The sequence below is a fragment of the Streptomyces sp. NPDC096132 genome (genome assembly GCF_044763345.1).
In the GTDB taxonomy this organism is placed as follows: domain Bacteria; phylum Actinomycetota; class Actinomycetes; order Streptomycetales; family Streptomycetaceae; genus Streptomyces.
In genome coordinates, this window is the sequence record NZ_JBIWGA010000006.1 from 1 (window position 1) to 55,080 (window position 55,080).

General features: G+C 71.0%; 51 protein-coding genes and 1 pseudogene (1 of these 52 only partly in view). 27 read left to right on the forward strand and 25 right to left on the reverse strand.

All coding sequences use genetic code 11. The features are described 5' to 3' along the window. Positions 1–458 precede the first annotated feature (458 nt). Positions 459–1,151, reverse strand: a complete 693-nt coding sequence (locus ACIRF9_RS15645; RefSeq protein WP_403821264.1) for a TetR/AcrR family transcriptional regulator — start codon at positions 1,149–1,151, stop codon at positions 459–461. A 111-nt stretch (positions 1,152–1,262) separates the two neighbouring features. On the opposite strand from ACIRF9_RS15645, the gene ACIRF9_RS15650 reads away from it, so the two are divergent. The 4 genes from ACIRF9_RS15650 to ACIRF9_RS15665 all read left to right on the forward strand — a co-directional run bounded on the left by ACIRF9_RS15650 (position 1,263) and on the right by ACIRF9_RS15665 (position 5,659). Continuing rightward, a complete protein-coding gene (locus ACIRF9_RS15650; RefSeq protein ID WP_403821267.1) occupies positions 1,263–2,465 on the forward strand; it encodes an FAD-dependent oxidoreductase in 1,203 nt (400 codons plus the stop codon). A gap of 585 nt (positions 2,466–3,050) precedes the next feature. After that, complete coding sequence (locus tag ACIRF9_RS15655) at positions 3,051–3,377, forward strand: hypothetical protein (protein ID WP_403821269.1); 327 nt, start codon at positions 3,051–3,053, stop codon at positions 3,375–3,377. A 217-nt stretch (positions 3,378–3,594) separates the two neighbouring features. Next, entirely contained in the window at positions 3,595–4,356 is a 762-nt protein-coding gene (locus ACIRF9_RS15660) for a hypothetical protein (RefSeq protein ID WP_403821272.1), read from the forward strand. Between the two features lie 1,018 nt (positions 4,357–5,374). Beyond that, a complete protein-coding gene (locus ACIRF9_RS15665) occupies positions 5,375–5,659 on the forward strand; it encodes a hypothetical protein (RefSeq protein ID WP_403821274.1) in 285 nt (94 codons plus the stop codon). A 109-nt stretch (positions 5,660–5,768) separates the two neighbouring features. Here ACIRF9_RS15665 and ACIRF9_RS15670 read toward each other — a convergent pair whose 3' ends face one another. The 4 genes from ACIRF9_RS15670 to ACIRF9_RS15685 form a co-directional block, all read right to left on the reverse strand. Further along, positions 5,769–6,119 carry an amphi-Trp domain-containing protein gene (locus ACIRF9_RS15670; protein WP_403821277.1) on the reverse strand — a complete coding sequence of 117 codons (351 nt, stop codon included), beginning with the start codon at positions 6,117–6,119 and terminating at the stop codon, positions 5,769–5,771. An 89-nt stretch (positions 6,120–6,208) separates the two neighbouring features. Next, positions 6,209–8,083: a glycoside hydrolase family 15 protein gene (locus tag ACIRF9_RS15675; protein ID WP_403821280.1), complete on the reverse strand. Its 1,875-nt coding sequence runs from the start codon at positions 8,081–8,083 to the stop codon at positions 6,209–6,211. A gap of 32 nt (positions 8,084–8,115) precedes the next feature. Beyond that, entirely contained in the window at positions 8,116–9,192 is a 1,077-nt protein-coding gene (locus ACIRF9_RS15680) for a medium chain dehydrogenase/reductase family protein (RefSeq protein WP_403821283.1), read from the reverse strand. A 77-nt stretch (positions 9,193–9,269) separates the two neighbouring features. Continuing rightward, positions 9,270–10,613, reverse strand: coding sequence for a ferric reductase-like transmembrane domain-containing protein (locus ACIRF9_RS15685; protein ID WP_403821286.1), 1,344 nt, complete (start codon positions 10,611–10,613; stop codon positions 9,270–9,272). Positions 10,614–10,879: 266 nt separating this feature from the next. Here ACIRF9_RS15685 and ACIRF9_RS15690 point away from each other — a divergent pair, with 266 nt between their 5' ends. From ACIRF9_RS15690 to ACIRF9_RS15715, 6 genes are all read left to right on the forward strand, one after another. Next, positions 10,880–11,323: a GntR family transcriptional regulator gene (locus tag ACIRF9_RS15690; RefSeq protein ID WP_403821289.1), complete on the forward strand. Its 444-nt coding sequence runs from the start codon at positions 10,880–10,882 to the stop codon at positions 11,321–11,323. Beyond that, the gene (locus ACIRF9_RS15695) at positions 11,320–12,243 is read left to right on the forward strand and encodes an ABC transporter ATP-binding protein (protein ID WP_403821292.1); all 924 of its coding nucleotides are present in this window, start codon (positions 11,320–11,322) and stop codon (positions 12,241–12,243) included. The genes ACIRF9_RS15690 and ACIRF9_RS15695 overlap by 4 nt, the downstream gene beginning before the upstream one ends. Then, complete coding sequence (locus tag ACIRF9_RS15700) at positions 12,240–13,244, forward strand: transporter (protein ID WP_403821295.1); 1,005 nt, start codon at positions 12,240–12,242, stop codon at positions 13,242–13,244. The genes ACIRF9_RS15695 and ACIRF9_RS15700 overlap by 4 nt, the downstream gene beginning before the upstream one ends. A 132-nt stretch (positions 13,245–13,376) precedes the next feature. Beyond that, on the forward strand, positions 13,377–14,180 hold the full coding sequence (locus tag ACIRF9_RS15705) for a class I SAM-dependent methyltransferase (RefSeq protein WP_403821297.1): 804 nt from the start codon (positions 13,377–13,379) through the stop codon (positions 14,178–14,180). A 60-nt stretch (positions 14,181–14,240) separates the two neighbouring features. Next, entirely contained in the window at positions 14,241–15,374 is a 1,134-nt protein-coding gene (locus tag ACIRF9_RS15710) for an acyltransferase family protein (RefSeq protein WP_403821299.1), read from the forward strand. After that, positions 15,338–16,117, forward strand: coding sequence for a polysaccharide deacetylase family protein (locus tag ACIRF9_RS15715; RefSeq protein ID WP_403821302.1), 780 nt, complete (start codon positions 15,338–15,340; stop codon positions 16,115–16,117). Before ACIRF9_RS15710 ends, ACIRF9_RS15715 begins: the two co-directional genes overlap by 37 nt. Here the strand turns inward: ACIRF9_RS15715 and ACIRF9_RS15720 are convergent. Together ACIRF9_RS15720 and ACIRF9_RS15725 are read right to left on the reverse strand one after the other, a co-directional pair. Continuing rightward, positions 16,105–16,539, reverse strand: a complete 435-nt coding sequence (locus tag ACIRF9_RS15720; protein ID WP_403821304.1) for a roadblock/LC7 domain-containing protein — start codon at positions 16,537–16,539, stop codon at positions 16,105–16,107. The two genes, ACIRF9_RS15715 and ACIRF9_RS15720, sit on opposite strands and share 13 nt — an antisense overlap. After that, complete coding sequence (locus ACIRF9_RS15725) at positions 16,536–18,518, reverse strand: nitrate- and nitrite sensing domain-containing protein (RefSeq protein WP_403821307.1); 1,983 nt, start codon at positions 18,516–18,518, stop codon at positions 16,536–16,538. The genes ACIRF9_RS15720 and ACIRF9_RS15725 overlap by 4 nt, the downstream gene beginning before the upstream one ends. Before the next feature lie 377 nt (positions 18,519–18,895). On the opposite strand from ACIRF9_RS15725, the gene ACIRF9_RS15730 reads away from it, so the two are divergent. After that, positions 18,896–20,731 carry an endo alpha-1,4 polygalactosaminidase gene (locus tag ACIRF9_RS15730; protein ID WP_403821310.1) on the forward strand — a complete coding sequence of 612 codons (1,836 nt, stop codon included), beginning with the start codon at positions 18,896–18,898 and terminating at the stop codon, positions 20,729–20,731. A gap of 155 nt (positions 20,732–20,886) precedes the next feature. On the opposite strand, the gene ACIRF9_RS15735 is transcribed toward ACIRF9_RS15730, so the two are convergent. Next, on the reverse strand, positions 20,887–21,681 hold the full coding sequence (locus ACIRF9_RS15735; RefSeq protein WP_403821313.1) for a DUF4232 domain-containing protein: 795 nt from the start codon (positions 21,679–21,681) through the stop codon (positions 20,887–20,889). 213 nt (positions 21,682–21,894) lie between these two features. Here ACIRF9_RS15735 and ACIRF9_RS15740 point away from each other — a divergent pair, with 213 nt between their 5' ends. Then, positions 21,895–23,178, forward strand: a complete 1,284-nt coding sequence (locus ACIRF9_RS15740) for a helix-turn-helix domain-containing protein (protein WP_403821316.1) — start codon at positions 21,895–21,897, stop codon at positions 23,176–23,178. Here the strand turns inward: ACIRF9_RS15740 and ACIRF9_RS15745 are convergent. Continuing rightward, positions 23,118–23,891: a ferritin-like domain-containing protein gene (locus ACIRF9_RS15745; RefSeq protein ID WP_403821319.1), complete on the reverse strand. Its 774-nt coding sequence runs from the start codon at positions 23,889–23,891 to the stop codon at positions 23,118–23,120. The genes ACIRF9_RS15740 and ACIRF9_RS15745 overlap by 61 nt on opposite strands. 276 nt (positions 23,892–24,167) lie before the next feature. Between ACIRF9_RS15745 and ACIRF9_RS15750 the strand changes: the two genes are divergently transcribed. Next, positions 24,168–24,491, forward strand: a complete 324-nt coding sequence (locus ACIRF9_RS15750; RefSeq protein ID WP_403821321.1) for a GYD domain-containing protein — start codon at positions 24,168–24,170, stop codon at positions 24,489–24,491. A 39-nt stretch (positions 24,492–24,530) separates the two neighbouring features. On the opposite strand, the gene ACIRF9_RS15755 is transcribed toward ACIRF9_RS15750, so the two are convergent. Further along, positions 24,531–25,283 carry a helix-turn-helix domain-containing protein gene (locus ACIRF9_RS15755; protein WP_403821324.1) on the reverse strand — a complete coding sequence of 251 codons (753 nt, stop codon included), beginning with the start codon at positions 25,281–25,283 and terminating at the stop codon, positions 24,531–24,533. Positions 25,284–25,507: 224 nt separating this feature from the next. Here ACIRF9_RS15755 and ACIRF9_RS15760 point away from each other — a divergent pair, with 224 nt between their 5' ends. Genes ACIRF9_RS15760 through ACIRF9_RS15770 form a run of 3 tightly spaced genes read left to right on the forward strand, consistent with a single transcriptional unit; the run spans position 25,508 to position 27,989 of the window. Next, positions 25,508–26,179, forward strand: a complete 672-nt coding sequence (locus ACIRF9_RS15760) for a DUF4097 family beta strand repeat-containing protein (RefSeq protein ID WP_403821326.1) — start codon at positions 25,508–25,510, stop codon at positions 26,177–26,179. A gap of 29 nt (positions 26,180–26,208) precedes the next feature. Beyond that, on the forward strand, positions 26,209–27,207 hold the full coding sequence (locus ACIRF9_RS15765) for an ATP-binding cassette domain-containing protein (protein WP_403821329.1): 999 nt from the start codon (positions 26,209–26,211) through the stop codon (positions 27,205–27,207). Continuing rightward, positions 27,204–27,989: an ABC transporter permease gene (locus tag ACIRF9_RS15770; protein ID WP_403821332.1), complete on the forward strand. Its 786-nt coding sequence runs from the start codon at positions 27,204–27,206 to the stop codon at positions 27,987–27,989. The genes ACIRF9_RS15765 and ACIRF9_RS15770 overlap by 4 nt, the downstream gene beginning before the upstream one ends. Positions 27,990–28,100: 111 nt before the next feature. Here ACIRF9_RS15770 and sigJ read toward each other — a convergent pair. Further along, a pseudogene (sigJ, locus tag ACIRF9_RS15775) lies at positions 28,101–29,044 on the reverse strand (RNA polymerase sigma factor SigJ). Positions 29,045–29,196: 152 nt separating this feature from the next. Between sigJ and ACIRF9_RS15780 the strand changes: the two are divergent. After that, positions 29,197–29,769 (forward strand): YceI family protein, encoded by a 573-nt coding sequence (locus ACIRF9_RS15780; protein ID WP_403821334.1) that lies wholly within the window; start codon positions 29,197–29,199, stop codon positions 29,767–29,769. On the opposite strand, the gene ACIRF9_RS15785 is transcribed toward ACIRF9_RS15780, so the two are convergent. Further along, positions 29,745–30,164, reverse strand: a complete 420-nt coding sequence (locus tag ACIRF9_RS15785) for a VOC family protein (protein ID WP_403821336.1) — start codon at positions 30,162–30,164, stop codon at positions 29,745–29,747. The two genes, ACIRF9_RS15780 and ACIRF9_RS15785, sit on opposite strands and share 25 nt — an antisense overlap. A 98-nt stretch (positions 30,165–30,262) precedes the next feature. On the opposite strand from ACIRF9_RS15785, the gene ACIRF9_RS15790 reads away from it, so the two are divergent. From ACIRF9_RS15790 to ACIRF9_RS15810, 5 genes are all read left to right on the forward strand, one after another. Then, entirely contained in the window at positions 30,263–31,447 is a 1,185-nt protein-coding gene (locus tag ACIRF9_RS15790; RefSeq protein ID WP_403821338.1) for a sensor histidine kinase, read from the forward strand. A gap of 64 nt (positions 31,448–31,511) precedes the next feature. Further along, on the forward strand, positions 31,512–32,186 hold the full coding sequence (locus ACIRF9_RS15795) for a response regulator (protein WP_403821341.1): 675 nt from the start codon (positions 31,512–31,514) through the stop codon (positions 32,184–32,186). Between the two features lie 216 nt (positions 32,187–32,402). Further along, positions 32,403–32,828: a hypothetical protein gene (locus ACIRF9_RS15800; RefSeq protein WP_403821343.1), complete on the forward strand. Its 426-nt coding sequence runs from the start codon at positions 32,403–32,405 to the stop codon at positions 32,826–32,828. Positions 32,829–32,871: 43 nt separating this feature from the next. Next, positions 32,872–33,633, forward strand: a complete 762-nt coding sequence (locus ACIRF9_RS15805) for an ABC transporter ATP-binding protein (RefSeq protein ID WP_403821346.1) — start codon at positions 32,872–32,874, stop codon at positions 33,631–33,633. Further along, positions 33,630–36,254 (forward strand): FtsX-like permease family protein, encoded by a 2,625-nt coding sequence (locus ACIRF9_RS15810; protein ID WP_403821348.1) that lies wholly within the window; start codon positions 33,630–33,632, stop codon positions 36,252–36,254. The genes ACIRF9_RS15805 and ACIRF9_RS15810 overlap by 4 nt, the downstream gene beginning before the upstream one ends. A 261-nt stretch (positions 36,255–36,515) precedes the next feature. On the opposite strand, the gene ACIRF9_RS15815 is transcribed toward ACIRF9_RS15810, so the two are convergent. Together ACIRF9_RS15815 and ACIRF9_RS15820 are read right to left on the reverse strand one after the other, a co-directional pair. Next, a complete protein-coding gene (locus tag ACIRF9_RS15815) occupies positions 36,516–38,882 on the reverse strand; it encodes an ATP-binding cassette domain-containing protein (protein ID WP_403821351.1) in 2,367 nt (788 codons plus the stop codon). Between the two features lie 5 nt (positions 38,883–38,887). Beyond that, positions 38,888–39,313, reverse strand: a complete 426-nt coding sequence (locus tag ACIRF9_RS15820; protein WP_403821354.1) for a helix-turn-helix domain-containing protein — start codon at positions 39,311–39,313, stop codon at positions 38,888–38,890. Positions 39,314–39,480: 167 nt separating this feature from the next. On the opposite strand from ACIRF9_RS15820, the gene ACIRF9_RS15825 reads away from it, so the two are divergent. Beyond that, a complete protein-coding gene (locus ACIRF9_RS15825; protein ID WP_403822409.1) occupies positions 39,481–40,788 on the forward strand; it encodes a chloride channel protein in 1,308 nt (435 codons plus the stop codon). On the opposite strand, the gene ACIRF9_RS15830 is transcribed toward ACIRF9_RS15825, so the two are convergent. The 4 genes from ACIRF9_RS15830 to ACIRF9_RS15845 form a co-directional block, all read right to left on the reverse strand. Then, positions 40,736–42,559 carry a glycoside hydrolase family 15 protein gene (locus ACIRF9_RS15830; protein WP_403821357.1) on the reverse strand — a complete coding sequence of 608 codons (1,824 nt, stop codon included), beginning with the start codon at positions 42,557–42,559 and terminating at the stop codon, positions 40,736–40,738. The genes ACIRF9_RS15825 and ACIRF9_RS15830 overlap by 53 nt on opposite strands. Positions 42,560–42,572: 13 nt before the next feature. Further along, positions 42,573–43,991, reverse strand: coding sequence for a DUF2252 domain-containing protein (locus tag ACIRF9_RS15835; protein ID WP_403821359.1), 1,419 nt, complete (start codon positions 43,989–43,991; stop codon positions 42,573–42,575). Then, positions 43,988–45,568 (reverse strand): GMC oxidoreductase, encoded by a 1,581-nt coding sequence (locus ACIRF9_RS15840; protein ID WP_403821362.1) that lies wholly within the window; start codon positions 45,566–45,568, stop codon positions 43,988–43,990. Before ACIRF9_RS15840 ends, ACIRF9_RS15835 begins: the two co-directional genes overlap by 4 nt. 115 nt (positions 45,569–45,683) lie before the next feature. Beyond that, entirely contained in the window at positions 45,684–46,592 is a 909-nt protein-coding gene (locus ACIRF9_RS15845) for a YhjD/YihY/BrkB family envelope integrity protein (protein ID WP_403821365.1), read from the reverse strand. Between the two features lie 225 nt (positions 46,593–46,817). Here ACIRF9_RS15845 and ACIRF9_RS15850 point away from each other — a divergent pair, with 225 nt between their 5' ends. Then, positions 46,818–47,507 (forward strand): GAP family protein, encoded by a 690-nt coding sequence (locus ACIRF9_RS15850; protein ID WP_403821368.1) that lies wholly within the window; start codon positions 46,818–46,820, stop codon positions 47,505–47,507. A 30-nt stretch (positions 47,508–47,537) separates the two neighbouring features. Here ACIRF9_RS15850 and ACIRF9_RS15855 read toward each other — a convergent pair whose 3' ends face one another. Both ACIRF9_RS15855 and ACIRF9_RS15860 read right to left on the reverse strand, forming a co-directional pair. After that, on the reverse strand, positions 47,538–48,473 hold the full coding sequence (locus ACIRF9_RS15855; protein WP_403821371.1) for a cyclase family protein: 936 nt from the start codon (positions 48,471–48,473) through the stop codon (positions 47,538–47,540). A gap of 148 nt (positions 48,474–48,621) precedes the next feature. Next, positions 48,622–49,932 carry a hypothetical protein gene (locus ACIRF9_RS15860; protein ID WP_403821373.1) on the reverse strand — a complete coding sequence of 437 codons (1,311 nt, stop codon included), beginning with the start codon at positions 49,930–49,932 and terminating at the stop codon, positions 48,622–48,624. A gap of 160 nt (positions 49,933–50,092) precedes the next feature. Here ACIRF9_RS15860 and ACIRF9_RS15865 point away from each other — a divergent pair, with 160 nt between their 5' ends. Beyond that, positions 50,093–50,515: a DUF6325 family protein gene (locus tag ACIRF9_RS15865; RefSeq protein WP_403822412.1), complete on the forward strand. Its 423-nt coding sequence runs from the start codon at positions 50,093–50,095 to the stop codon at positions 50,513–50,515. Positions 50,516–50,556: 41 nt separating this feature from the next. On the opposite strand, the gene ACIRF9_RS15870 is transcribed toward ACIRF9_RS15865, so the two are convergent. Further along, positions 50,557–50,928: a hypothetical protein gene (locus tag ACIRF9_RS15870; protein ID WP_403821375.1), complete on the reverse strand. Its 372-nt coding sequence runs from the start codon at positions 50,926–50,928 to the stop codon at positions 50,557–50,559. 248 nt (positions 50,929–51,176) lie between these two features. Here ACIRF9_RS15870 and ACIRF9_RS15875 point away from each other — a divergent pair, with 248 nt between their 5' ends. Continuing rightward, entirely contained in the window at positions 51,177–51,443 is a 267-nt protein-coding gene (locus ACIRF9_RS15875) for a hypothetical protein (protein WP_403821378.1), read from the forward strand. Positions 51,444–51,568: 125 nt separating this feature from the next. Next, entirely contained in the window at positions 51,569–51,775 is a 207-nt protein-coding gene (locus ACIRF9_RS15880; RefSeq protein WP_403821381.1) for a hypothetical protein, read from the forward strand. Between the two features lie 28 nt (positions 51,776–51,803). On the opposite strand, the gene ACIRF9_RS15885 is transcribed toward ACIRF9_RS15880, so the two are convergent. From ACIRF9_RS15885 to ACIRF9_RS15900, 4 genes are all read right to left on the reverse strand, one after another. Next, complete coding sequence (locus ACIRF9_RS15885; RefSeq protein WP_403821384.1) at positions 51,804–52,319, reverse strand: gluconokinase; 516 nt, start codon at positions 52,317–52,319, stop codon at positions 51,804–51,806. Next, positions 52,316–53,371 carry a cytochrome d ubiquinol oxidase subunit II gene (locus tag ACIRF9_RS15890; protein ID WP_403821387.1) on the reverse strand — a complete coding sequence of 352 codons (1,056 nt, stop codon included), beginning with the start codon at positions 53,369–53,371 and terminating at the stop codon, positions 52,316–52,318. The genes ACIRF9_RS15885 and ACIRF9_RS15890 overlap by 4 nt, the downstream gene beginning before the upstream one ends. Then, positions 53,368–54,744 carry a cytochrome ubiquinol oxidase subunit I gene (locus ACIRF9_RS15895; protein WP_403821390.1) on the reverse strand — a complete coding sequence of 459 codons (1,377 nt, stop codon included), beginning with the start codon at positions 54,742–54,744 and terminating at the stop codon, positions 53,368–53,370. Before ACIRF9_RS15895 ends, ACIRF9_RS15890 begins: the two co-directional genes overlap by 4 nt. A 70-nt stretch (positions 54,745–54,814) precedes the next feature. Next, positions 54,815–55,080, reverse strand: the 3' end of a protein-coding gene (locus ACIRF9_RS15900) for an SDR family oxidoreductase (protein WP_403821393.1). The gene runs 556 nt beyond the window's last position; the window shows 266 of its 822 coding nt (coding positions 557–822); the start codon falls outside the window, past its right edge — the gene reads right to left on this strand; its stop codon occupies positions 54,815–54,817.

Here is a 55,080-nt window from a genome sequence, read left to right on the forward strand (position 1 = left end):
GGCCCTTCTTCCATGCATCCGCATCGGCCGACTCACCCGAACCAGGCCCCTGTTCGAACCCCACCGACCACCCGAGCGGATAGAGAACAGCCAGTTACGGAGCCACTTTGGCGCGAGTCTCGAAGATCATGGCCCCAACCTCGTGCTTTACCGGGCAGGTCCACAGACCCGCCCGACGCGCGGGAAGCTTACGGGGCCGTGATCACTCGCGCCAATGCGGCGCCACCCCAAAGCCGCTCCGCCGGCCTCGAACCCTGTTCGGCCGCCTTCAGCACCACGAAAGCCAGCGACTGGCACCCTCCGTGCCCGATCCTGCGGGGAGCCACGGTGCCGAGTGGGCAGCGCGCAGCACGACGGCCCCCTGACCGACTTGCCTGGTCAGGGGGCCGTTCACCTACGCGGTGGGTGTGGAATTTGAACCCACGGTGGCTTGTCCCGTAGCGGAGAGGTGGGGAGTGCTAACCACGGGATGCCGGCAACGAGGTACCGGCGCCGGCGCATTCGCCACCCAGCAGGTAACGCACTGCCGTTTCCCCCATGTCGACGACGAACCGATGGTCGTCGACCGGAACAGGTGTGGCGAATCCGGGGCCGTATGCGACCCGGATCATCGAGGCAGCAAAGAGGGTTTCGAAGCTGGACCAGATGGCGGCCTCCGGGTCGGCGTGCGTGATCATGCTCGCCAGGGGGCGCAGGACCGTCGCGAACCTCTCACCGAGCTCTCGGCTGTGACGGGAGCCGCGCCGCTGGACCTCTGGGTGTGCGGCCGAGGTGAGGACGATGGCCCGGAGGAACCGTGTGTGGCGGAGTGAGATGCCGATCATCTCCGCTACCGCTGAGCGTACGAGCGTGTCCGGCTCCAGTCCGGCCCAGTGGTTTCCGTCGGTGAAGACCTCCTGCTCGGCGCGCAGGCGCGCCATGCCGTGCTCATAGACGGCCAGGAAGAGGGCGTCCTTCGTGCTCGTACGGGCGTAGATGGCGGGAGGGGCGACCCCCGCGCGATCGCACACGGCCGCAATGGTGAACGCCTCGTAGCCGCCGTCCTCCAGGAGCTCCACCCCGGTGTCGAGTACCCGGTTCCACGCCTCGCGGCTGCGGCGCTGTTTCGGCGGCCGGATCTCAAAGTCATCGGCGGCAGCGGTCTCTGCCACGACCCCGTCCTCCCGGGTTGACTGCCTGAAGTCTTGACAAAACTGTAGCGCCCGCTACGGTCCCTGGCTAACAGTAGTGGCCGCTATTGTTTATTCCTCGGAAGGTGTCGCATGTCCTCCACCTCAATCCGTCCCGGTCGGGTAGCCGTTCTCGGCGCCGGTCCCGCCGGCATGGCCGCCGCGCTCGGCATCGCGCAGGCCGGCCACGATGTCGTCGTCTACGAGCGCTACCGGGAGGCCCGGCCGGCCGGCAACATCCTCAATCTTTGGCCCCCGCCACTGAAGGCGCTGCGCTCGCTGGGGGTGGACACCGACGACCTCGGCGCCCCCACTGACACCGAGTTCCGCAATCTCCACGGCAAGGTCCGCGTCCATGTCAAGCTCGACGCGGAGGTCAAGCGGGATTACGGCGGCGGCTTCATCGGCCTGCTGCGACCGGAGCTGTACGAGCGGATGCTCGCCGCCATCCCCCAGGACATGCTGCGGTTCAACCAGCGCGTCGACGGCATTCAGCAGGACGACCGAGCGGTGACCCTGCACTTCGCCGACGGCCACACCGCCGAACACGATCTGCTCGTGGGCGCCGACGGCATCGACTCGCTGGTCCGCCGCACGCTGTGGGGCGACGCCCCCAAGCGGGAACACCGCCTGCACGTCTTCGGCGGCTTCACACTGACCGACGTCCCCGGCACCCAGCCGAATATGTCGGTCCTCACCCACAGCGCGACGGTCCAGGGCAGTTGGACTTCGATCAGGCACAAGGGTCGCGACGGCCACCAGTGGTGGATGCTCGCCGCCACCGACCCGGACGCCCCCGCGCCGGCCGACCTCAGAGCCGCCGCCGCAATGCTCGCCACCGAATTCCCCACCCCGCTTCCCGGGCTGATCGAGGCGACCGACCCCGCGAATGTGCAGCGCTGGGTGCTGCGCGACCGCCCCCGGCTGAAGCAGTGGAGCAAGGGGCGGGCCACCCTGGTCGGAGATGCCGCCCACCCGACCTCGCCCTACGCCGCCTATGGTGCAGGCATGTCGATCGAGGACGGCTACTTCCTCGGCAAGGTACTGCGCGGAGTCGACCTCACCGACCTGACCGCCGTCCGCGCCGCACTGCAGGCGTACGAGAACCCTCGCAAGCTGCACACCGCCCGCCAAGTCCAGCAAGCCTGGATGCTCGGCAAGATCTTCCACCACACCCCGGCCCTGCTACGGCCACTTCGCGACCTCGTGTTCGACCACACCCCCTTCCTGCAGATGGTCGCAGGCGACACCAACCCGAAGGAGATCAACAAGCAACTGGCCCTGATCGAGGACTGACCGAGCATTTGGTCCGGTGATTTGCGTTTGGTCACCGGTCACGTTCAGTGCCAGTTCAGGATGGCTTCGCCGGTCCCGACTCCACGGCGACATCTCCGACTTGCCCCTCTGTAGCGGGTCATGCCCTCCCAGGTGGGAGCGGTCCGCCCGACGAAGCCGCGGGGTAGTGACGTCGACGTGAGCGATGACCATGAGGCAAAGCTACGCAGCCGCGAACGTCGGCTCCGGCATCTTCGACACAATCCCGACAGACCTCCACGACGTCGTACACGAGGCGGTCATGGCCGGCTGAGAGACCTGGAGGCCGGCAAGCCAGACGACCAGGTTCGAAAGCGGTCCGAGACCATCGAGTGAGAATGCGCGCAGCGGGCCGTCTCAGTTTCCGTCTCATTCAGCCCGTTCACGAGCGTTCAGACCAGACCCCAAACCGTCCCCGACTCGGCGGCCAACCGGCCATGAACGCAGGTGAACGCCCCTGCACACGACCCACCACCCCGGCAACACAGTTGGAAAACGTGTTGGTAGGGCGGATCCGGGGCGGACACTGCGGTGCGGGTGTCAGACCCCGATGACAGTGTGTCCGGCATGCAGACATTCATTGCCTCTGGCAGCGGGGATGAGGAGCACGCAGTCATTGCACACTTCCGGCTCGCCAGCGACGGCTTCGGCGACGTCGACCAGCGCAAGCGGATCTACGAAGCTGAGCAGGTGATGGAAGCAGCGACCGAGAAGGCCGGCGTCGGAGAGGTCGACGGGAACGAGTTCGGAGGAGGAGAAGCCGTCGTGTACGCCTACGGCCCCGATGCCGATGCTCTGTTCAAGGTCCTGGAGCCGACTCTACGCAGTCTGCCGTTCCGACCAGCGCACGTCCTTCTCAGGCGGGGCGACAACGAAACCCGCGTGGATCTGTAGGCCTGCCGAGCCACGCGAGGCGTCGACGAGCGCACCACAACCGCACCAGATCGAGCGGGGAACAGCGGTCTCTCGGCCGGTGGCTCCGGGCGGGCATGCAAACCCGAACAGGCTGCTGCGGGGTCAACTGCCGCGGTGTCGTATCCTCACGCCACCTGCCACGCCGGTGACCTGGGGGGATCCATGGTTGCCAGCCGGCCCGACCATGTGGGGATTCATGCGTTCAGCTTCCATAAGCGGCGTTCTCACCGGTGCCCTCGCCCTGTGCGGCACCGTGCTCGCCGTTCCGTCCGCCCACGCGGCGGAGACCGACGTAGTGATCAAAAAGGTGTCCGTGAATGGCGGCAAGTCCATTGTCTTCGGCACGTCCCGGACCGAGTCGTTCACCATCTCGGTGACCGCCTCCGACGACTCGGGGATCAAGAACGACGGGTTCCTGCAGATCGAGCGGGACAAGGACGGCGAATACTGGTCCTACCACGGCGTTCCCCAGTGCACCGCCAGTAGCGCCACGACGTCCACCTGCAAGCTCACCGTCAAGCTCGAGCGTGACATCGACCTCCCCCGCAACACGCTCGCGGGTCCCTGGGACGTCTACGTCGAGCTCTACTCCAAGGACGGTGACCACTACGGCGATGTCTACGGAACCCATCCCGTGAAGCGGCGCTCCACGCTCAGCGTCGACGCGGCACCCGAGCCGGTCGCCAAGGGCAAAACGATCACCGTCACGGGCAAGCTGGCACGCGCCAACTGGGACAAGTACACGTACGCGGGTTACACGGCGCAGCCCGTCCGGCTTCAGTTCCGCCCCAAGGGGAGCAGCACCTACACCACGGTCAAGACCGTGACGAGCGACCCGACGGGCAAGCTGAAGGCGAGCGTCAAGGCCGCCTCCGACGGCTACTGGCGCTGGAGCTTCGCCGGCACCAGCACGACCGCGGCGCTGAAATCGGCGGGGGACTTCGTCGACGTGCGCTGACGCAAGCACGCGCCCCCAGCCTGTGGGGGCGCCATGTCATCATCGGGCGATGCTGACTGAGGAGGATGCGCGCCGACTGGTGCTTGCCGAGATCGACGGCATACGGGGCCGCGTCGGGTACGCCCTTCAGATCTTGCGCGTAGAGGCCTTGCCGTTCGGGTGGATCTTCTACTGGGGAGCGGCCCGTGAGGGACACAGCGGACGGCGCCCGCGGTTGGGAGGCAACAGTCCCTTCTTGGTGGATCGTGAGAACGAGCGGTTGATCCGAACTTCTCCCAGCGTCCCCGTGGCCCGTCAGATCGCCGACTACGAACGCCGGCTACGACGCGAAGCCCACGCCCGGAACGCGGCAGCGCCGCACCGCAACCCCAGCGGCTGCCCCTGTCTGCTGCCGCCCTCCGAAGCCCCGAAGCGGCCAGAATGACCGTCGCTGACCGAACGAGCTGGAGCCACGGATCAGGTGCTCCTCTGCTATAGGCGCCAGCGGGACGCAGCCACTTAGGCGCGCGAGATCGCCCTCCGTATTAGGGGCTGTCGAGCGGCTACGCCAAGCGCGCGATGCCGGGGCAGCGTCTGCCGGGGAGCGGGCTGCGAGGTGGTGACGGAGCTCTGGGGGCGGAGTGCAGCCGGGCGGTGGCCTGGGCGTTGGTCTCAGCCCGAGGGAGGCAGCCGCCCTCCTGTGGGACAGGATTCGTCAGGGCAACAGCTACGCCCGCGGCAAGAAAAAGCGCTGGGAGCCGTCGAACCGTTCTTTGAACCGCTCCGGGTCTGATGGAGGAAGCGCAGTACCGGTTCCAGCGGCTTGCCGATGACCTTGAATACTCAGGCGATCTGGGACGACCTGAGCCGCACCTGGCTGGAGCGTCGTCGGGAACCCGCGCCGTCGACCAATGCCTAGAAGCACGCGCATCTACAGGCTGCGGCCCGGTCATCCTGGCGAGGGGCTCCCGATCCCGTACGGCCGACTTGAGCCGTTGGTCGGGATGCGAGGCGATTCCCCCCGGTGGATGGTGGACTCATGAACCAGCACCACAAGCAGTCCCAGCGGACGATCGAGATCGATACCCGGCTCGTCAAGACCGGTGCCGTGCTCACCGCGGCCGGTGCCATGGTGGCATCCGTCGGCATGGCCATCGGTGCCTTCGCTGTGTTCACGGCAGGTCGGCGCATGATCCGTGACATGGACGTGCCCCCGGCCCAACAGGCCGCAGCGAAGTGGCAGCAGGCCAAGGAGGCTTCCCGAGCGGGTATGAGGGCGTGGCAGTCCGCGTCCGACGCCCAGAACAGGTCGCTCGCCCGCTAGTGCCGGCTCGGTCTGCCATCGCCGCTCAGCCGGTGATGCAGCCACAGCGCGGCTTGCGCTGTGGCTGAGAGGCCGTCGGTCTTCCGGACGTCGTCGCGCGCGGCACGGCTCAGGGCGTTTTCGTGGCGGACTGCTTCGCGCCTTTCCTCCTGTTGGTGCCCGCGCCGCTCCGACCAGGCCGCTCCGTGACCTTCTCTGTGGCTGCGACTGTCCGTGAGGGAGCTGTCCGGGTCGGTGCGGTCGGCCACTTGAACTCGATCTCCAGCTCGATCTCCCCATTGCCGATCTCGACCTCCATCTCGCTGCGAAGGTCGTCGGGGATCCGCAGGCTGAGCGTTCCCGGGCTGAGTTCCAGTTCGGCATCCCCGCCTTCCCTCAGCGCGGCCGCGAGTGCCATGAGCTGGTCAGCCGCCTCAAGACGTGACAGCGAGCGCTTCTGCTCAAACTTGAGATCCTTCACGAGCGCCTCCAATCGACACAAGAGACTGGATAACGACCATTCTGCTGCTGTGTGCGCAATGGGACATCCTGAGGACACCAGTGCCGCGCTCACCCCAGCCGGCGGTCCAGGTTGTAGGCGGCGCTGATCAGCGCCAGGTGCGTGAAGGCTTGGGGGAAGTTGCCGAGTTGTTCGCCCGTCGGGCCGATCTCCTCCGAGTACAGCCCGACGTGGTTGGCGTAGGTGAGCATCTTCTCGAAGGCCAGCCGCGCCTCGTCGAGCCGGCCGGCCCGGGCGAGCGCCTCCACCCACCAGAAGGAGCACATCGAGAAGGTCGCTTCCTTGCCGCCGAGCCCGTCCGGCGACGCTTCCGCGTTGTAGCGGTAGACGAGGCTGTCGGAGACCAGCTCCGCGGTGATCGCGTCGAGCGTGGAGATCCAGCGCGGGTCGGTGGGCGCGACGAACTTGCACAGGGGCATGAGCAACAGGGAGGCGTCGAGCACGTCGGTGTCGTAGTGCTGGACGAACGCCCGGCGGGCGGGGTTCCAGCCGCGCTCCATGATCTGGTTGTAGATGGTGTCCCGGACGGCCGTCCAGTGAGGCAGGTCGGCGGGCAGGCCGCGCTGGTGGGCGATCCGGACCGCGCGCTCGACCGCGACCCAGCTCATCAGCCGGGAGTACGTGAAGTCGCGGCGTCCGCCACGTGTCTCCCAGATCCCCTCGTCGGGCTGGTCCCAGTGGTCCATCAGCCACTCGAGGTTGCGGGTGAGCTCCATCCAGCCGTCGTGGTAGAGGGGCCGCCCGTACTTGTTGCAGAGGTAGACGGAGTCGATCAGCTCGCCGTAGATGTCGAGCTGGAGCTGGGTCGCCGCCTGGTTGCCGATCCGCACCGGTGCCGAGCCCCTGTACCCCTCCAGGTGGGAGAGTTCCTCCTCGGGCAGGTCCTCCCGCCCGTCGATGCCGTACATGATCTGCAAGGGGCCCGACTCGCCGCGGTCGGCCGCGTGCCAGAAGCGCTGCTCCAGCCACTCCATGAACGCGCCCGCCTCGTCGGTGAAGCCGAGCCTGAGCAGGGCGTAGAGCGAGAAGGCGGCGTCGCGCATCCATGTGTAGCGGTAGTCCCAGTTGCGTGTGCCGCCGAGCTCTTCCGGCAGGCTGGTGGTGGGGGCGGCCACGATCGCACCGGTGGGCGCGTACGTGAGCAGCTTGAGTGTGAGTGCTGAGCGGTGAACTGTCTCCCGCCAGCGCCCGCTGTAGCGCGAGCCACGCAGCCACTGCCGCCAGAACGCCACGGTGGCGTCGAACTCGGCGGCGATGCCGGCATCGGAGTACGGCACCTGCGGCTCGCCGGGCTGGACGCGGTCGAGTACGAAGGTGGCCGTCTCCCCGGCCCGTACGGCGACGCGCGCGCGGACGTCGCCGCCGCCCACGATCTCGAGCGGGCAGCGCGTCGAGAGGCCGAGCTCCAGGCCGGGCGAGCGGAAGAGCGCGCCCCGCGGGGTGAGTTCGACCTCGTGGCGGGCGCGCGCGTAGTCGAAGCGTGGGGCGACGTCGACGACGAAGCGCATCCGGCCCCGCACGGCGAACACCCGGCGGATCATGCGGTGCCGGTGCGCCGCCTCGCCGCTGTGCGGCGGGGGCATGAAGTCCTGCACCTCCCCCACTCCGTCGGGCATCAGGAAGCGCGTGATGAGGACGTTGGTGTCGGGGAGGTAGAGCTGCTTGGAGGTCCAGCCTTCGCAGTCGGGCGCGATACGGAACAGTCCCCCGCGGTCGGCGTCGAGGATCGCCCCGAAGACGCTCGGCGAGTCGAAGCGCGGGCAGCAGTACCAGTCGATCGTCCCGTCGGTGCCGACGAGGGCGACGGTGTGCAGGTCGCCGATCAGGCCGTGCTCGGCGATGGGCAGGTAGCGCGCCCGCCGTGCCTGCCGGACTCCGCCGGTCACGACCTCCTCCACTCGCTCAGCGGGGCCGTCGCGCACCATCAGCGAGCGTCCTCCTCGGCCTCTGCCTCGGCTTACGGCACGAGCACGAGCTTTCCCTTCGCCGCCGAGCGCTCGAGCATCTCGTGCGCTCGACGCGCCTCGGACAGCGGCAGGCGCTCGGCCACGGCCGGGTGGATCCTGTGCTCACGGAGCAGGTCGAGCAGCGCGCGGAAGTCCTCCCGGAACTGCTCCGGGTCGCGGGGACCTCCACCCACGGGAAGCGCCGGACGACCACCGGCCACGGGAAGCACTTGGCGGTGTTGGCCGTGCAGTTTCTGGATGCGGTAGGCGCGGACCTGCCGATGGGGCGAGAGCAGGCTCCAGAGCCCGACGATCCCGGTCGACGCGTACCACTCCGCCCACGCTCTCCAGTTCTTGTGCCCGTGCTCGAGCGTGGCGTAGTGGCCGTACACGACCAGGCGCCCGCCGGGCCGCAACGCGCGGAAGGAGCGTAGCGACAGCGCGCCGCCGAGCCCGTCGAGCACGACGTCCACGCCTCTGCCGGGGAGCGCGTGCACCCTCTCCAGGAAGTCCTCGTTGCGGTAGTCGATCGCCACCGCGCCGAGCCGTTCCACCGCGGCTCGGTCGCGAGCCGACGCGGTCCCGTAGAGCTGAAGCCCGGCGACCGCTCCCAGCTCGAGGACCGCCGTGCCCACCCGGCCGGCCGCACCGTGCACGAGCACCGTCTCGCCGCTCTTCACCCTCGCCACGCGGTGCAGCAGCTGGTAGGCGGTCATGTAGGTGAAGACGAGGTTCAGAACCTCCGCCGGGTCGAGGTTCTCGGGCACCTCGACCGCCTCCGCCTCCGGCACGCAGACGCGTTCCGCGTCCGCGCCCCACACCGTCAGCGCACCGATGCGGTCTCCCTCTCGCAGTCTCGAACAGCCGGGGCCGACCTCCTCGACGACGCCGACGAGCTCGTAGCCGGGGGTGAACGGCGGCTTCGGTACGCCGAGGTAGGTGCCGGCGCGCAGTTGCGCATCGGTGAACGACACGCCCGCGGCCAGCACCCTGACGCACACCTCACCATGTGCCGGTCGGGGATCGTCGTCCTCCACGACCCGCAGGACCTCGGGACCGCCGAAATGATCAACGACGACGCGCTTCATGCATTCAGCCTAGGCAGACCGCACTGCCCCCGCATCTGATCGATCTTGTGACTCGATCAGCCGGGCCCCTTTCCGCTTCAGGCCAGACCGAACTTCTCGGCGTGCACCTGTCGGGCGGGGACCCTCAGGTCTCGTAGGCCGGCGAGCACGGCCCTGGTCATGGCGGGCGGGCCGCAGACGTACACGTCGCGTTCGGTGATGTCGGGGACGAGCCGGTGCAGGTTGTCCGGGGCGAACGGTGGGGTGTCGCCCTCGCCGGTTCTGCCGGTTCTGCCGGTGAGCAGGTGCAGCCGTCCGCCCCGCAGCGCGACCAGGTGGCGCACCTCGTCCAGCAGCACGGCGTCGGCCTCGCTGCGCACCCGGTACAGCACGACGACGTCGGCGGTCGTCTCCTCCTCCAGCATGGCCCGCACGGGCGTGATCCCCACGCCCCCGGCGATCAGCAGGGTGCCGGGCCGAGTCCGGTGCAGCGAGGTGAACGCCCCGTACGGTCCCTCGACGAAGGCGCGGCTGCCGACCGGGACGTTCCGCAGGCCGGCGCTGGCGCTGCCCACCGCCTTCGCCGTGAGGCGCAGCCCTTGTCCGCCCGGCGCCGCCGACAGGGAGAAGGGGTTGGCCAGCCACCAGTGGTTGTGTCCGGGGAACCGCCAGATGCAGAACTGGCCCGCACGGGCGGGGAGTTTGTCGAGGTGTCGGCCGGTGACGTACACGGAGACCACGTTGTCCGACTCCGGCACCACGGCCGCGACGCGGAACCGGTGGCGGGCGTTGCGCCACAGGGGCATGGCCACGCGCCCGGTCAGCAGGGCGCCGAAGGAGAACAGCCAGAGAATCCACCAGTAGGCCTCGGCGAACGCGGAGGACGTGAACGTGGTGGTCTCCTGCAGCTGGTGGACGAACGACAGGCCCAGCGCCACGTAGAGCAGCAGGTGCAGACCGTGCCAGACCTCGTACCGCAGTCGCTGCCGCAGGGGCCGGGTGGAGATCACGGCGATCACGACGATGACGGCCGCGGCGAGCATGCCCAGCAGGGAGGCCGGCACCCCGCTCAGGGCGACGAACGTCTTCCCCATGGACGTGTCGTCGAGGGTCGCGTAGCCGAGCACCACCAGCGTGGCGTGGGTGAGGACGGTCCACAGGAGCAGGAAGCCGACCCAGCGGTGCCACACCGTGAGCCGGTCCATCCCGATGCGGCGGTCCAGCCAGGGCAGCCGGGCCACCAGCAGCAGTTGGAACAGCATCAGCAGGGCTGCGTGCAGTCCGAAGAACTTGGCGACCGTGAGCACCCCGTTCTTGCCCGAACCGGCGCTGAGGAACAGCGCCTCGACGATCACCGCGTTGACGACGACGAAAGTCCACATCGCCCAGCGCGCCGCGTCCACCGGAAGCACGGTGCCTCTGCGCACCGCTCTACTCGCCATCGCCATGCTTTCCTCGCATCCCCCCGGGGCCGCGGCATTCGCGGCCGGCCCGTGTGCACTGACCCCATGAAGATCGAGTGATCCGTCCGGATACGCACCTCGATCGGTATGCACACGAGCCGTGTGCCCGATCGGTTCACGCCGGAACCGTCGAATCCGACGGGTTTCAGTGGCGACGAAGGCCGCTCGGACAGTGCGCCTGTTTGACACCGCTGCCGCACAACAACCATGCTTGTATTAATTCATTAATGGAAGTACGCTGAATCATGGAAGGTGACGTGGTCGAGTACCGGATCGACCGTGGCAGCGGCGTACCGGCCTACGTGCAGATCATCGAGCAGACCGAACGGGCGCTCCGGATGGGCACGTTGAAGGTCGGGGACAAGTTGCCCACGGCCAGGGAGGTGGTGGCGGCGACCGCCATCAACCCCAACACCGTGCTGCGGGCCTACCGCGACATGGAGCAGGTCGGCCTGGTCGAACTGCGCCGCGGACTGGGGACCTTCGTGACGCGGTCGCTCGCCCGGCCCGAGGCGGAGGACGACTCGCCGCTACGGCGGGAGGTCACCGACTGGACGGCCCGCGCGCGGGCGTCGGGGTGGGAACGGGCCGACATTCTCGCCCTGGTCACCGCAGCCCTGGACGCCTACGACAACGAGCAGGACACCCCTACCCCGGGCGACCGGGAGCGGAAAGAGGAGGACGCATGACCGGGCCTGACGCGCCGGCCGCGCTGCGCGCCACGGGACTCGGATTCCGGTACCGGACGCGGGGCGGCTGGGCCCTGAGGGACTGCGAGTTCACCGTGCCCGGCGGCCGCATCACCGCCCTCGTGGGACGCAACGGCGCCGGCAAGAGCACCCTGCTGCACCTGGCCGCCGGCCTGCTGCGGGCCGACGCCGGAGAGCTGCGTGTGCTGGGCACCGCGCCAGGCACGTCCGAGGCCCGCTCCCGGGTCGCTCTGCTCTCCCAGGACAAGCCGCTCTACCCCCGCTTCACCGTGGCGGACACCCTGCGCATGGGCGAGAAGCTGAACGCCTCATGGGACCGGGCGGCCGCCGAGCGGACCGTCCGCGAGGGCGACATCCCGCTCCACGCCCGCGTCGGCGAACTGTCCCCCGGGCAGCGCACCCGGGTCGCGCTCGCCCTGGCACTCGGCAAGCGCCCCGAACTCCTGCTTCTCGACGAGCCCATGGCCGACCTCGACCCCGTGGCGCGAGGCGAGGTCATGGCCGGGCTGATGACCGAGGCCGCCGAGCGCGGCATGAGCATCGTGCTGTCCTCGCACGTCCTGCCCGAACTGGAGCAGACCTGCGACTGGGTGCTGGTGCTGCGGGAAGGCCGTATCGAGCTGAGCGAGGACGCCGACACGGTGCGCGAGAGCCACGCTGTACTGACCGGACACGCCGACCAGGCCGACACCCTGGCCGGACAGCACACCGTCGTGCAGCGCCGGGCCGTCGGCCGACAGGTGACCGCTCTGGTACGGCAGCGCGGACCCCTGCGCGGCGACTGGCACGTCGAGCGGCCCAGGCTGGAGGACGTACTGATCGGCTACCTCCAGGCCGGTACGCCGGGGCGCCCAGCCGCAGCCCACGCCCCCGCCGAGCGGACGGAGGCTGCGGCGTGAAAGGCTCCCTCAACGGCTCCCTCAACGGCTCCCGCACCCGCTCCCTCACCGGCCCCCTCTGGCTCGCGTGGCGCCAGCAGCGGATGCTGGTCGGCATCGGCGTGGCCCTCCTGGCCGCCGCCGCGGCGATCGCCGCGTACTACCGCTCGGGCATGCTGGACGACGTGCGCAGCGGGCGGTTCGCGGACTGCGCCCCCGATCCGCTGCACTGCACGCAATCCGGTACCGGCCTGCCCCTGCTGCTGGACGTCGAGCCACTGACGTACCTCGGAGTGCTGAACATCGCCCTCCCCGTCCTGATCGGCGTCTTCTGGGGCGCCCCGCTGCTGGGCCGCGACCGGGAACTGGGCATGCACCGCGTGGTGCTCACCCAGGGCATGAGCCGCGGCCAGTGGTTCGCCTCCCGGTTCGCCCTCGCCGCGGCGGCCACCGTGGTCCTCTCCGGGCTGCTCGCGGGAGCGTTCGCCTGGTGGTGGCGACCGGCCGCCAACCGGAGTTACGGCCTTTTCTGGTACGAGAACACGGCACTGAGCGGCTCGGGTCCGCGCGTCGTCGCGGCCGCCCTGTTCGGCCTGGCGGCCGGCACACTGCTGGGTCTGCTGGCCCGCCGGGTCGTGCAGGCGATGGGCCTGACCCTCCTGCTGACCGGGGCGGTGACACTCGCGCTGGAGTGGACGCACAGGACGCGCCTGCTGGTCCCGCCGCACACCTACACCAGCGCCGGCATCACTCCCAAGCCGCTCATGGGCGACAAGTGGTCGGCCGGCCAGTACGGGCTGATCACCGCATCCGGCCGCCGCGACGACGTGATGAACTGCCCGTTCCCCTCGGGCGCCCAGCTCAGGGAATGCATGGACCGGCACGGATACGTCGCCCGCTTCTACGAGGCCAACCCGGCCGGCGACTACTGGACCTTCCAGTGGGCCGACACCGTCGTCCTCGGGGGCCTCGCCGTCCTGCTCACGGTCGCCACCGTGCTGCTCCTGCGCCGCCGCGTCTGACCGCGGCGACCGCCTCGGGCCACCCCCTTCACTTCTCCATCCCCCTCACTTCTCCATCTCCTTCGCCCTCTTCAACCCCTTCAACCCCTTCAACCCTCACCAGGGTCCCCTTCGCACGGAGGTCGCCTCACCATGCCCGCTGACGCCAAGTCGCCGAAGAAACTGCGCAACAACCGCGCCGCCCTCACCCACAAGATCGGATACGCCCTTCGCCACCCCGGCCGTGTCACCCCGTACCTCCGCCGGGCGGGCCGGGACGCCTGGCTGCGTCTGAGGCACCCCGACCACGTCGGCTACTACCGGGCCGTGATGGCCTCGGACACCCGCCGCAATCCGGAGGCCGCGGTCGGCAGCCAGACCCACGACCGCTGGCTGGCGCTCGGGCAGATGCAGTTCGACTACCTCGTCGAGCACGGGCTGCGCCCCGAACACCGCATGCTCGACATCGGCTGCGGCAACCTGCGCGGCGGCTGGCGCTTCATCGGCCACCTCGACACCGGCAACTACTACGGCATCGACATCTCGCCCGACATCCTGATGGCCGCCAAGAAGACCCTCACCGAGCGCAGCCTCCAGGACAAGCTGCCGCACCTGACCATCACCGGGGACCTCACCCTGGACTTCCTGCCCGGCGACCACTTCGACGTCATCCACGCGCACAGCGTCTTCTCCCACTCGCCGCTGAACGTCATCGACGAATGCCTCGCGCACGTCGGCCGTGTGCTGACCGACACCGGGTTCTTCGACTTCACCTTCGACCGCACCGAGGGCACCGAACACGAGGTGCTGCGCGAGGACTTCTACTACCGCACCGAGACCCTCCTGGCACTCGCACGCAGGAACGGCTTGCACGCGCGCTTCATGGAGGACTGGGAGAAGCGCCCGCACGGCCAGTCGAAGATACGTGTCAGCCGCTCGCCCCTGCCCACCCTCTGAGCTTGTCAGGTGCCTGACATATCAGCGGCACCGGCCGCCGGACAGGTACGCCTGGCCGCCATGGACGGACTCCGCCTGGTAGCCGCGGTGATGGTGGCCGCGTACCACTTCCTGGGGACGCCCACCCCGCACTTCTGGGGAAAGACCGAGCTCAGGGATTTCGCCCCGTTGCTGCACGAGATCAGCCGCTACGGCTGGCTCGGCGTCGAGTTCTTCTTCATCATCAGCGGATTCGTCATCTGCATGAGTTGCTGGGGGCGGACTCCCGGACAGTTCACCGTCTCCCGCCTGTCACGGCTCTTTCCTGCCTACTGGTGCGCGGTGCTCATGGTCGTCGCGCTCGTACTGGCCGCACGGATGGGCCATTGGCCTGCCGCCACGCGCATCGACCCGCGTACGGTCCTGGGGAACCTGACGATGGTTCCGGGACCGCTGGGGCTCGAACTGGTCAGCGGAGTCAGCTGGACGCTCTGGGTGGAGGCTCGCTTCTACCTGCTGATGGCCGTGCTGCTCGTCTTCGGACTGTCCTATCGGCGGATGGTGGCTTTCTGCGGAGCCTGGCTTCTGGCCGCTGTCATCGCCCTTGAACTTCGCCTGCCACTGCTCAACGAATTCGTACTTCCCCGATACTGCGGCCTCTTCGTCGCCGGGATCGTGCTCTACCTCATGCGCAGATTCGGACAGAACCTCCTGCTGTGGCTGCTGCTGGGTTTCTCCTGGTGCTACGAACTCACCGTGCTCCAATTCCGGGTGGCCGACCATGTCACCACGTCCCCCGGTGAGAGCCGGCCCTCCTGGGCCGTGTGCGCGGCCGTACTCACCCTCTGTCTCGGACTGCTGGCACTGGCCGGTGTCGGACCGCTGGCGGGACTGCGCCGGCGTTGGCTGGTCACCGCCGGAGGGCTCACCTACCCCTTCTACCTCATCCACCAAAGCCTCGGAATTCCCTTGGCCAAGGGATTGATCCAGACATTTCCGGGGCTGGGGCCATTGCCTTCGATGGCGGTGTCCGTCATCTGCATGCTCGGTCTGGCCGCGCTTGTCCACAAAAAGGTGGAGGGCCGACTCGGACGACTTCTGAGGAATCGGCTGACACTCGACGCGCACGTGCGAGAGCTCCGATTTCGGCAACAACCCGATCCAGGGAAAGGTCTCGCATGCCCTTCCATGCGCGAATACGACGGTCTCGCGTGATCCTCGCCGTCACCACAACCGTGGCCACCGTCCTGGTCGTCGCGCTGATTCTGGCCCTGACGATCACGACCTACGATCACACCTCACCGCGCGCCGCCCGCGACAAGGCATCGGGATCGGTGGCCGGGAACGTCGACTGCCGGAAGGCGAAGTGCGTGGCCCTCACCTTCGACGGCGGTCCCAGCCCGACGACCCCCGGGCTGCTGGACATCCTGAAACGGGAGGATCTGCACGCGACGTTTTTCGTGCAGGGGAAGGGCCACATCGCGAAGTACCCCGAGATCCTGCGGCGCATCTCCGACGAGGGCCACGAAATCGGCAATCACACGTGGAATCACGAGAGGTTGACGGAGATCCCCGTGGCGGACGCCCGTCAGGAGTTGACCCGGACCCAGGACGCCATCGAGAAGATCACCGGCACCCGGCCCGTCCTGATGCGTCCGCCGGAGGGCCGCGTCAACCGCGAGGTGTCCAAGGTCTGCCGGGACCTGGGGCTGGCGCCGGTACTGTGGAGTGTCACGGCCAAGGACTACGAGACGACCGACTCGGCCCTGATCACCCAGCGGGTGCTCGACCAGACGCGCCGCGACGGCATCATCCTGCTGCACGACCTGCACAAGGGGACCGTGCCCGCCGTCCCGGGAATCATCGAGGCCCTCGAGCGGCGCGGCTACACCATCGTCACGGTGTCGCAGCTGCTCGCCCCCGCCGAGCCCCGGCCGGGGATGGTCTACCGGCCCTGAACACCCCCCGCGGCCAGGGGAGCGGAGTGGAGGTCGCGCACCAGCTGCGGGGTGAGCAGTTCGCCGGCGCGGTCGGCGAGGACGGCCATTTCATAGCCGACCAGGCCGACGTCGCACCCCTCGGCGGCGAGGACGCCGAGGCAGCTGCCGTCGCGGACGCGACCGACCATGAGGAAGCCGCCGAGCATTTCGATCATGACGAGTTTCATGCCGTGGAAGCCGTGTACCGTCGCCGCGTTCTGGGCGAGGCTGGTGATGCCGGAGACGACGGCGGCGAGGTGATCGGCGCGGTCTCGGGCCAGGCTGTCCGAGGCGGCCATGAGCAGGCCGTCGGAGGAGACGGCGACGGCATCGGTGACGCCGTCGGTGGTGCGTACGAACTCCGAGATGAGCCAGCCGAAATTCTGGACGGCGGTGGTCACGATGACGCTCCTTGTGTGCTTCGGGCCTCGGCACGGGCGACACCTGCTCGAAAACCGTTGAGCAGGGAGGAGACAGCGGGTCGGGTGGGCGGGGTGGAGGGGCCTTCCACGGGGGCGAGCAGGCGCGCGGGGAGGGCGAGGAGTGCGGACAGGCCGCCGCCGGTGGTGTCGAAGAGGTGGACCTGGGCGCCTTCACCGAGGCGGTGGGCGAGTCGGCCGACGACGAGGTGGCCGAGGAAGCGGGTGGGCGCGGCGAGGAGGGCCTCCTCGCCGGCGTCGGAGAGGCGGGCGTTGGCACGTTCCTTGTCGGCTTCGGACATCCCGATGCCGTGGTCGACGACGGCGAAGCAGTAGACGTCGTCCTCGGTGTCGTGCCAGCCGTGCACCTCGACCGGTTCGTTCGGTGGCGAGAAGGTCAGCCCGTTCTCGATGAGTTCCGCGAGGAGATGGGCCACATCGGCGACGGCGTGCCCCCGCACGCGCACCGGCTCCACGGTCGCGATCAGGACCCGCCGGTACTGCTCCACCTCGGCGACGGCGGACTGGACGACTTCCAGGCCGTCGGCGGGTGCCGCCGGGGGCCGCGGCGGATTCTGCCCGGCCAGGACGAGGAGGCTTTCGGCGTTGCGCCGCATACGGGTGGCGAGGTGGTCGAGCTCGAAGAGCTCGGCGAGGGCGTCCGGGTCGAGTTCCTGCCGTTCCAGGCGGGTGATGAGGCTGAGCTGACGGCGTACGAGGTTCTGGTTGCGGCGGCCGAGGTTGGCGAGCGACTCGGTGGTGGTGCGGCGCAGGCCGGCCTGCTGGGCGGCCAGGCGGAGGGCGGTGAGTTCCACCTGTTGCAGGGACGCCGCGACCTCGGTGATCTCCGCCGCGCCGCCCAGCAGACGTGCGTCGGAGTTGCCCGGCGCGTCCGCCGACGAAAGGAGCTCCGCGTGGTCCTGCGGGGACTGCTGGATACGGGCGACGGTCGCGGGCAGCCGGTGGCGTGCCACGTCGTGGGCGGCCTCGGCGAGCGCGCCGAGCGGGCGCGTGAGGGAACGGGAGGCGAAGGCGGCGAGGCCCGCGACGAGGGCGGCCATGAGTGCTCCCGCGCCAAGGTAGGTGACGAGGCCTGTCTCGGCGTCGTGGCTGAGCCGGTCGGCCCGGTCCCTGGCGTCGTGCCCGACCGACTGCTGTACGGCGTACAGGTCGTCGACGAGTACGGTCATCGCGTCCCACCAGGCGCCGGCGTCGGCGTGCAGCGCGGAGCCGTCGGCGGCGGCTTCCGCCCGGTTCTCGTAGGCGGTGGCGCGTTCGGCGTCCGGGGTGCTGAAGGCCTTCTTCAGGGCCGCGCGCTGGGGTGCGGTGGCGACCTGCCGGAAACGGGCGAGGGCGGCGAGGCGCGTGGCACGAATCTCTGTGAAGGTGAGGTACTCGCGGCGGTGGAAGCCGCCTTCGGCGAACACACCGTTGAGGAAGCCCCGTTCGAGAGCGACCGCCTCCTTGGCCGCGGCCAGTTCTCGCAACGCCGCAATCTCGTCGCGCAGTCGCCGGTCGGATCCGGTCGCGGTCTCCGCCACCGGGTCCACGGCGTTGAGGGCGTCGACGGCGGCGGTGTAGAAGGCGAGGGTGGCGGTCCGGTCGGCGGGGTTCGTGCCGTCGGTGCCCCTGTCGGCGGCGGCGCGGACGGTGCCGAGGCGGCGCACATGCCGCTGGATGACATCCTCGACGGCGGGTTCGGAGCGCATTCCGCGCAGCGCCGTGTCCACGCGCTTGCGCGTCGCGGCGAGCGGGGTGCCGAAGCTCTCCTCGCCGCCCAACAGACCGTTCGTCAGGCCGCGTTCGCGTTGCAGCTGGTGCACCAGTTCCTGGATCCGCAGGCTGAGCCCGACCTCGGCACGGGTCGTCCGCGCGTCGCCGAGGGCCTCGGCACGGCCGTACACGGCCAGACCGGCCACCGCCAGCAATAAGCAGATCGGGACCGTGATGACCACCGCCACACGGCCTCTGATGCTGCGCCAGCCGGGGGGCGGTCTGCGGCCGGAAGCTGTTCGTTCACCGTGGCGGCGCCCTGAACCGACCCTGCCGAAAGCGCCCTTGCCGATTGCGCCGAGCCTGCCGGACAGCGGCCGAGATGGCGTCCACACCCTCATGGCCACGAAGCTAGTCCGACCGCCGCAGCGGGCGGTTTCCGACCTGTTAGACCCCGTGAGAACTTCAGTTGCGCCGCCCTCACACCGCAGGCCGGAGGACTGTGACCGGGCAAAGGGGTGATCAGGACGATACTTGAACTCTGTCTTACCCACAGCACCTCGGACTACTCTGATCCCCCTGAACAACCTTTCGAAAGCACGGCACATGGAAAAGGTGACAGGTGATGCCGCTGAGCCCCGGGGATGCGGAGTCCATAGGCGGATACACGCTGGTCGACCGGCTCGGCAGCGGCGGCATGGGCATCGTGTATCTGGGTCGCTCGGCCTCGGGACGGCAGGTCGCGGTCAAGGTCGTCCACGCGCCGTACGCGCTGGACGAGGAGTTCCGGACGCGCTTCAGGCAGGAGATAGCGGCGGTCCGTCGGGTGAGCGGGGCGTTCACGGCCCCGGTGGTGGACGCCGATCCGGACGCCGAGCTGCCGTGGATGGCGACGCTGTATGTGCCGGGCCGCACGCTGTCGGACGTCGTGGCCAAGGACGGCCCGCTGAGCGGACGTGAGCTGCGCACACTCGCGCTGGGCCTGGTCGAGGCGCTGCGGGACATCCACCAGGCGGGTGTCGTGCACCGTGACCTGAAGCCGAGCAACGTGCTGATGGCCGAGGACGGACCCCGCGTCATCGACTTCGGCGTCTCGCACGCGGTCGACAACGAAGCCCTCACCGTGACCGGGCGGTTGATCGGCACGCCGCCCTTCATGTCGCCGGAGCAGTTCACCGCGCCCCGGGAGGTCACCGCCGCCTCGGACGTGTTCTCGCTGGGATCGTTGCTGGTGTACGCGGCCACCGGGACGCGTCCGTTCGACGGGAGCAGCCCGTATCTGACCGGCTATCAGGTCATGTACGAGCCTCCCGCCCTGGACGGAGTCGCCGAACCGCTCCGGAGCATCGCCGAACGCTGCCTGGCCAAGGATCCGGCCGCCCGTCCCGGGCTTGCCGAGCTGCACCGTATGGTCCTGACGCTGCCCGACTCCACCGGCCCGGTCGCGCCGGCAGTGGCCCCCGGCTCGGCGGAACCCGGCCACGAGGCGGAGGGAACGGACAGGGCCCGAGCCGGTCGCGGACGGCGAAGACGGCACATCCTCATCGGCCTCGCCGCAGCCCTGGTCGTCACCGGGCTGAGCATCACGGCGGTGAAGACGGTGGGGGATACGGAAGGGGAGACCGGGGCTCACCAGAACGACAGTTCCCAGTCGCCCACGGCGGCCGGCTCCGTATCCGCCTCGGCATCCGCCTCCGAGGGCGTCTCCGCGCCCGCCTCGGCATCCGCATCCGCCTCCGCCGTGGCGGCAGCAGTGACACTGCCGCCGAAGCATGTGCGGTGGGACTACCAGATCGGCGGCGCGTACGCCCTGCCGAGCGGGGTGCGGGTGGTCAGCCGCAGCCACGAGGACGAACCCGCGCCGGGCGTCTACAACATCTGCAATTTCAACGCCTTCCAGGCGCAGGAGAACGCGGAGGGGGACTGGGACTCCGACCTGCTGCTGCGCGACGCCGGCGGGAACGTCGTCTACGACCAGGACTGGAACGAGGCCGTCCTGGACATCCGTACGGACGCCAAGCGGCGGCGTATCGCCTCCGAGGTGGACACCTGGATCGACCAGTGCGCGACCAAGGGCTACAAGGCCGTCGAACCCGACAACTACGACACCTTCACGCGCTTCCCCGACTACCTCACGGCCGATCAGGCCATGGCCTACATGAAGCTGCTGGTGGCGCACGCCCACGCGAAGGGCCTGGCCGTCGCCCAGAAGAACACCCTGGAGCTCGTGTCCCGGCGTGCGGCCGTGGGCCTGGACTTCGCCGTGGTGGAGGAGTGCGGCCAGTGGGACGAGTGCGGCGAGTTCGCCGACGCGTTCGACGACAACGTGCTCGTCGTCGAATACACGGCCAACGGCTTGTCGCACGCGTGCTCCGGCTGGAGCAGCACCCTGAGCATCGTCCGCCGCGACCAGGACGTCGTACCCAAGGGCACCAGCGGCTACGTCCGCGAGACCTGTTGACCCCGGGCCCGCCGAACCGGTCCGCACCGCGAAGAAGGCCCGGGTCTCCGTCCGGGCCTTCTCGCTGTGATCAGTGATCAGTGGTCAGTAGTCAGTGGTTGGTAGCCAGTGGTCGGTAGCCAGTGGTCAGTGGTCGCGTGCCGGGGGCCGGCGCGTCACCACTGCAGGGCGTCCGCCATGGTGGACTGCCAGTACGTGACCTGGATCGAGCCGTCGATGTACACGCCCTTCGCGGGGAGGGAGGGCTTGGCGGGGACGGTCGCGTCCGTGTTGAAGTACACCTCGAGGGACTTGGCCGTGCGGCCGTTGGGGTCGCTGCCGTCCGCGGCGGAGAGAAGGATGCCCGCGTAGCCCGACTCGCCGGGCGCCAGCGTGACCACCGCCTGCGGCTGGGAGTCCTCGATGACCGGCGGGACGGACTGGGCGTCCTCGAACGCGACCGCCGGGTAGTAGACGAGGTCGCAGTTCTTCGAGCCGGTGTTGGTGACGGTGAGGAGCATGTGGTTCAGGGGGCGGGAGACCTCCGTGGCGGTCGTCCGGGTGGAGGAGGGGGTGCAGGGGTTCAGGGTCGCGTCCGAGCCCTCGTCGATCGAGGAGTCCGAGGAGCCCGAGGAGCCCTTCGAACCACCCGACGCGGCCTTCGAACCACCCGACGAAGTCTTGGAACCCGTCGAGCCCGTGGAACCCGTGGAGCCCTTGGAGCCCTTGGAGCCCTTGGAGCCGGTCGAACCGGTGGAGTTCTGCGTGTCGGTCAGGCCGCTCGAGCCCGTCGAGCCGGTCGAGGGAGTGGCGGAGGCGTCGGACGCGAATCCCACCGAGGAGGCCCCCTCGTCCTTGGCGCCCTCTCCGTTGTTGCAGGCGGTCAGCGACAGCGCGGCGGCGGCGAGTGCGGCGGCGACGAAGACGCGGGTGGTGCGGGTGCGGCGGGTGCTGCGGATACGAGCGGACATGTGATCCCCCTGATGAGGTACGGGTGTTGGCATGGGCCGCCGACCCGGTTGCCGGGAGCGGCGTGCTTGGATGGCCCAAGCTTGTTCGGTGATCCGTCCCACCCGCCACGACTGCCGGGGTTTGCGGGACGCTGGAACGCTGGAACGGCTCTGACCTGGGGGAATGACCTCCCCCTGGAACGGTGGCCCGGGACGTGGAGAGAGAGCGGGACGGTGGCGGGAGACGAATTCTCGGAGCTGTTGGGCCGGTTGAAGGAGCGGTCCGGGCTCAGTTACGGGGTGCTCGGGAAGCGGCTGCACACGAGCACGTCGACGCTTCACCGGTACGTCAACGGGGACGCCGTGCCGACGGACTACGCGCCCGTGGAGCGGTTCGCGCGGTTGTGCAAGGCGACGCCCGAGGAACTGGTGGAGCTGCATCGGCGGTGGGTGCTCGCGGATGCCCGGCGGCGGCAGAAGGCGGGCGGGAGCGGGGCCGAGGGCGGGGTCCCTGCGGAGGAGCAACCTCAGCCGCAGGCGGCGGCTGAGACCGGGACCGGGGCGGCTGACGAGGTCGGTCCCGAGGGCCCGTTGCAGCCCGGGGCGAACGGCGCCCGGCGCCGTACCGTCGTCCTCGCCGGGGCCGCCGTGGTCGCCGCGCTCGTGTCGGCCGCGCTCGTGGTGAATCTTGTGGGCGGCAAGGGCGATGACGACCGGGGCGGGAAGCAGTCCGTGGGGGCGGCTGCCTCCCCGTCCGTCGACGAGAGCCCCGGGGCGGCCGACGCGAAGGGCACGTCGGCCTCGCCGTCCGCCTCGCGCAGCGGCAGTCCCACGGCTTCCGTCTCCGCCTCACGCAGCGGCGGGGCCGGGGCGGCCCAGGGCGGCGACGGCTCCGAGGACGGGGCCACCGCGCCCACCGTCGCCGTCAACCCGTACAAGTGGGAGGACCCGTGCGGCCCGCACGTCCTGATCAACCGGGAACCCGATCAGGTGCCTCCGCCGCCGAACGAACCGGACGCCCGCGGGTGGATCACCGCGCTCGGCGGGGTCACCGCCGGACAGCAGATGCTCGCGCTGACCGTGCAGGGCACCGGGAAGGCCACCGTCGTCATCGAGGACCTGCATGTGCGGGTGGTGGACAAGAGCGCGCCGCTCGCCTGGAACGACTACCAGATGCACGACGGGTGCGGTGGCGGCGTGGACACGAGGGCCTTCGACGTGAACCTCGACAACCGGCAGCCCACGGTCGACCCCCGGTCCGGTCAGCGCGACTTCCCGTACAAGGTGAGCGAGTCGGATCCCGAGGTCTACTACATCTTCGCGAACGCGCGGTCGTACAACGTGAGCTGGTACCTGGAACTGGAGTGGTCCAGCGGTGACCGGCACGGCATGCTGCGCGTCGACGACAAGGGCAACCCCTTCCGCACGAGCGGCAACGTGGGCCGGCCCGCGTACCTCTATCCGAACGGTTCCTCGGAGTGGGGGCGCAACGAGTACGAACCCGAGGTTTCCGGCTGAGCGTCCGGGTGGGGCGCCAGCACCGCGGAGACCACCGTGCGGGAGGAGGCCATGACGTCGGCCACGAAGCGCCGGCGTCCGACGCCGAGCCGGCGCAGTGCGGGTCCGTGGTCGGCGGCCACGACGAGAGAGACCGCGAGCAGGAGCAGTCGCCACAGGGCCGTCACCGGGCGGCGCACGGGGCGGGGCAGTTCCGCCAGGGAGGCATGCAGTCGCTCGCAGTGGAACGGGACGTGGCGCTGCTCGTCGGACAGGATCCGCCCCGCCACATCCGTGGTGAGCGGGTCGTCGGTGCCGTCGCGCAGGGCCCGGTAGTACCGCAGCGCGACCACTTCCGCGATCATCAGCACCAGCAGTTCCATGCGCAGGCCCATGAGGCGCCGCAGCCGTACGAAGACCGTGTCGCTCCAGTGCCCGGTCAGCGTCGGCATGCCCCCCGCGGCCAGCAGCCGGGCCAGGAGACGGGCGTGGTTCTGTTCCTCGGCGACGAAGAGCCGGACCGCCTGTGCGTAGTCGGCGTCGCCTGCCTGGTCCGCCTTGCCGACGAGGTTGGCCCCGTCGCCGTCCTCGCCGACCTGGAAGCGCTGGATGCCGGCCCACACCGCCGGGTGCAGCGTCGCGTCCCGCCCCCAGTCCGGATCGCCCTGGGCGCGTCTGCGCTCGCGCTCGTCCTCGAACCGCCTTGTCCACTCGGCGAAGCCGCCCGTACGCACTCGGTCTCCCCTCTCCGGTGGGCACGGTCACCGTGTCCCGGAGAGGGACGACGCGAGTGGGCGCCGAAACGTTCCGCTGCTGCCGGGTGCCCGAACACGGTCGAGGGCCCCGGGCCCGTGGTGTCACGAGGCGAAGTGAAGGCCTCTCCGGCGAGCGCGGGTTCCAACGAGTGAATCCGGTCGTTCCGCGCAGGGGGGCCGATGCGGCAGCGGGAAGACCCTTGGGCACCGGAGAAGTCTTGGACACCGGACAAGCGATGGGCAGGTAGCACCCCTATGCCGAAGTTCCTGATCCAGGCCACCTACACGCCCGAGGGCACCAAGGGGCTGCTCAAGGAAGGCGCGAGCGGGCGCCGTGCCGCCGTCGATCAGGTCGTCACCGGCCTCGGCGGGCGGGTCGAGGCCATGTACTTCGCCTTTGGGGAGGACGACGTCGTGCTCATCGTCGACTTCCCCGACGCGGTGTCCATGGCCGCCGTCAGCCTCGGCGTCAAGGCCAGCGGAGCGCTGCACACCCGGGCGACCCCGCTCCTCACCGTCGACGAGATCGACGAGGCCACCCGTCGGCAGGTCTTCTTTCGCGCGCCGGGCGTCAGCTGAGCGGAGGCATCACCGGCTCCGGGGCCGGACGCCCGTCCGTCAGCGGTCCGGAGTCGGCTCGGCGGTGTCTTCCGAGGGCGTTCCTGCTTTCGCGTAGAGGATGTCGCGGGCCTGCTCCGCGGCGCGGGCGGTGCTCTCGCTGACGAAGTCGAGGAAGCGGGCGACGTTCTCGAGGCGGGTGCCGGCCGGGGTGCCGGGACCGAGGACGCCGACACCCTGCTGGGCGATCTCGACGATCTGGGCGGTGGCCTTGGCGCTGGCCATCATCGACTGGTACCAGATGTCGTCGTCGACGACGTAGCGCTCACGGCGGCGTTCGTCGCGTTCCCGGCGTGCGAGGCCCTGGCTCTCGAGGAACGCGATCGCCTTGGAGATGGACGCCGGGCTGACCTGGAGGCGCTGGACGAGTTCGGAGGCGGTGAGGCTGCCCGTGTCGGTGAGCGTGAGGCAGGCCATCACCCGGGCCATCATCTTGGGCATGCCCGAGGCCATCATGACGGTGGTGAACGTCTCCTCGTACTCGCGCACGGCCTCGGCGTCGCGGCCGTAGGCCTGCGGGGGCGCCTCCACCCCCTGGGCGGCGGCCTGCCGGCGCCGGTGCGCGCGGCGTTCGGTGGCGCGGTGGGCGAGGTCCGCGCGGTAGGAGGTGGGGCCGCCGTTGCGCATCACCTCGCGCGTGATGGTCGAGGTCGGGCGGTCGAGGCGTCTGGCGATCTCCGCGTAGGCGAGGCCGTCGGCCAGTCCCAGCGCGATCTGCTGGCGTTCCTGCTGGGTGAGTCTGCCTCCCGGCATCGCGGTCTCTCCTTCGTGGTGCGTGGTGCCTCGACTATAGCGTTCACCACCAATTCATTGCAATGAATGAGGCGAGGTTTGTTGCATTAGGTTCGAGGCCATTGCAATGAATTCCCTGTCTTCACCTGCGAGTATTGCGATTATGCGCAACGAGTCTGTTGCCAGACGCATGAACGCAACGTAGCTTTTCCTTCATCGGAAACGACGAGCGCAAGGAGAGCACGATGCAGAAGTTCAACACCCCCGCCCCGGTCTCCGCCGTCCTCGACATCCCCGCGGGGCGCATCCGGTTCATCGCCGCCGACCGGGCCGACACCACCGTCGAGGTCCTGCCCGCGGACGCCTCGAAGGGCCGCGACGTGAAGGCCGCGGAGCAGACCGAGGTCGCCTACGTTGACGGCGTCCTGCGCATCGAGGTCCCGGCGGCGAAGCACCGGCTCCTCGGCCTGTCCGGATCGATCGAGGTCACCGTCCAGCTGCCCGCCGGCTCCCGCGTCGAGGCCAAGGCGGCCGCCGCCGAGTTCCGGGGCGTCGGACGGCTCGGCGACGTCGCCTTCGAGAGCGCGCACGCCTCGGTGAAGCTCGACGAGACCGCGAGTGCCCGTCTCACCCTCCTCTCCGGTGACGTCTCGGTCGGCCGCCTGGGCGGCCCCGCGGAGATCAGCACCCAGAAGGGCGACCTCCGTATCACCGAGGCCGTACGCGGCTCGGTCGCGCTGCGCACCGAGCACGGCGAGATCTCGGTCGGCGCCGCCCGCGGAGTCTCCGCCTCCCTGGACGCCGGCACCGGCTACGGCCGGATCCACAACGCGCTCAGGAACACCGACGGCGGCGCCGCCGGCCTGAACATCCACGCGACCACCGCCTTCGGCGACATCACCGCCCGCAGCCTGTGACCGGCCGCCCGGAAAAAGGAGCTCCTCTCATGACCGACCTGGCCATCGCGGCGAACGGGCTGCGCAAGTCCTACGGCGACAAGACCGTCCTCGACGGCGTCGACCTGGCCGTCCCGGAAGGGACGATCTTCTCCCTGCTCGGCCCGAACGGCGCCGGCAAGACCACCGCCGTCAAGATCCTCTCCACCCTCATCTCCCCCGACCCCGGCTCCGGCGAGCTCCGCGTCGGCGGCCACGACCTCGCCACCGCCCCGCAGGCCGTGCGCGCCGCGATCGGTGTCACCGGCCAGTTCTCGGCCGTGGACGGTCTGATCACCGGGGAGGAGAACATGCTCCTCATGGCGGACCTGCACCACCTCTCCAAGGGCGAGGGACGGCGGGTCACCGCCGAACTGCTGGAGCGCTTCGACCTGGTCGAGGCCGCGAAGAAGCCCGCGTCCACCTACTCCGGCGGGATGAAGCGCCGCCTCGACATCGCCATGACCCTGGTCGGCAGCCCGCGGATCATCTTCCTCGACGAGCCCACCACCGGCCTCGACCCACGCTCCCGCCACACCATGTGGCAGATCATCCGCGAGCTGGTCTCCGACGGCGTCACCGTATTCCTCACCACCCAGTACCTGGAGGAGGCCGACCAGCTCGCCGACCGCATCGCCGTGCTCCACGACGGCGGGATCGCCGCCGAGGGCACCGCCGAGGAGCTCAAGCGGCTCGTCCCCGGCGGCCACGTACGGCTCCGCTTCTCCGACCCGGCCGCGTACCGGAGCGCCGTCTCCGCGCTGGGCGAGGTCACCCTCCCCCACGCTCGGCTTCGCTCGCGCGGGGGGACCCCCATCGACGAGGCGCTGGCCCTGCAGATCCCCAGCGGCGGCAGCCAGCGCGAACTGCGCTCCGTCCTCGACCGGCTGGACTCGGCCGGCATCGAGGCCGACGAGCTGACCGTGCACACCCCCGACCTCGACGACGTGTTCTTCGCCCTGACCGGCAGCACCAAGGTCCCCACCCAGTCCAAGGAGTCCGTCCGATGAGCACCTTCGCCCTGGCCGTCCGCGACTCGTCCACCATGCTGCGCCGCAACCTCCTGCACGCCCGGCGCTACCCGTCCCTGACCCTGAACCTGCTGCTCACCCCGGTCATGCTCCTGCTGCTCTTCGTCTACATCTTCGGCGACGTGATGAGCGCGGGCATCGGCGGCAGCGACCGCTCCGACTACATCGCCTACATCGTCCCGGGCATCCTGATGATGACCATCGGCGGCACCGTCGTCGGGACCGCGGTGTCCGTCTCCACCGACATGAACGAGGGCATCATCGCCCGCTTCCGCACCATGGCCATCCACCGCGGCTCCGTGCTCGTCGGGCACGTCGTCGGCAGCGTGCTGCAGTGCGTCGCCAGCGTGGTCCTCGTCGGCGCCGTCGCCGTGGCCATCGGCTTCCGCTCCGCCGACGCCTCGGCCCTGGAGTGGCTGGCGGCGTTCGGGCTGCTCGCCCTGTTCTCCCTGGCGCTCACCTGGATCGCGGTCGGCATGGGCCTGGCCAGCCCGAACGCCGAGGCCGCCGCCAACAGCGCACAGCCGCTGATCCTCCTGCCGCTCATCTCCAGCGCCTTCATCCCGGCCGAGACCATGCCGGGCTGGTTCCAGCCGATCGCCGAGTACCAGCCGTTCACCCCCGCCATCGAAACCCTGCGCGGTCTGCTGCTCGGCACCGAGATCGGCACCAACGCCTGGATCGCCGTCGCCTGGTGCCTGGGCCTCGCGATGCTCGGCTACTTCTGGTCGGCCGCGAAGTTCAACGGCGACCCGAAGTAACCGCCGTGACAGCGCGGGCCGGCTCCCGCGGCGCGTCCCACCCGAGGGCGGCGTACACCGACACCCGTCGGCGTGCGCCGCCCGTTCGCGTCGCACACCGCCGTGCGGGTGTCAGTCCGTCGTCCAGGGCCGGAGTTTGTCGGGGTTGAGCACGGCCCAGATGCGTGTGATGCGGTCGCCCGCGACGTCGAACGCCATCACGGACACGGTGACGCCGTCGAGTCGGGCCACCAGGCCGCACTGGCCGTTGACCGTGCGCTCGAGGATCGTCACACCCGGCGGTGCGGCGGCCCGTTCGGTGAGGAAGCGGGCGATCCGCTCGGCGCCCTCGACGGGGTGGAGTGCGGCCGAAGCGAGTCCGCCGCCGTCGCCGGTCGCCGTGGCGTCGGGGGACAGCAGGCCGACGAGGGCGTCGATGTCCTTGGCCTCCCAGGCCCGTTTGAAGGCTCTGACGAGGTCGGCGCGCCGGCCCGCCGGGGCCGCGGGAGGCCGCGCCGCGCCCAGGCGACGGCGGGCCGACGAGGCGAGTTGGCGGCAGGCTCCCGGCGTACGGCCGACGATCTCGGCCACTTCGGCGAAGGAGTAGCGGAAGACGTCGTGCAGGACGAACGCGACGCGCTCGGCCGGGGTCATCGATTCGAGTACGACGAGGAAGGCCATGTTGATCGACTCGTCGAGGGTGACCCGGTCGGCCGGATCGGCCGCATCGGCCGTGGCGTCGCCCCACCGTCCGCTCATCCACTCCGTACGGTCGGGCAGCGGCTCCGGGATCCATTCGCCCACGTAGCGCTCCCGCCTGGCCCGTGCCGAGCCGAGCAGGTCGAGGCAGATGCGGCCGGCGACGGTGGTCAGCCAGCCACCGGGGGACGCGATGCCCTCCCGCTGCCGGGGGACAGGGCGTACCAGCGGGCGTACGTCTCCTGTACGACGTCCTCGGCTTCGGCGAGGGAGCCCAGGAGCCGGTACGCGAGACCGGTCAGCCGACGCCGCTCACGCGTGATCGCGCTCAGGCCCGGATCGGGCGGGCCGTCCCCTGGCTCGGTCGGGGTGGTCATGGTGTCGGCGGCTCCCTCGGTGATGTGTGCCCTCATCGGTACGACGAAACAGCGCACCGCAGTGTGAGGCCGCCGCGTCTCCTCACATTCCGCGGTGCCGTGTCGTCGTACCGGGGAGAGCGTTCCCTTCCCTCCCCCAGGAGTGACCAGGTATGACCACCACGACCAGGCTCGGCGAACTGACCGGCGACTACGTCCTCGACACCGCCCGCACACGCATCGGCTTCACCGCGCGGGCCGCGCTGATCAGCAGGGTGCGCGGGTGGTTCGAGGAGTTCGAGGGCAGCGCGCACCTGGACGGCGACGCCCCGGCGAGGTCCACCGCCCGGCTCACGATCCGGGCGAAGAGCGTCCAGACCCGCAACCGCAAGCGCGACGACCATCTGCGCGGCCCCGACTTCCTCGACGGGGACGGCCACCCGGCCGTCACCTTCGCCTCGACCCGGGTGGAACAGATCGACGGGACCCGCTTCAAGGTCACCGGCGACCTGACCGTCCGCGGTGCGACCAGGCCGGTCACCGTGGACTTCGAGCTGACCGGCGCCGAGAACGACCCACGGGGCACCCACCGGGTCGCCTTCACGGGCAGGGCGACCATCAGCCGCGGGGACTGGGGCGTCGACGGGGCCGCGGGCATGGTCGGCGACAAGGTGACGCTGGAGTTCGACATAGCCGCGGTCCGCCGCGCCGCCTCGTGGCGTCAGTCGTCGTCGGTGTCCAGGTAGAGGCAGAAGGGGTGGCCGGCCGGGTCGAGCAGGACCCTGACGTTGTCCTGCGGCTGGTGGCCGGCCTCCCGTGCGCCGAGTTCGAGGGCGTGGGCCACGGCGGCACGCAGGTCCACGACCTCGAAGTCCAGGTGCGCCGTGATGCGTTGGGCGCCTTCCTCGGCGGGCCAGACCGGCGGGACATGGCGGTCCGAGAACTGGAAGGCGAGGTAGGCCACTCCCTCCGGCGGCGCGACGGCCGCCCCGTCGGGGTCCTCCCTGGCGATCTCCCAGCCCAGCAGCTCCGAGTAGAAACGTGCCAGCGCCCGCGGGTCGGGGGCCTCCAGCACGACACCCCACCAGTCGTGCCTCGACGGGCGAGGCGTTCCGGGATCGTGCCCGGGTCGTCCGCGCATGCTGTCATCCAATCGGGCAAGGGCGAGTGACCTCAAGGGCTCCCGCGGGGCTTTGGGGGCCGCCGCCCTCCGCGGTGGCGTGTCGTAGCCTGTGGGCCATGTTGCGCCGCCTACAGGCTCTGCCGTGGTTCCCCGTGGCGTACGACGTCGCGATCGCGGTGCTGGTGAGCTGGGTGGCCTGGCGCTACGAAGGGGAGAGCGACCGGCTCATCGGCTGGTCGATGGCGCTGACGCTGCTGTTCCGGCGGCGTCGGCCGATGCTGGTGATGGGCCTGGTCGCGGGGCTCGCGGTGGTCCAGTACCTGGTGGCGACCGACCTGGCCGCCTACGACCTGGCGCTGCTCGTCGCGATGGTCTCGGTGGTCACCCACACCCGGACGATGTGGCATGCCTACGCGGCGGGCGCGGTCGTCCTGCTCGGCTCGGTGGTGGCGTTCGGCGGGCTGCTGCCGTTCGGCGGGCCGGTGACCGAGAGCTTCGCCGACATCCTCGCCTTCGGCGGTGTCTGCGCGGCCGTGTGGCTGACCGCCATGGTGCTGCGGACCCGTCAGCTGTACGTGGCCAGCCTGGAGGCGCGGGCGGCCACCGCCGAGCGGGAGCGGGAGCACCTGGTGCGGCTCGCGGCCGCCGAGGAGCGCGCGGAGATCGCCAGGGAGCTGCACGATGTGGTGGCCCACAGTCTGGCGGTGATGATCCTTCAGGCCGACGGGGCCGGCTACGCCCTCAAGTCGGACCCGGAGAAGGCGGGTTCGGCACTGAAGGCGATCGCCGACACCGGCCGTGACGCGCTGGAGGACATGCACCGGATCGTGCGGGTGCTGCGCACCGGCCGGAGCCCCGGCCAGGCGCCGGACACGGACACCGGGCGTCGCCGCGTCTCGCTGGACGACCTGGAGACGGTGGCCGAGCGGGCCCGCGCCGCGGGGCTGAAGGTGGACCTGGCCGTCGAGGGGGACCGGGGCGGGCTGTCGACGGCGGACGGGCTGACCGTGCTGCGGATCGTCCAGGAGAGCCTGACCAACGTGCTGCGGCACGCCGGTCCGGGCGCGCAGGTCGCGATCGCGTTGCGCTTCGACAAGGACGCCGTCCTGGTCAGCGTGGTCGACGACGGGGCCGGCCGGCGGGCCGGCCCCCGGTCCGCGGCGGGGCGGGCCAGTGGCGGGAACGGGCTGGTGGGCATGCGCGAGCGGGTGGAGGTGTCCGGCGGCCGTTTCACCGCGGGGCCGCGCCTGGGCGCGGGATGGCAGGTCGACGCGGAGCTCCCGGTGAGGACGACTGCATGAATGAGGGGACTGTATGAATGAGGCGACTGTATGAATGAGGCGACTGTATGAATGGAACGACTCCATGAATGACATGAGCAGGCCCATCCGGGTCGTCGTGGTGGACGACCAGCCGCTGATCCGGGCGGGGTTCGCGATGGTGCTGGCCGCGCAGAGCGACGTCGAGGTGGTGGGCGAGGCGGAGAACGGCGCGGACGCCCTGGCGTTGCTGGCCCGCACCGAGGCCGACGTCGTCATCATGGACATCCGTATGCCGGTCATGGACGGGGTCGAGGCGACCCAGCGGCTCAGTGAACTACCGGACGGTCCGCGGGTGTTGGTGCTGACCACCTTCGACACCGACGAGGACGCGTTCGCCGCGCTGCAGGCCGGGGCCAGCGGCTTCCTGCTGAAGAACACACCGCCCGAGGAGGTCGTCGCGGCGATCCGGGTCGTGGCGGCCGGCGAGTCCGTCGTGGCCCCGCGCGTCACCCGTCAGCTGCTGGACCGGTTCGCGGGCCGTCTGACGCCGTCACCCCGCCACGACGAGCGGCTGGACCTGCTGACCACCCGCGAACGCGAGGTGCTCGGCCTGGTCGCCGAGGGGCTGTCCAACGGCGAGATCGCCACCCGCCTGTTCATCGCGGAGGCGACCGTGAAGACCCACCTGGGCAAGATCCTCACCAAGCTGGACCTGCGGGACCGGGTGCAAGCCGTGATCTTCGCCTACGACTCGGGGCTCGTCAGCCCCGCGAGCTGACCACGGGCGCCGAAGGAACCGGGACTGCGACCGCGGTCGTAGTCCCGCCCTCTGACTGCGGTTGCACGTCCACCGCGCGGGAATCAGGTTCCGAGCCGATGTGCCGAGCCGCCCGCTCTCCGAGAATTCTCTTCAGTTCCCCGGATTTCCCGGACTACCCGGATTTCCCGGTTTCCGGATTTCCCGGATTTCTCGAATTGCTTCTCGGAGGTCATCATGTCCGCTGTCGCCACCCGCCCCCGCAGGACCAAGGCAATCGTCCTCGGCTCCCTCGTCCTCGCACTCTCCGCCGTGCTCGCGACCGCCGCCGGTTTCTGGTGGCAGGAGCGCAACCGGCCCAGCCAGGCCTCCAAGGCCGATTGCGCGCTGGCGCAGCAGATCGTCGACGACGCCCAGAAGCTCCCCGGCGACAAGGTGGCCGTCGACAAGTGGGAGCAGGACACGATGAAGATGCGCAGGGCGCGGATGAAGGACGGCTACCTCGGCTTCAACGTCGCCCAGTACGAGGAGTGGGCGACCGACAAGGCGAGGGGCGAGGGGACTCCCCCGTCGGACAAGCAGGTGCTGAAGCTGTCGGACAAGGCCAACGAACACTGCGCGGACGCGAAGGTCGCGATCACGTTCCCGCCGCTCGCCTCCTGAACTCCGCGGAAAAGGTATTCGGCTCATGGCTATGGCGCAGGAAATGAAAAAACCCGCGACCGATGACGGGAACATCGCCGCCGCCGCGGATCTGGTCAAGATCTATCGGCAGGGCGAGACGGAGATCAGGGCCCTGGACCGGGTGACCGTCGGCTTCGCCCGGGCCCGCTTCACGGCGATCGCGGGCCCGTCCGGCTCGGGCAAGTCGACGTTGATGCACTGTCTGGCCGGGCTGGACGCGGCCACCTCGGGCCGGGTGGTGCTGGACGGTACGGAGCTGACCGGTCTGTCCGACCGGGCACTGACCCGTGTACGGCGGGACAAGGTCGGCTTCGTCTTCCAGTCGTTCAACCTGCTGCCCCAGTTGACCGCCCTGGAGAACATCGCGCTGCCGGTGACGATGTCCGGCCGGCGCCTGGACCGTGAACTGCTGGACCATCTCGTCGGTGTGCTCGGCATCGGCGACCGGATGTCCCACCGGCCCGGTGAGCTCTCCGGTGGGCAGCAGCAGCGGGTGGCGCTGGCCCGGGCCCTGGTGGCGCGGCCCGCCGTGGTGTTCGCCGACGAGCCCACCGGCAACCTGGACTCGCGGTCGGGCACCGAGGTCCTGGACTTCCTGCGCCGCTCCGTGCGCGACCTCGGCCAGACCGTGGTCATGGTGACGCACGACCCGCGTGCCGCCGCCTGTGCCGACCGCGTGCTCGTCCTCGCCGACGGACGCGTGGTGGACGACGTCGACACGGCGGGCGGCGCCGACGTCGCGCGGGCCCTGCAGAGCGTGGGAACCGTGAGGTGGGACCGATGACCCGTCCGACGCCCCCCACGACGACTCCCCCTACGACCCCCTCGGCGACCCCCTCCTGGCGCGCGAGTGTCCTGGGGTCGCAGCTGGCCGAACTGCTGCGGCGGCCGGGCCGGTTGCTGACCACCGGACTGTCGGTCCTGGTGGCCGCGTTCGTGGTCTTCGCGACCGTCATGGCCCAGCAGATCACGGTGCACACCACTCTCGACCGCTTCCGTGGCACCCCCGAGGGGGTCGGCCTGGTCGCGACCCCCGACGAGGACACGGGGACCAACTTCGACGCGGCCGCGCTGAAGCGGATCCGCGCGCTGCCCGGGGTGGCCGAGGCCACGGGGCGCGTGGACGCCGGCGGGTCGATCGCCGGACGGTTCGACCGCTATCTGAACCTCGAGTCCGACCCCGGTGGCGGACCGCTGTCCCGCGTCCGGCTCGTCGAGGGCGACTATCCCGACGGCGCCCGCGAGATCGCGGTCAACCGTCGCGCCGCCGAGGAACTGGAGCTCTCCCCCGGCAGCCGCACCACCCTGCTGCTGACCGACCCGCAGAATCCGGAGAGGCTCCGGAAGGTCACCTTCACCGTGACCGGCGTGGTGAAGAGCACCGCGACCGCCGAGCAGCAGGCCGGCGGGTACGCCACCGACGCGCACCTCCTGCCGTACGGGCAGTCGCAGGGCTATCCGCGCGTGGACATCCGGGCCGAGGACGGTGTCCTGGCGGCCGAACTGTCCGAGCGGGTGCGGGCCGTGCTCGACAGGACGTCCCCCGGTGCGGTGCTCCGGTCCGGCAGTGCCGTGCGGGCCCAGGAGGAACGCGAGGCGGTGGGCGGGGACCTCGCGGAGATCTTCCGGCTCATCTCCGTGTTCCTGGCCGTGGCGGTGGGTGCCGCCGCCCTGGTCGCCACCTCCACCTTCCGTATCGTCTTCGCGCAGCGGCTGCGGCAGTTGGCGCTGCTGCGCGCCATCGGCGCCCCGCAGGGCCGGCTGGTGACCGCGCTCGCCGTCGAGGGTGCCCTGGTGGGCGCGGTCTCGGGCTCGATCGGGGTGCTGCTGGCGCTGGGCGCCGGGCACCTCGCCCCGTCGGCGGCCCGTCTCCTCGCGGGCCGGGAGCTGTCCGCGCCGGGGTCGCCCCTGTCGTACGCCGTGCTGGTGGTCGTGGGGGCGGTGCTGGTGACGGTCGGCGCGGTGCTCGCCCCCGCCCTGTCGGCGGCCGGGGTGTCACCGCTGCAGGCGCTGCGCGCCGCGGGCACCGTCCCGGGCGAACGCCGGATCCACCCCGCCCGGCTCACCGTCGGAATCCTCCTCGGGGCCCTGGCCGCGGGCCTCGCCGTCCTGCTCGCCCTCGACCTGCCCCAGCCGGGACAACAGGACTACGACCGCGACTTCGGGATGATGGCCACCGTCGCCTCGGCGGGCCTCGCCTTCCTGGCGCTGATCGCGCTCGGTCCGGTGCTGGTCCGCCCCGTGCTGAGCGTGGCCGGGTGGCCGATGCGCCGGCTGGGCACCACCGGTCGGCTGGCCGTCGGCGGTGTCGGCGGCGCCCCGCGCCGGGCCGCGGCCGTCTCCGTGGTCGTCGCCCTCGGGGTCGCGCTGGTCTCCGGTGCCCTCGTCAGCGTGGCCTGCCTCAACGGTTACGTGGAACGTGACGCCGCCGTCACCGCCCCCGCCGACTTCAACGTCTCGGCCGACGCCAAGGGCTGGGACGCCGCCACGGTCCGGCAGTTCGCCGTCTCGCGCGAACTCGCCCACGTCACCGGCTACCGCACCCTCACGGTGACCCTCGGCGACAGGGAGTTCGACGCGTACGACCTGGATCCGGACGCCCTGCCCACCGCCAAGGACATCGACACCGTCACCGGCTCCCTCGGCGCCCTGGGCCCGGGCAGCGCGGTGCTGGGATCCGACCTGGCCGAGACCCTCGGGGTGCGGGCGGGCGACACCTTCACCCTCCCGGCCCGCGGCAACGGTCTCCGGCTGACCGTCGCCGCCACCCTGCCCGGCGACGGGCCGCTCCAGGCGGACGTCCTCGTCGCCCCCGCCGACCTCGACCGGCTGGGCGCCCCCGCACACGCGACCGGCGTCCTCGCCGACGCGGCCGGCGCGGGCCTCGCCGCCCGGGGCGAGGCGCACCGGGCGCTGGAGACCCTGATCCGGACACACGTCCCCGACCCCGACGAGGCCGGCCTGCAGGTCCTGGCCGAATCCCGGGACAACGGCCGGGAGATGGTCGACACCCTCCTCACCACCGCCCTCGGGCTCGTCGCCCTGACGGTCCTCATCGCGGTCGTCGGCGTCACCACGACCACCAGCCTGACCGCGATCGAACGCACCCGTGAGTTCGGGCTGCTGCGCGCGCTGGGCCTGGGCGGCGGCGCACTGCGCCGGACCATCACCCTGGAGGCCGGCCTGTACGGCGTCCTCGGCGGCGTCCTCGGCCTGGCCCTCGGCGTCCCCTACGCCTGGCTACTCGTCCGCAACACCCTCAGCGAGGCCCCCCTACGCCTCCCGGCCACCCACCTCCTCCTGCTCTTCACCGGCCTCACCACCCTCACCGCCCTCGCCGCCCTACTCCCCGCCCGCCACACAACCCACGCCACCCCGATGACGGCGCTGGGCGACACGGAGTGAGCCGCGTAGCGGCGGGCCGGGCCGGTCAGGTCCGTCCCGGCCCGCCACGCTGTCCAACCTGGGCCAACTCGGACAGGCTCGGCCCGACTCGGGCCCGAGCCGCGGCGGCGGAGGCCAGGACGGTCTCATCCCGACCCCCACCACGGCCTCCCGCCCCAGCCAACTCGGGGGCGGGCCGACTCGGGCAGCCCGACTCGGGCGGGCTCGGCCGACTCGGGCCCGCCCCCGCCGACTCGCGGGCTCACGCCCGCTGACGTCGGCTCAGGCTCCCACGTACGCCGCGAGGTGTTCGCCCGTGAGGGTCGAGTGAGCTGTTGCCAGGTCGGTGGGGGTGCCCTCATAGACGATGCGGCCGCCGTCGTGGCCCGCGCCGGGACCGAGGTCGATGATCCAGTCGGCGTGGGCCATGACCGCCGGGTGGTGTTCGACGACGATGACCGACTTGCCGGAGTCGACCAGGCGGTCGAGGAGGCCGAGGAGTTGCTCGACGTCGGCGAGGTGGAGGCCGGCGGTCGGCTCGTCGAGGACGTAGATGCCGCCCTTGTCGGCCATGTGGGTGGCCAGCTTGAGGCGCTGCCGCTCGCCGCCGGAGAGGGTGGTGAGCGGCTGACCGAGGGTCAGGTAGCCGAGGCCGACGTCGGCGAGCCGGGCGAGGATCCGCTGCGCGGCCGGGGTGTGCGCCTCGCCGGCGCCGAAGAACTCCTCGGCCTCGGTCACCGACATCGCCAGCACCTCGGTGATGTCCCGGCCGCCGAGATGGTGGTGGAGGACCGCCGCCTGGAAGCGCCGCCCCTCGCAGTCCTCGCAGGTCGTGGAGACGCCGGCCATCATCGCCAGGTCGGTGTAGACGACGCCGGCGCCGTTGCAGGTGGGGCAGGCGCCCTCGGAGTTGGCGCTGAACAGGGCCGGCTTGACGCCGTTGGCCTTGGCGAACGCCTTGCGGATCGGGTCGAGCAGTCCGGTGTAGGTGGCCGGGTTGCTGCGTCGCGAGCCGCGGATCGGCGCCTGGTCCACCGAGACCACGCCCTCGCCGGCGGGGATCGAGCCGTGGATCAGGGAGCTCTTGCCGGAGCCCGCGACGCCGGTGACGACGGTCAGTACGCCGAGCGGGATGTCGACGTCGACGCCGCGGAGGTTGTGGGTCGTGGCGCCGCGGATCTCCAGCTTCCCGGTCGGTGTGCGGACCGACTCCTTGAGGGCGGCCCGGTCGTCGAGATGGCGGCCGGTGACGGTGTCGCCGGACCGCAGCCCCTCGACGGTTCCCTCGAAGCAGACGGTGCCGCCCGCCGTGCCGGCGCCGGGGCCGAGGTCGACGACGTGGTCGGCGATCGCGATCACCTGCGGCTTGTGCTCCACGACGAGCACCGTGTTGCCCTTGTCCCGCAGCCGCAGCAGCAGGTCGTTCATCCGCTGGATGTCATGGGGGTGCAGGCCGGTGGTGGGCTCGTCGAAGACGTAGGTGACGTCGGTGAGGGAGGAGCCGAGGTGGCGGATCATCTTCACGCGCTGTGCCTCGCCGCCGGAGAGGGTGCCCGCCGGCCGGTCGAGGGCGAGGTAGCCGAGGCCGATCTCCGCGAAGGAGTCGAGGGTCTGCTGCAGTGCGGTGAGCAGCGGCGCCACCGACGGCTCGGACAGCGTGCGGACCCAGCCGGCGAGGTCGCTGATCTGCATCGCGCAGGCGTCGGCGATGCTCAGCCCGTCGATCTTCGACGAGCGGGCGCCCTCACCGAGGCGGGTGCCGTCGCAGTCGGGGCAGACGGTGAAGGTCATCGCCCGCTCCACGAACGCGCGCACATGCGGCTGCAGCGCGTCGACGTCCTTGGACAGCATCGACTTCTGGATCTTCGGGATCAGTCCCTCGTAGGTGAGGTTGATGCCCTCGACCTTGATCTTGGTCGGCTCCTTGTGGAGGAGGTCGTGCAACTCCCGCTTGGTGTACCGGCGGATCGGCTTGTCCGGGTCGAAGAAGCCGGAGCCCTTGAAGATGCGGCCGTACCAGCCGTCCATGCTGTAGCCGGGGACGGTGAGGGCGCCCTCGTTGAGGGACTTGCTGTCGTCGTACAGCTGGGTCAGGTCGATGTCGGTGACCGAGCCGCGGCCCTCGCAGCGCGGGCACATGCCGCCGAGGCGGGAGAACGTCGCCTTCACCGCCTTCCGGGCGCCGCGCTCGACGGTGATCGCGCCGCTCGCGTGGACCGAGGCGGTGTTGAAGGAGAAGGCGCTGGGCGGGCCGATGTGCGGGGTCCCGAGCCGGCTGAAGAGGATGCGCAGCATCGCGTGGGCGTCGGTGGCGGTGCCGACCGTGGAGCGGGGGTCGGTGCCCAGGCGCTGCTGGTCGACGATGATCGCCGTCGTCAGCCCGTCGAGCACGTCGACCTCGGGCCGGGCCAGGGTGGGCATGAAGCCCTGCACGAACGCGCTGTACGTCTCGTTGATCAGCCGCTGCGACTCCGCGGCGATCGTGCCGAACACCAGCGAGCTCTTGCCCGAGCCGGAGATGCCGGTGAACACCGTGAGGCGGCGCTTCGGGATCTCGACGCTGACGTCCTTGAGGTTGTTCACGCGCGCGCCGTGCACACGGATCAGATCGTGACTGTCGGCGAGGTGCGGTTCCACGGTGAGGGCCATGCGGCTCACGCTACGGGCGGGGGCCCCGCTTTCGCTTCTCCATTCCTGACCGGCCGCGTATGGATCTTGGCGTAGCAGGCCGGGACGTCGGCGCCCTCGTCATGGCTGCGGGCCCGGTAGGCGCTCGGGGTCTCGCCGACCAGCTCGGTGAACCGCGAGCTGAACGACCCGAGCGAGGTGCAGCCGACGGCGAAGCAGACCTCCGTGACCGTCAGGTCGCCCCGCCGCAGCAGCGCCTTGGCGCGCTCGATCCGGCGGGTCATGAGGTAGCTGTACGGGGTCTCCCCGAAGGCGGCGCGGAAGCTGCGGGAGAAGTGGCCGGGCGACATGAGGGCGACCCGCGCCAGGGCCGGGACGTCGAGCGGCTCGGCGTAGTCGCGGTCCATCGCGTCGCGGGCCCGGCGCAGCCGGGCGAGGTCCTCCAACTCCACGGGACCACCCTCCCACAGGGGCGGGCGCCGCAGGGGCCGACGGCGTGGCGGCGGACAATACGGGAGGTTACTGATGGTTTCGTTCTGTTATGGGCGTAAACAAGGGCGTGAACAAGGGCGAACGCACAGGAGGAAACCAGCCCCAGGAAGCCGACGTGCTGCGGACCATGCTGCGTCGGCCGGAGTACCTCAGGGCGCTGGTGTTCTGCGGACTGATCGGTGTCCCGGTGGCGCTGGTCGCGTTCTGGTTCCTCGTGGCGGTCCACGAGCTGGAGGAGCTGATCTGGACGGACTGGCCCCGGGACCTGGGCTGGGACGAGGCGCCCTGGTGGTGGGGGCTGCCGTTGCTGACGGTGGCCGGGCTCCTCGTGGGTCTGGTGGTCGCGCGGCTGCCCGGGCGGGGCGGACACATCCCGGCGGGCGGGCTGCACGCGGGCGGGGTCACCAAGGAGGCCCTGCCCGGTGTCCTCGTGGCCGCGCTGGTCGGTCTGCCGCTCGGGGTCGTGCTCGGGCCCGAGGCGCCTTTGATCGCCATGGGCGGCGGTCTGGCGCTGCTGTTCGCGAGCCTGACCCGGGCGCCGCAGACCGAGGCGAGCGCCGGACTGCTCGGTGCGGCCGGCGCCGCGGCGTCGATCTCGGCGCTCTTCGGGAACCCGTTGGTGGGCGCGGTGCTGCTGATGGAGGTGGCCGGGGTGGGCGGTCCACAGCTGTTCGCGGTGATGCTGCCGGCCCTGCTGGCCAGCGGGGTCGGTGACCTGATCTTCACCGGGTTCGTCCACTGGACCGGCTTCGAGACCGGGAGCCTGGACATCGGGCTGCCGACGCCGCCGCCGCTCGACTGGGCGGACGTGCTGTGGGCTCTGCTGATCGCGCCGGTCCTCGCGTACTTCGTCCACTGGGTGTTCGTGGGCGGACGGTACGCGGCCGGTTTCGTGGCGACGCGGACCGTACGGAACACCACCCTGTGCGCCTTGGGAGCGGGGGGCTGCATCACGCTCTACGCGGTCACCACCGGCCGCTCGCCGGCCGAGGCCGCCCTGTCCGGGGAGACCACCCTGGGCGAGCTGGCGCAGGACCCGCACGCCTGGTCGGTGGGCGCCCTGGTCGCGGTGCTGGCGTTCAAGGGCCTCGCCTACGCGTTCTGTCTGGGCAGCCTGCGCGGTGGCCCCGTCTTCCCCGCGCTGTTCCTGGGCGGGGCGGCCGGGGCCCTGCTGGCGCCGCTGCCCGGGCTCGGCCTGGTGCCGGCGATGGCGGTCGGGATGGCGGCCTCGGTGACCGCGGCGCTGCGGGTGCCCGTCAGCAGTGTGGTCCTGGTCGTGCTGCTGCTGGGCAACGTGGACACGGTGGCGCTGGTGGTGCTGGCCGCCGTCGTGTCGTTCGTCGTCGCCCAGCTGCTGCCGCAGGGCCCGCCGATCCCCGCGTTCAGCGAGCGGCCTGCCGGTCGAGCGCCTCGTCCAGGGTCGCCGCGGCCATGATGAGCGACAGGTGGGTGAACGCCTGCGGGAAGTTGCCCAGTTGCTCGCCGCTGGGGCCGATCTCCTCCGCGAACAGGCCGACGTGGTTGGCGTACGAATGCATCTTCTCGAACGTGTAGCGGGCCTGCGGGAGCCGGCCGGACCGGGCGAGGGCGTCGACGTAGAGGTAGGTGCACAGGCTGAACGTGCCCTCCGAGCCGCGCAGTCCGTCGGGGGAGGCCGCCGGGTCGTAGCGGTAGACCAGGCTGTCGGAGACCAGCCGCTGGTCGATGGCGTCGAGGGTGGACAGCCAGCCGGGACTGCGCGGGGCGATGAAGCCCACCCGGGGGGCGAGCAGCAGCGAGGCGTCCAGGACGTCACCGCCGTAGTGCTGGACCAGGGCCTGCTCCTTCTGGCTCCAGCCGCGCTCCATGACCTCCTCCAGGATCGCGTCCCGGGCCCGGGTCCAGCGCTGGGTGTCGGCGGGCCGTCTGAACTTCTCGGCCATCTTGAGGCAGTTGTCCAGGGCCGCCCAGCACATCACCCGGCTGTAGGTGAAGTCCTTGCGTCCGCCGCGGGTCTCCCAGACGCCCTCGTCGGGCCGGTCCCAGTGCTCGGTGAGCCAGTCCATCAGCCGGGAGAGTCCCTTCCAGCCGTGGTAGCCCACCTGCTGGCCGATCTCCTCGATGCCCTCGGACATGGCGTAGAAGACCTCGCCGTAGATGTCCAGCTGGAGCTGGTCGGCGGCCCCGTTCCCGGCGCGTACGGGCCTGGAGCCGCGGTAGCCCTCGAAGTGGTCGAGGGTCTCCTCCGCCAGCTGCGGGTCCCCGTCGACCCGGTACATGATCTGCAGCGGTTCCCCGCCCGATCCGGCGCGGTCGCGCAGCCGGTCCCCGAGCCAGCGGACGAACTGGGCGGCCTCCTCCACGAATCCCAGGTCGAGCAGGGCCCGGACGGACAGTGAGCCGTCGCGCACCCAGGTGTACCGGTAGTCCCAGTTGCGTTCCCCGCCGACCTGTTCGGGCAGGCCCATCGTCGCGGCGGCGACCGGGGCGCCGGTCGGCGCGTAGGTGAGCAGTTTGAGGGTGATGGCGGAGCGGTTCACCATGTCCGGCCAGCGGCCGCGGTAGCGGGAGGTGCGCACCCAGTTCTGCCAGAACTCGATGGCGTCCCACATGTCCTGGTCGGCCGAGTCCACGGTGGGCGGCGGCGGTGGCTCGCCGTCCCGGCCGCACACGGTGAACACGGCGGCCGCCGACTGGCCCGCGTCCAGGGTGACCGTGGCCCGGACGTCGTTCTCGTCCCGCTCCAACGGGAACGTGGCCCGCAGGTACGCGGTGGTGCCCGGCGCCCGGAACGCGGCGAGCCCGTCGGTCAGGTCGAGGTCGTGGCCGGCCCGGGCGTAGTCGAAGCGGGGACGGCACTCCAGGGCGTAGCGCACGGTGCCGCGCACGGTCCGCACGATCCGCACCAGCGTGTGCCGGTCGGACGGGGTCCGCGAGCGGATGACCGGCATGTGGTCGATGACCTCGCCGACGCCGTCGGGCGACAGGAAGCGGGTCACGACGACGGCGCTGTCCGGGTAGTAGATCTGCCGGCGGGTCGCCTCGGGGGTGGTGGGCGCGAACAGGAAGTGTCCGCCGCCGTCGTGGTCCAGCAGGGACGCGAAGACGCTCGGGGAGTCGAAGCGCGGTGCCGCGAACCAGTCGATCACTCCCTCGGAGGTCACCAGGGCGGCGGTCTGCAGGTCCCCGATGAGTCCGTGCTCGGCGATGGGCGGGTAGCGATCCATGGCCGGTCTCCCTTCACGCCGCCTCTGCGGCCACCCGTCCCGCCTCGACGGCGTCGAGGAGGGCTTGGTGGTCCTTCTCGTTCTGGTCGGCGTACAGCTCGGCGAAGGTCGCCAGCGCCCGGTCGAAGACGTCACCGCCGCCCAGGTAGGCGGCGATCGCGATGCGGTCGCCGGAGCGGGCGTGGGCGCGGGCCAGGGTGGCGCCGCACAGCTGCCCGAACAGGGCCATCCGCTTCGGCGACATGTTCTCGGACACGGCGATGCCCTTCCAGTCGCGCAACTGGCGGACGTAGAAGTCCCGTCGGCGGCCGTCGATGCCGGTGACGCGTTCCCAGCCCAGGAAGATGTCGCTGGTGGCCTGCATCAGCCGCTGCCCGGCGACGACCCGCTCGCCCTGGGTGCGGAACCCGCTGGCGCCTGCGTAGGGCGCCAGGACCGACTCGTCGGCCTCCTTCGCCTGCAGGAACAGCGGGTCCTCGTCGTCCCGGCCGAGCAGCAGGATGATCCAGCAGCGGGTGCCGACGCTGCCCACGCCGACGACCTTGCGGGCGATGTCGGCGACACGGTAGGTCTCCAGGAGGAACCGGCGGTCGGACGGCAGGGACTGGCCGTACCGCTCGACGAGCCGGGTGATCTCCCGCTCCAGCGCGCCGCCCTCGCCCTTCGGGAACAGGTTGTCGAGCCGGATCAGCAGCGGCGGGTCGTCGGTGATCCTGCGCCTGCCGTCGACGACATGGGTGAGCTTGTCGAAGACCTGCAGCGTGTCGTGCCCGCGCGCCCGCTCCCGGGTCTCCGCCCAGCGCTCGCGGGTCTTGGCGTCGAGGTCCACGCCGAACTGCTGCTGGAGCTCGTCCGCCTCGAAGCGGGTGTACCAGACCTCGAGATTGGTCATCGCCGCGAACTCCCGCATCCGCTCGCGGTACGACCGTACGGCGGCCCGCACCACCGCCGCCCGCTCCTTGGCGCGGAAGCCGTTGGCGCGGCCCGCGATGACCAGGCTGGCCGACAGCCGCTTGACGTCCCACTCCCACGGGCCGGGCAGGGTCTCGTCGAAGTCGTTGATGTCGAACATCAGCCGGCGTTCCGGCGAGGCCAGCAGCCGGAAGTTCAGCATGTGCGCGTCGCCGCAGCACTGCACCCTGAGGCCGGTGCGGGGGGTCTCGGCGAGGTCCGCGGCCATGATGGCGGCGGCTCCCCGGTAGAAGCGGAACGGCGACTCGCTCATCCTGCCGTAGCGGATCGGTACGAGTTCCTGGACCCGCTTCGCGGACTGCGTCTCGATGATGTCCACCGGATCGGTGCGCTTGGGGGGTGGCGTGAACTCGGCGTGCGCGGAGCGCGGTACGTCGGACCGGGCGGCCCTGCCGCGTTCTGCTCGTTCCTTGGGGGTGCGGTGGCGCAGGTCGTGGCCGGTGGGGTTGTGCTCGCTCATTGCACACGCTCCGCGATGTGGTCGCCGACGCGCAGGGCGTTGGCGATGGCCGTCAGCGACGGATTGACCGCCCCTATGCTCGGGAAGAAGCTCGTGTCGACGACGTAGAGGTTGTCGAGGTCGTGGGCCCTGCAGTGGACGTCGAGCGCCGAGCTCGCCGGGTCACTGCCGAAGCGGACGGTCCCCGCCTGGTGTGCCGTGGCGCCGATGGGCATGCCCTTGTGCAGGTAGATGCTGTGCGGCAGCAGGTGGTGTTCGTGCATCCCGAGACGGCCGAGCAGGTGCTGCAGCTTGTGCCGCAGCCGGTTCAGCCCGGCGGTGTTGTTCCTCTCGTCCAGGGTGAGGTGGACGGCGCCGTCCCGGTCGAGGGTGACGCGGTTGCCGGGGGCGGGCAGGTCCTCCCCGCACAGCCAGAAGTCGACCGCGTGGTGGGCGAGCACCTCGAAGGGCATGTCCGGCGTGACCGTGCCGGCCCAGCGGGGCGCCTCCCCGTGGATCTGCTCGGCGTCCGACTTGCCGAGCATCTGGATGCCCCCGAGGGGGAAGTCCCAGTCGTCGGCGCCCAGATACCAGTCGTGCAGGGCGAGCGTCTTCTGGAACCGGGTGTCGTTGGGCTCCCTGGACACGGCCATCAGCGCCAGGTTGTTGTGCCGCATGTAGTGCCGGCCCACCACGCCCGAGCTGTTGGCCAGCCCGTCCGGATGCCGGTCGCCGGCCGAACGCAGCAGCAGTACGGCGGAGTTGACCGCGCCGCAGGCGACGACCACGATGTCCGCGCCGAACCGCTCGGTCGAGCCGTCCCGCAGCACCGCCTCGACCGTGGTGACGCTCCGTCCGGCCGGGTCCGTGACGAGCCGCCGGACCTCGGCGCCGGTGACCAGCTCCACGTTGTCGTGGCGCAGCGCGGGGTCGACACAGACGACCTGGGCGTCGGACTTCGCGCCCATCAGGCAGGGGAAGCCGTCGACGCGGTCGCAGCGGATGCACACGCTGTCGTGGGTCGGCGCGCCCCGCTCGTCCTGGGTGAGGTTCACCCCGATCGGGAGATGGAAGGGGTGCAGCCCCTGCTTCTCCAGGTCGTCGCTCAACTGCTGGATGCGCGGCTCGTGCTGGACCGGTTCATGGGCGTACTGCGCGCTCGTCGGCCCCTCGGTGGGATCCTCGCCGTGCCGGCCGTGCACCAGGTAGAGGTGCTCGGCCTCGGTGTAGTACGGCTCCAGGTCCTCGTACCGCAGCGGCCAGGCGGGCGAGACTCCGTCGTGGTGGCGCAGCTCGCCGAAATCCTCCGGGCGCAGCCGGAACAGCGCGGCGCCGTAGAACTTGGTGTTGCCGCCGACGTAGTAATTGACCTCCGGCGGGAACGGGTTTCCGTGTTTGTCGTACCAGAATTCGGGGGCGCGGTATCTGCCCCGGACGAAGACCGCGGTGGAATCCCAGTTGTCCCGTTCACGGGGGAGATAGTCACCCCGTTCGAGCAGGAGGACTCTTTTGCCCGTGGGCGCCAGTCGATGGGCGAGGGTGCCGCCGCCCGCGCCGGTGCCGATGACGATGACGTCGTAGTGCCGCGCGTCGGACATACCGGCCGCCGTTCTCGGAGCGTGCGCTCCGGTCCTGCCGGACGAGACGAAAGGGACGAGACGAAAGGGGCGAGACGAAAGGGGCGAGACGAAAGGGGCGAGACGAAAGGGGCGCCTACCGCCCCTTTGCCAAGGTAGCCCCGGGTGGGGGGCCCGGCGACTCGGGTGTGCCCAGGTACCGGGCCGCCCAGGGTTCCCGGGCGACGACCGCGCCGGCGGTGACGCAGAGGGTCACCACCACGCACAGCGTGATGAGCCAGGACAGCAGGGTGAAGACGGCGCCCAGCGAGCCGTACTTGTTCAGGCTGTGATTGAGGGCCCGGGGCACGTACAGCGACGCGACGGAGGTGAGAACGCCCAACGAGACCCCGGTCAGCAGGGCACCCGGCAGCAGCGGCAGCCACGGCACGCGCGCGGTGAGCAGCAGGTGCTGGGTCCACCACCACATGGCGATCTCGGCGAGCATCAGCAGCGGCACGCCCAGCCACAGCCCGACGCCGAAGCCGTTCCGCAGCGGCCCCTGCAGGACGATCATGAGCAGCCAGGCCGCGAGCCAGGCGATCCAGCGCCACGCCACGACCCGCGCGCCCGCCTTGGGCAGGCTCCAGGCGCGCTCGCACAGCCGCTGCATGGCACGGCTGCACGCGGTCGCCGAGACGAGCACCATCAGCCCGCTGACGACACCGGTGGTCTGCCACACGTCGTCGGTGTTGTCGTCGGTCCGGAAGGCCTTGTGCAGTTCGGAGTCGGCGCTTCCGGACAGCCCGAACACGTGGTGCAGCGAGTCGACGAACTGGTCGCGCAGTGCCTGTGGGGCGATGGAGGCCACCACGAAGAGCAGGGGGACCGCGGTGAGGAACGTCTGGGCGGCCAGCCGGGTCGCCGAGTCCAGCACGTTCACCGAGATCAGGTGGGACATGAGATGCGTGATCAGCGGGAACCGGTCCTCGGCCCGGGTACGCAGTGCGAGCAGCCGGGACGTGACGGAGGCCGTCCGCCCCCGCCTCCGCTGCCGCCGCTCCATGCTGCCAGGGTGCCGCCGCAGCGACCGCCCGGCTCGCGGCGGGAGCGGGACGGGGGCCGTACGGGTGACGGCCGGGTCCTCGGCGGCCGCTCGTGAGCCTCCGGCGTCGGAAGGGCCCCGGGGCGGGCCACGGAGGATTTGTGGGGCTCCGGTGCTGCGGTGACGATGGGGCCATGAGCGAGAGCGGCCGCGTGCCGGGGCCCGCACGGCTCCCCGGGGGCCGCGATGGTGCTTGACCTGGTGCTCATCGGTCTGGCGATCGCCGTGTTCCCGCTGTCGGTGACCGCGTTCGTCCTGGTGCTGTCGGCGCGTGGCGGGGCCTGGAAGGGGCTGGCCTTCCTCTTCTCCTGGCTCGCCTGTTTCGTGGTCGTCCTGGCCGCGGTGCTGCTCACCACCGGCGGCGAACCCCCGCCGCCCAAGTCCTCGCCCTCCACCGCCGCGACCACCGCCAAGCTCGCCGTCGGCGTGGGCCTGATCTGGTACGCCTGGCACCGCCACCGGTCCCGGCACCGGCCACGCGATCGGACCCGGCACCGGCACGAGTCCTCCGGCGGGTCCGGGGGGTCCGGCGGGATGACGGCGCGGCTCGACCGGATCTCCGTCTGGACGGCGACAGGGCTGGCCCCGCTGCTGCAGCCGTGGGGGCTGGTGGCGGCCGGGGCGGCGACGGTGGTGAGTGCCGACCTCTCCCAGACCTCCTCCTTCGTGGTCCTGATCGTGTACTGCGTCCTCGCCACCAGCAGCCTGCTGGCGATGGAGGTCTACATGACGTTCTCCCCCGACACGGCCCGGGTGCGCCTCGGGAAGCTGCGCACCTGGCTGCAGACGCACCAGGAGCAGGCGCTCGTCGCCGTCGCGCTGGTGGCGGGGCTGTTCCTGGTGGGCAGGAGCATCTATCAGCTGACGTCCGGCTGATGTCCTGAACGGCGCGCGGAGCCGAACCGCTCACAGAACCGCCAGCGGATTGACCGGCGCCCCCGTCGCGGCCGGCAGCCGGATGGGGGCGAGCACGCACAGGAACGACCAGCGCCCCTCCCCCGCGCACACCGGCAGGACCTCCTCCAGCCGCAGGTAGTCCAGCAGATGCAGCCCCATCGCGTGCACGGCGAGGACATGGACCGGGAAGGCCACGCGGCGTGCCGCGCTGGGCGCGGTGTCGTTGTTGCCGTCGCTGCCGAGCACCGCCACCTGACGCTCGGCCAGGAACTCCAGCGCGGCCGGATGCAGCCCGGCCCGCGCACGGGCCACGTCCCACGGCCCGAGTTCCTCGCGGCGCCGCCGGTGCCCCACCCGGACGAGCAGGATGTCGCCGGGGCCGACCCGGACGCCCTGCCGGGCCTCGGCGGCGACGAGGTCCTCCGCGGTGACGCCGGTGCCGGGTTCGAGCCAGGGCACGCCGTGCAGCCCCGGTATGTCGAGCAGCACACCGCGGCCCACCACACCGTCGCGGACCAGGTCGAGGGAGAGGGTCCTCGCCCCCTGGGGCGTCAGGGCGTCGGCGGCCGGGACGCCCCCGTGCAGGGTGTCGTCGTAGATGACGTGGCACAGGGCGTCAAGGTGGGTGTCGACATCGCCGTGGACGTCCATGGCGAAGCGGTCCCGGGCGAAGTCCAGGCCGCCGCCGGGCTCCGGGACGCCGCCCGCCGGTGCGACGAGCCGGTGCTCGGCGGGCCGCGGGTCGTCGGGCGCGGGAAGGGTGTTCACCGGGGAGGCCAGCGAGACCGTACGGCCCGCGCGCACCTCGCGTACGGCGGCCAGCACCCGGTCGGCCGTGAGGGTGTCCAGCGCGCCCCGGGGCGACGCGGCGCCGGGTGCCGTGCTGAGCAGCCGCCGGTACAGCGCCCGGAAGCCGGACTCGCTGAGCTCCTGGGAGGTCCGCATGCTCCCACCATCCGGCAGCGCCCGGCCCCGCGCACCTAGGGGGTGTGGTGAAAGTCCAGTGCGGTGCCCGCGGTGTCCGGTGCGGCGAGGGTGCGTGCCGGGCGCCGCGGGTGCTGTGCGGGACTTTCACCACACCCCCTAGGGGCCGTCAGGCCGCCCCGGGTTTCTCCTCGGGTCCCGTGTCCAGGAACTCGCGGATGCCGAACGCGGCCAGCACGATCACGGCCGTCCAGAGCACGACCGCCATGGTCGGATAGCTCCAGGTGAACAGGACGATCGCGGCCACCAGCAGGATCGCCGCCCCGATCCACGTCTTGAAGCGGTGCACGAACCGGCCCACCGCACCGAGCCGCAGTCCCGCCGAGGCGGCCACGTCCCGCCCCGCACCGATGCCCTTGCTGCAGAAGTGACGGATGAACACGGCCGGCCGGGAGGGCCCGACGAGGAACGCGCCGAGGCCCGTGACCACGGCCAGTGCGCCGACCGCCCGCACGCTGGAGCGCAGGAACCGCACCAGCGTGTCGTAGATGGAGCCCGCGGCGGCCTCGTTGGTGCCCGCCGGCAGGTGGTCCAGGTACACCGCGCGGAAGACGGTGAGGGACACGCCGAGCAGCACCATGGCGAGGAACACCCCGATCGCGGCCCCGATCAGCGCCCGCCGGCGATGGGACGCCAGGAACACGCCGGCGGCGGCGATCAGCACCGCGATGATCGGCAGCCAGTTGCCGATGATCTCCAGCACCCGCATATACGACTTGATCTTGCCGACGTCCTTGCCCTGGACGATGACGAAGTCCGTGTGGACGTCCGGGATCTTCGAGGCCACCGTCAGCCCCGCGTCCACCAGCCGATCCTTCACCTGGGCCACGACGGGTCCGACGTCGATGGCGACCTGATCATCCTTCAGCTGCACGACGCTGTCGGAGCTGCCGGTCAGCGCCTTGTCCACGGCGGCGTGGGCCCGGCGGTTGGCGTTCTCCCAGGCCGTCTCGAAGGCGGGGCTGGAGACCACGCGCATCACGGTGCCGCTCACCAGCTCCTTCAGACCGCTGGTGATGGGCCCGTCCAGGTTGTCGACGAGGCCCGCGATCCTGGGCGGCACGCCCTGCTCCTTCGCCGCGTCGCTCAGCTGGGCGACCAGCGCGTCCACGTCGATCTGTTTGAGCACGGCATCGGTGACCCGGGTGGTCACGGCCTGCTGGACGTCGGGATCGGACGCCAGCGGGGCCACGGTGGCGACGTAGCGGTCCGTGTCCCGGACGATGCTGTTCGCCCAGACCGCGACCACCGCGAGCAGGGCCAGCAGGGACGCCAGGATGATCAGCAGGCACGAGCCGAGCGCCCTCAGCCGGTGATGCGGCTCGCGGTGGGCACTCTCCAACTCCCCCACCCGGCGCCGCAGTTCCTCCAGCTCACGGTCCTGCGACCGGTCCGGAGGGGGCGTGTCGCTGTCTGTCATGTCTTCGAGGAGATCCCGGTGCGGGCCGCCGGGCGAGCCGGGCGGGGCCGGTGGAGTGACCCGCGCACCGGGGTGCGGCGGCCCAAGTCCGGTGATGCAATGGCAGTCAGGGGGCCCACGAACACCAGGGGTGACGACCGTGAGCGAGCAAATCGACGACATGGGGCCCATCGACTACGTGGTCGTGGAGTTCCCCGGCAACCGCATGACGGGCGAGGCCTTCCCGCTGCTGGTCGATCTGGTGGATCGCGGCATCATCCGCATCCTGGACCTGATGTTCATCAGGAAGGAAGAGGACGGCTCGGTGACCGCCCTGGAGATCGCCGACCTCACCGGGGACGGACAGCTCGACTTCGCCGTCTTCGAAGGCGTCCACTCCGGTCTGCTGGGCCAGGACGACCTGGAGGAGGCCGCCGCTGCCGTCGAACCCGGCAACTCCGCCGGGCTGCTGATCTACGAGAACCTGTGGGCGGCGCCCTTCGCCACCGCCCTGCGGCACGGGGGCGCACAGCTGGTCGCCTCCGGTCGTCTGCCCGTACAGGCCGTCCTCGCCTCCCTCGAAGCGGCCGAGGCGGCTTCCTGAGGGTGCCGGCGACGGCGCCGGCCGGGATGCCGGCCGGCGGCTCAGCCGCCACCGCCGACGACGGAGTAGCTGAGCCACGGGTCCTGGCCGGGCGTGAACTCGACGGACATCTGCGTTCCGAGGTAGAAGCTCTCCCCGCCGGTCTGGCCGCTCTGGTCGTCGCCGGCCTTCGTCAGCACGCAGTCGGCGTTGGTGTAGAGCCGGATGTCGTCGACCGTGTAGTTGACCACGCTGTGGGCGCCGCCCGGCATGCGGTGGCAGTCCTCGTCGGACGGGCTCTGGATCTTCACCACGCGCTTGCCCGGGGTCGTGTACTCGATCGTGCCCAAGGCGTTGTGCTCCGTACAGCCCGCGGCGGCGAGCACGAGAACGACGGCTCCGGCCCGCCGGCCGGCGCGGCTACGACAGATCATGGCGACGAGTCCTCGTCTGTGCGGGAGGTCAGCGGGTCCTACGGGTCCTACGGGTCCTGCGGGTTCAGCGGGTTCAGCGGGTCCTGCGGGTTCAGCGGGTTCAGCGGGTCCTGCGGGTCCTGCGGGTTCAGCGGGTCCTGCGGTTTCGGCGGGAAGCCTGAGGCCTCTTCTGCACAGGGTGCCGCGACCGGCGGTCCGCGTCATCCGGGGCGGGCCCAGTCGGCTGAATCCCGGAAGGCGCACCCGCGGTGACGACCGACCAGGTGTTCACCGGCCTGGCCCTGATCGTCGTCCTGGCGGTGGGCTCGCAGGTGCCGGCGGGCGGCGCCCCCTGGGTGGTCGACCTGGGGCTGGCGCTGCGGTCGGCGGGGCTGGAGGTCGCGCTGTGGGCGGGCCGGGAGGAGGAGCGGGAGAGGATCACCGCCGCCGGCCTCGAACTGGCCCCGGGGGAGCTGTTCGCGGCGGCCACCGGGGCCGGTGCCGAGCTGGAAGGCCTCACGGGGTCCTGCTGCTGACGGAGGAGGACGACTTCAACGCCCTGGCCGCCACGAACCTGGCCGGCAGCGTCGAGGGCCCGGTCCACCGTCTGGGCCCGCCGGTCGACAGCGAGGGCGTCGTCGCCCCGCACTCGGGCGGCCAGGTGCTGTTCGGCACGGAACTGACCGGAGCCGAGCTGAAGCGCCGCTATGCCCGGGGCGCCCACGTCCGCACCCACCCCGTGACGGGCCCCCTCCCCCACGGCGTCGACCTGCTCTTCCTGGTCCGCCCCGACGGCCGCCTCCTCCCCGTGACCCGCACGGCAGGCCCGACGCCCCGGGTCGGGGACGTGGCGGTACTGCTCGCCTGACGCCCACGGGGAGAGCCCCACGACCACCTCACCGCACCGCTCCCCCACCGAACCCTGCCACCGCGGAACGCGCCAGCGCGAGCGTGGCCGGGAGGTCGCCCGTGGCGTCGAGGGTCGCGCCCGGCTCGTCCGGGTCCAGTGGCTCCAGGTCGTCGAACTGGGAGTCGACCAGCTCGGCCGGCATGAAGTGCCCGGTGCGTGCCGCGACGCGGCGCCGGGCGGTGTGCCGGTCCAGGACCAGGTGCAGACACCACACCCCGGGCGCGGCGGACCGCAACTCGTCGCGGTAGCGGCGCTTGAGCGCCGAGCAGGCCACGACCAGCCCCCGGCCCGCGTCGGCGGAGGCGCTGACGCGGTCGGCGAGGGCGCGCAGCCACGGCGCGCGGTCCGCGTCGTCCAGGGCGTGTCCGGCGCGCATCCTGGCGACATTGGCGGCGGGGTGGACCGCGTCGCCGTCCAGGAACGGCATGCCGAGCGCGTCGGCGAGCGCGGCGCCGACCGTGGACTTCCCGGAGCCCGTCACACCCAGCACGACGACGATCACGCGGGCCCCTCGGGTCCGCTCCCGGGCGCCGCCCGGCGCAGGTCCGCGTCGGTGAGGGGTCGCAGGGCGCCCTTGGTGTCGAGCCGGTAGAGCAGGACCAGGGCCGGTCCGACCAGCATCACCGCGATCAGCGTGACCCACGCGAGCCAGCGCAGCGTCGTCGAGGCGCCCGCCGCCTCGGCGACGGTCAGCGAGGTCGGGATGAGATACGGCCGCTGGGCGACGCCCCACGCGAAGACCACGAGGGCCACCGAGGCGGCCGCCGTGACCCGAGCCCATCCGGTGGCCACCCGGTACAGCAGTACCGCGGTGGCGAGCGCGCAGACGGCCGCCAGGATCACCAGCACCAGCCCGAGGCCGCTGGTGAGACCGTCGTACACGTACCGGGCGTCGGCGTGCGTCACGCCGAGGCCGACGCACGCCAGGACGGCGATGACGGCGAGGGCGGCCCAGGCGCGCAGCCGGAAGTAGCCGACGAGCGGGGTCTCGCCGAAGCGGCGGGCGTCGGCGGTGAGGGCGACCGCGCCGAGGAACGCGGTCGCCGCGACGGTGAGCAGGCCCGCGATCACGGACGTCTTGTTGGACCACGCGTCGGCCGACGCCGGTGTGCCGGGCGCCACCCGGCCGGTGACCAGGCCCCCGACGACCGCGCCGAAGAAGAACGGCGTCAGCAGCGAGGAGACCGCGAACGCGGCCCCGTAGACGCGGCGCCCCGCGAGCCGCCGGGTCGGTTTGCGCAGGGCGAAGCCCGCGCCGCGCAGGACCAGGCCCACCGCGGCGAGGGCCAGCGGGAGCCACATCGCCGAGAAGACCGTCTGGAACAGGACCGGGAAGCCCGTCCACATGACGACCAGGATGAAGACGAGCCAGACGTTGTTGGCCTCCCAGACCGGCGCCATCGCGTGGTCGACCAGCCGGCGGGGCCGTTCCCCGCGCTGGGCGCCCCCGGCCATGAGGTCCCAGAACCCGGCGCCGTAGTCGGTGCCCCCGGCGCAGGCGTAGGCGGCGACCAGGATCAGCAGCACCCAGGCGATCAGACTGGCGGCGCTCATGCGCGGTCCCCGTTCCCGGCCCCGGCCGACGCCCGCGGCCCGTAGGGGATCTCGCTCTCCGGCCCTTCGGGTACGACGTCCCCGGACGCGTCGGCCTCCCGCCACCGGGCGCTCATCTTCCGTACGACGGCGAGGAACGCGGCGAAGGCGCAGACGTACACGACGACCACGATCCCGAACATCGTCCACAGCCCGTAGGCCTGCGTGCCGGTGACCGCCTCCGACACCCGCATGTGCTGGTACACGATCCAGGGCTGGCGGCCCACCTCGGTGGTGACCCAGCCGCACTCGACGCACACCAGGCACGCCGCCCCGGCGACGGCCGCGCACCGGAAGAACCAGCGCGACCGGGGCAGGTCGCGGCGGCGCAGCCAACACCAGCCGTACCAGAGCGCGAGCAGGATCAGCAGGCTGCCGAGGGTCACCATGATGTCGAACGCCCAGTGGACGATGGTGGCCTGAGTGGTCGTCGGGCGGGTGTCGGCCGGGACCGCGGTGAGCCCCGGCACCTGAGTGGCCGGGCTGAAGCCGGCCAGGATCGAGTCCAGCTGGGGGATTCTGATGCCGCCGGAGATGCTCCCGTCGGGGTTCAGCCGGCCGAACAAGTACTCCGGGACATGGGTGTCGGTCTTCCAGACGATCTCCATGGCGGAGAACTTCACCGGCTGCTTGTGGAAGACGGCGCGGGCCAGCGAGTCCCCCAGCACGAACTGGACGGGGGTGAGGACGGCCGCGACCGTGAACGGCACGGTGAAGCCGAGCCGGTGGTAGCGGTCCCGGCGCCCCCGCAGCCAGCCGACGGCGTACACACCGGCCACGCAGTACGCGGCGGTCAGATAGGCGGCGCCCAGGAAGTGCCAGTACTCGGGGCCGAAGATCGGGGTGAAGATCGCCCGCCGTACGTCGACGCTCGCCGGGTTCCCAAAGGCGTCGAGGGTGAAGCCCTGGGGTGTGTTCATCCACGAGTTCGCCGCGATGATCCCGAACGCCCCGAGCAGCGAGGACGCGCACAGCGGGACGCCGACCCAGAAGTGCGGCCACGGGCGGAGCGTGCGCCAGCCGTAGAGGTAGATGGCGATGAGGATGGCCTCCAGGAAGAACGCCCAGCCCTCGATGCCGAAGGCGAGCCCGAAGACATCGCCCCAGCGCCCCATCATGCCGGGCCACAGCAGCCCGAACTCGAACGACAGGACGGTGCCGGTGACGATGCCGATGGCGAACTGCACGGCCATCACCGCCGACCAGCGGCGCGCGAGCCGCAGCGCCGCCTCGTCGCCCCTGCGCAGCCCGCGGTGGTGCATCAGGAGGGTGAGGGCGGGCAGGGCGACGCCGAAGGGCACGAGCAGGATGTGGGAGGCCAGGGTGAAGGCCATCAGTTCGCGGGCGGGCAGCAGCTGGGGCGGGGTGGCCGCCAGGACGCCGACGGCGTGAACGGCGTCGATGTCAGCCGCCCGTGGCGAAGCCGGGGAAGAGGGTCATGCCGCCGTCCACGTAGATCGTGGTGCCCACGACGTAGTCGAGCAGATCCGAGGCCAGGACGGCGACGGTGTTGGCGATGTCGTCGGGGTCACCGACCCGGCGGTAGGGGATGAGCCGCAGCAGGTCGGCCTCGGCCTCGGGGGTGTCCCAGGCGCTGCGGTTGATGGGGGTGCGGATGGCGCCCGGCGCCACGGCGTTGACCCGGATCCGGTGCGGGGCGAGTTCCTGCG

Excerpts from the sequence above, each read along its gene's own strand:
- ACIRF9_RS15650 (WP_403821267.1), top strand. The coding sequence starts at position 1,263 with ATGTCCTCCACCTCAATCCGTCCCGGTCGGGTAGCCGTTCTCGGCGCC.
- ACIRF9_RS15655 (WP_403821269.1), top strand. The coding sequence starts at position 3,051 with ATGCAGACATTCATTGCCTCTGGCAGCGGGGATGAGGAGCACGCAGTC.
- ACIRF9_RS15660 (WP_403821272.1), top strand. The coding sequence starts at position 3,595 with ATGCGTTCAGCTTCCATAAGCGGCGTTCTCACCGGTGCCCTCGCCCTG.
- ACIRF9_RS15665 (WP_403821274.1), top strand. The coding sequence starts at position 5,375 with ATGAACCAGCACCACAAGCAGTCCCAGCGGACGATCGAGATCGATACC.
- ACIRF9_RS15675 (WP_403821280.1), bottom strand. The coding sequence starts at position 8,083 with ATGGTGCGCGACGGCCCCGCTGAGCGAGTGGAGGAGGTCGTGACCGGC.
- ACIRF9_RS15680 (WP_403821283.1), bottom strand. The coding sequence starts at position 9,192 with ATGAAGCGCGTCGTCGTTGATCATTTCGGCGGTCCCGAGGTCCTGCGG.
- ACIRF9_RS15685 (WP_403821286.1), bottom strand. The coding sequence starts at position 10,613 with ATGGCGAGTAGAGCGGTGCGCAGAGGCACCGTGCTTCCGGTGGACGCG.
- ACIRF9_RS15690 (WP_403821289.1), top strand. The coding sequence starts at position 10,880 with ATGGAAGGTGACGTGGTCGAGTACCGGATCGACCGTGGCAGCGGCGTA.
- ACIRF9_RS15695 (WP_403821292.1), top strand. The coding sequence starts at position 11,320 with ATGACCGGGCCTGACGCGCCGGCCGCGCTGCGCGCCACGGGACTCGGA.
- ACIRF9_RS15705 (WP_403821297.1), top strand. The coding sequence starts at position 13,377 with ATGCCCGCTGACGCCAAGTCGCCGAAGAAACTGCGCAACAACCGCGCC.
- ACIRF9_RS15710 (WP_403821299.1), top strand. The coding sequence starts at position 14,241 with ATGGACGGACTCCGCCTGGTAGCCGCGGTGATGGTGGCCGCGTACCAC.
- ACIRF9_RS15715 (WP_403821302.1), top strand. The coding sequence starts at position 15,338 with ATGCCCTTCCATGCGCGAATACGACGGTCTCGCGTGATCCTCGCCGTC.
- ACIRF9_RS15730 (WP_403821310.1), top strand. The coding sequence starts at position 18,896 with ATGCCGCTGAGCCCCGGGGATGCGGAGTCCATAGGCGGATACACGCTG.
- ACIRF9_RS15735 (WP_403821313.1), bottom strand. The coding sequence starts at position 21,681 with ATGTCCGCTCGTATCCGCAGCACCCGCCGCACCCGCACCACCCGCGTC.
- ACIRF9_RS15750 (WP_403821321.1), top strand. The coding sequence starts at position 24,168 with ATGCCGAAGTTCCTGATCCAGGCCACCTACACGCCCGAGGGCACCAAG.
- ACIRF9_RS15755 (WP_403821324.1), bottom strand. The coding sequence starts at position 25,283 with ATGCCGGGAGGCAGACTCACCCAGCAGGAACGCCAGCAGATCGCGCTG.
- ACIRF9_RS15760 (WP_403821326.1), top strand. The coding sequence starts at position 25,508 with ATGCAGAAGTTCAACACCCCCGCCCCGGTCTCCGCCGTCCTCGACATC.
- ACIRF9_RS15765 (WP_403821329.1), top strand. The coding sequence starts at position 26,209 with ATGACCGACCTGGCCATCGCGGCGAACGGGCTGCGCAAGTCCTACGGC.
- ACIRF9_RS15770 (WP_403821332.1), top strand. The coding sequence starts at position 27,204 with ATGAGCACCTTCGCCCTGGCCGTCCGCGACTCGTCCACCATGCTGCGC.
- ACIRF9_RS15780 (WP_403821334.1), top strand. The coding sequence starts at position 29,197 with ATGACCACCACGACCAGGCTCGGCGAACTGACCGGCGACTACGTCCTC.
- ACIRF9_RS15785 (WP_403821336.1), bottom strand. The coding sequence starts at position 30,164 with ATGCGCGGACGACCCGGGCACGATCCCGGAACGCCTCGCCCGTCGAGG.
- ACIRF9_RS15790 (WP_403821338.1), top strand. The coding sequence starts at position 30,263 with ATGTTGCGCCGCCTACAGGCTCTGCCGTGGTTCCCCGTGGCGTACGAC.
- ACIRF9_RS15795 (WP_403821341.1), top strand. The coding sequence starts at position 31,512 with ATGAATGACATGAGCAGGCCCATCCGGGTCGTCGTGGTGGACGACCAG.
- ACIRF9_RS15800 (WP_403821343.1), top strand. The coding sequence starts at position 32,403 with ATGTCCGCTGTCGCCACCCGCCCCCGCAGGACCAAGGCAATCGTCCTC.
- ACIRF9_RS15805 (WP_403821346.1), top strand. The coding sequence starts at position 32,872 with ATGAAAAAACCCGCGACCGATGACGGGAACATCGCCGCCGCCGCGGAT.
- ACIRF9_RS15810 (WP_403821348.1), top strand. The coding sequence starts at position 33,630 with ATGACCCGTCCGACGCCCCCCACGACGACTCCCCCTACGACCCCCTCG.
- ACIRF9_RS15815 (WP_403821351.1), bottom strand. The coding sequence starts at position 38,882 with ATGGCCCTCACCGTGGAACCGCACCTCGCCGACAGTCACGATCTGATC.
- ACIRF9_RS15825 (WP_403822409.1), top strand. The coding sequence starts at position 39,481 with ATGCTGCGTCGGCCGGAGTACCTCAGGGCGCTGGTGTTCTGCGGACTG.
- ACIRF9_RS15830 (WP_403821357.1), bottom strand. The coding sequence starts at position 42,559 with ATGGATCGCTACCCGCCCATCGCCGAGCACGGACTCATCGGGGACCTG.
- ACIRF9_RS15835 (WP_403821359.1), bottom strand. The coding sequence starts at position 43,991 with ATGAGCGAGCACAACCCCACCGGCCACGACCTGCGCCACCGCACCCCC.
- ACIRF9_RS15840 (WP_403821362.1), bottom strand. The coding sequence starts at position 45,568 with ATGTCCGACGCGCGGCACTACGACGTCATCGTCATCGGCACCGGCGCG.
- ACIRF9_RS15845 (WP_403821365.1), bottom strand. The coding sequence starts at position 46,592 with ATGGAGCGGCGGCAGCGGAGGCGGGGGCGGACGGCCTCCGTCACGTCC.
- ACIRF9_RS15850 (WP_403821368.1), top strand. The coding sequence starts at position 46,818 with ATGGTGCTTGACCTGGTGCTCATCGGTCTGGCGATCGCCGTGTTCCCG.
- ACIRF9_RS15855 (WP_403821371.1), bottom strand. The coding sequence starts at position 48,473 with ATGCGGACCTCCCAGGAGCTCAGCGAGTCCGGCTTCCGGGCGCTGTAC.
- ACIRF9_RS15860 (WP_403821373.1), bottom strand. The coding sequence starts at position 49,932 with ATGACAGACAGCGACACGCCCCCTCCGGACCGGTCGCAGGACCGTGAG.
- ACIRF9_RS15865 (WP_403822412.1), top strand. The coding sequence starts at position 50,093 with ATGGGGCCCATCGACTACGTGGTCGTGGAGTTCCCCGGCAACCGCATG.
- ACIRF9_RS15870 (WP_403821375.1), bottom strand. The coding sequence starts at position 50,928 with ATGATCTGTCGTAGCCGCGCCGGCCGGCGGGCCGGAGCCGTCGTTCTC.
- ACIRF9_RS15890 (WP_403821387.1), bottom strand. The coding sequence starts at position 53,371 with ATGAGCGCCGCCAGTCTGATCGCCTGGGTGCTGCTGATCCTGGTCGCC.
- ACIRF9_RS15895 (WP_403821390.1), bottom strand. The coding sequence starts at position 54,744 with ATGGCCTTCACCCTGGCCTCCCACATCCTGCTCGTGCCCTTCGGCGTC.